This window comes from Haematobacter sp. (assembly GCF_032102465.1).
GTDB lineage: Bacteria > Pseudomonadota > Alphaproteobacteria > Rhodobacterales > Rhodobacteraceae > Haematobacter.
This window is the reverse complement of sequence record NZ_DAMDHB010000029.1, coordinates 1-51,303: the sequence shown is the minus strand read 5'-3', so window position 1 is coordinate 51,303 and position 51,303 is coordinate 1. Positions and strand designations below refer to the sequence as shown.

The 51,303-nt window shown below is 62.2% G+C and carries 53 protein-coding genes and 5 pseudogenes; 21 read left to right on the top strand and 37 right to left on the bottom strand.

The window, feature by feature from the left end; translation table 11 throughout:
- Positions 1-20: 20 nt before the first annotated feature.
- Positions 21-2,288: a heavy metal translocating P-type ATPase gene (locus tag RT513_RS15835; RefSeq protein WP_313534147.1), complete on the bottom strand. Its 2,268-nt coding sequence runs from the start codon at positions 2,286-2,288 to the stop codon at positions 21-23.
- Between the two features lie 164 nt (positions 2,289-2,452).
- On the opposite strand from RT513_RS15835, the gene RT513_RS15830 reads away from it, so the two are divergent.
- Positions 2,453-2,650, top strand: a complete 198-nt coding sequence (locus RT513_RS15830) for a heavy-metal-associated domain-containing protein (RefSeq protein WP_035714813.1) — start codon at positions 2,453-2,455, stop codon at positions 2,648-2,650.
- 195 nt (positions 2,651-2,845) lie between these two features.
- A complete protein-coding gene (locus RT513_RS15825; RefSeq protein WP_409518421.1) occupies positions 2,846-5,074 on the top strand; it encodes a copper-transporting P-type ATPase in 2,229 nt (742 codons plus the stop codon).
- A 130-nt stretch (positions 5,075-5,204) separates the two neighbouring features.
- Here RT513_RS15825 and RT513_RS15820 read toward each other — a convergent pair whose 3' ends face one another.
- The 5 genes from RT513_RS15820 to RT513_RS15800 form a co-directional block, all read right to left on the bottom strand.
- The gene (locus RT513_RS15820; protein WP_313534146.1) at positions 5,205-5,630 is read right to left on the bottom strand and encodes a cytochrome c; all 426 of its coding nucleotides are present in this window, start codon (positions 5,628-5,630) and stop codon (positions 5,205-5,207) included.
- Positions 5,631-5,729: 99 nt separating this feature from the next.
- Positions 5,730-6,164 (bottom strand): c-type cytochrome, encoded by a 435-nt coding sequence (locus RT513_RS15815; protein ID WP_035714805.1) that lies wholly within the window; start codon positions 6,162-6,164, stop codon positions 5,730-5,732.
- Positions 6,161-7,651: a multicopper oxidase family protein gene (locus tag RT513_RS15810; RefSeq protein WP_035714802.1), complete on the bottom strand. Its 1,491-nt coding sequence runs from the start codon at positions 7,649-7,651 to the stop codon at positions 6,161-6,163. The genes RT513_RS15815 and RT513_RS15810 overlap by 4 nt, the downstream gene beginning before the upstream one ends.
- 68 nt (positions 7,652-7,719) lie before the next feature.
- Complete coding sequence (locus RT513_RS15805; protein WP_313534145.1) at positions 7,720-8,070, bottom strand: hypothetical protein; 351 nt, start codon at positions 8,068-8,070, stop codon at positions 7,720-7,722.
- 111 nt (positions 8,071-8,181) lie between these two features.
- Positions 8,182-8,619 carry an Lrp/AsnC family transcriptional regulator gene (locus tag RT513_RS15800; protein ID WP_035714825.1) on the bottom strand — a complete coding sequence of 146 codons (438 nt, stop codon included), beginning with the start codon at positions 8,617-8,619 and terminating at the stop codon, positions 8,182-8,184.
- 91 nt (positions 8,620-8,710) lie between these two features.
- Here RT513_RS15800 and RT513_RS15795 point away from each other — a divergent pair.
- From RT513_RS15795 to RT513_RS15785, 3 genes and pseudogenes are all read left to right on the top strand, one after another.
- Positions 8,711-8,833: pseudogene (locus RT513_RS15795) on the top strand (IS3 family transposase); the annotation flags it as partial.
- Positions 8,834-8,838: 5 nt separating this feature from the next.
- Positions 8,839-8,970 (top strand): annotated as a pseudogene (locus RT513_RS15790) (IS256 family transposase); the annotation flags it as partial.
- A gap of 186 nt (positions 8,971-9,156) precedes the next feature.
- A complete protein-coding gene (locus tag RT513_RS15785; RefSeq protein ID WP_035714797.1) occupies positions 9,157-9,549 on the top strand; it encodes a group III truncated hemoglobin in 393 nt (130 codons plus the stop codon).
- Positions 9,550-9,673: 124 nt separating this feature from the next.
- On the opposite strand, the gene RT513_RS15780 is transcribed toward RT513_RS15785, so the two are convergent.
- A complete protein-coding gene (locus RT513_RS15780; RefSeq protein ID WP_020952702.1) occupies positions 9,674-10,375 on the bottom strand; it encodes a VIT1/CCC1 transporter family protein in 702 nt (233 codons plus the stop codon).
- Between the two features lie 254 nt (positions 10,376-10,629).
- On the opposite strand from RT513_RS15780, the gene RT513_RS15775 reads away from it, so the two are divergent.
- Both RT513_RS15775 and RT513_RS15770 read left to right on the top strand, forming a co-directional pair.
- The gene (locus RT513_RS15775) at positions 10,630-12,585 is read left to right on the top strand and encodes a heavy metal translocating P-type ATPase (RefSeq protein ID WP_051911451.1); all 1,956 of its coding nucleotides are present in this window, start codon (positions 10,630-10,632) and stop codon (positions 12,583-12,585) included.
- A complete protein-coding gene (locus RT513_RS15770; protein WP_035714791.1) occupies positions 12,578-13,030 on the top strand; it encodes a universal stress protein in 453 nt (150 codons plus the stop codon). Before RT513_RS15775 ends, RT513_RS15770 begins: the two co-directional genes overlap by 8 nt.
- 274 nt (positions 13,031-13,304) lie before the next feature.
- On the opposite strand, the pseudogene RT513_RS15765 reads toward RT513_RS15770, so the two are convergent.
- From RT513_RS15765 to RT513_RS15705, 13 genes and pseudogenes are all read right to left on the bottom strand, one after another.
- Positions 13,305-13,553: pseudogene (locus tag RT513_RS15765) on the bottom strand (IS5/IS1182 family transposase); the annotation flags it as partial.
- Between the two features lie 230 nt (positions 13,554-13,783).
- Positions 13,784-14,629: a cation:proton antiporter gene (locus tag RT513_RS15760; protein ID WP_248700128.1), complete on the bottom strand. Its 846-nt coding sequence runs from the start codon at positions 14,627-14,629 to the stop codon at positions 13,784-13,786.
- A gap of 49 nt (positions 14,630-14,678) precedes the next feature.
- On the bottom strand, positions 14,679-15,101 hold the full coding sequence (gene trxC / locus RT513_RS15755) for a thioredoxin TrxC (protein WP_035714786.1): 423 nt from the start codon (positions 15,099-15,101) through the stop codon (positions 14,679-14,681).
- A 57-nt stretch (positions 15,102-15,158) separates the two neighbouring features.
- Entirely contained in the window at positions 15,159-16,001 is an 843-nt protein-coding gene (locus tag RT513_RS15750; protein WP_035714783.1) for an SDH family Clp fold serine proteinase, read from the bottom strand.
- Positions 15,992-16,630, bottom strand: a complete 639-nt coding sequence (locus RT513_RS15745) for a rhomboid family intramembrane serine protease (protein WP_313534144.1) — start codon at positions 16,628-16,630, stop codon at positions 15,992-15,994. The genes RT513_RS15750 and RT513_RS15745 overlap by 10 nt, the downstream gene beginning before the upstream one ends.
- Positions 16,631-16,822: 192 nt before the next feature.
- Positions 16,823-17,305 (bottom strand): bacterioferritin, encoded by a 483-nt coding sequence (locus RT513_RS15740; RefSeq protein WP_035714779.1) that lies wholly within the window; start codon positions 17,303-17,305, stop codon positions 16,823-16,825.
- A 53-nt stretch (positions 17,306-17,358) separates the two neighbouring features.
- Positions 17,359-17,874 carry an NADH dehydrogenase ubiquinone Fe-S protein 4 gene (locus tag RT513_RS15735; RefSeq protein WP_313534143.1) on the bottom strand — a complete coding sequence of 172 codons (516 nt, stop codon included), beginning with the start codon at positions 17,872-17,874 and terminating at the stop codon, positions 17,359-17,361.
- 67 nt (positions 17,875-17,941) lie between these two features.
- Positions 17,942-18,562, bottom strand: coding sequence for a hypothetical protein (locus RT513_RS15730; protein ID WP_035714820.1), 621 nt, complete (start codon positions 18,560-18,562; stop codon positions 17,942-17,944).
- A gap of 209 nt (positions 18,563-18,771) precedes the next feature.
- On the bottom strand, positions 18,772-19,419 hold the full coding sequence (locus RT513_RS15725; protein ID WP_051911449.1) for an HdeD family acid-resistance protein: 648 nt from the start codon (positions 19,417-19,419) through the stop codon (positions 18,772-18,774).
- Positions 19,403-20,587 carry a sigma-70 family RNA polymerase sigma factor gene (locus RT513_RS15720; protein WP_051911448.1) on the bottom strand — a complete coding sequence of 395 codons (1,185 nt, stop codon included), beginning with the start codon at positions 20,585-20,587 and terminating at the stop codon, positions 19,403-19,405. The genes RT513_RS15725 and RT513_RS15720 overlap by 17 nt, the downstream gene beginning before the upstream one ends.
- 77 nt (positions 20,588-20,664) lie before the next feature.
- Positions 20,665-23,559: an ATP-dependent Clp protease ATP-binding subunit gene (locus RT513_RS15715; RefSeq protein WP_035714771.1), complete on the bottom strand. Its 2,895-nt coding sequence runs from the start codon at positions 23,557-23,559 to the stop codon at positions 20,665-20,667.
- A 64-nt stretch (positions 23,560-23,623) separates the two neighbouring features.
- The gene (ftsH, locus tag RT513_RS15710) at positions 23,624-25,456 is read right to left on the bottom strand and encodes an ATP-dependent zinc metalloprotease FtsH (protein ID WP_035714769.1); all 1,833 of its coding nucleotides are present in this window, start codon (positions 25,454-25,456) and stop codon (positions 23,624-23,626) included.
- A 14-nt stretch (positions 25,457-25,470) separates the two neighbouring features.
- Positions 25,471-25,902 (bottom strand): MarR family winged helix-turn-helix transcriptional regulator, encoded by a 432-nt coding sequence (locus tag RT513_RS15705; protein WP_035714766.1) that lies wholly within the window; start codon positions 25,900-25,902, stop codon positions 25,471-25,473.
- 202 nt (positions 25,903-26,104) lie between these two features.
- Here RT513_RS15705 and RT513_RS15700 point away from each other — a divergent pair, with 202 nt between their 5' ends.
- The 5 genes from RT513_RS15700 to RT513_RS15680 all read left to right on the top strand — a co-directional run bounded on the left by RT513_RS15700 (position 26,105) and on the right by RT513_RS15680 (position 28,991).
- Positions 26,105-26,530, top strand: a complete 426-nt coding sequence (locus tag RT513_RS15700) for an Hsp20/alpha crystallin family protein (RefSeq protein WP_035714763.1) — start codon at positions 26,105-26,107, stop codon at positions 26,528-26,530.
- Between the two features lie 14 nt (positions 26,531-26,544).
- Positions 26,545-26,943, top strand: coding sequence for an Hsp20/alpha crystallin family protein (locus RT513_RS15695; RefSeq protein WP_290687193.1), 399 nt, complete (start codon positions 26,545-26,547; stop codon positions 26,941-26,943).
- A gap of 20 nt (positions 26,944-26,963) precedes the next feature.
- Positions 26,964-27,455, top strand: coding sequence for an Hsp20/alpha crystallin family protein (locus tag RT513_RS15690; protein ID WP_028713487.1), 492 nt, complete (start codon positions 26,964-26,966; stop codon positions 27,453-27,455).
- Positions 27,456-27,570: 115 nt separating this feature from the next.
- Positions 27,571-28,050, top strand: coding sequence for a phosphate-starvation-inducible PsiE family protein (locus RT513_RS15685; protein WP_035714756.1), 480 nt, complete (start codon positions 27,571-27,573; stop codon positions 28,048-28,050).
- Entirely contained in the window at positions 28,047-28,991 is a 945-nt protein-coding gene (locus RT513_RS15680; protein ID WP_035714753.1) for a zinc metalloprotease HtpX, read from the top strand. The genes RT513_RS15685 and RT513_RS15680 overlap by 4 nt, the downstream gene beginning before the upstream one ends.
- A 551-nt stretch (positions 28,992-29,542) precedes the next feature.
- On the opposite strand, the gene RT513_RS15675 is transcribed toward RT513_RS15680, so the two are convergent.
- The 6 genes and pseudogenes from RT513_RS15675 to RT513_RS15650 all read right to left on the bottom strand — a co-directional run bounded on the left by RT513_RS15675 (position 29,543) and on the right by RT513_RS15650 (position 34,133).
- Positions 29,543-30,769: an IS256 family transposase gene (locus RT513_RS15675; protein WP_313534142.1), complete on the bottom strand. Its 1,227-nt coding sequence runs from the start codon at positions 30,767-30,769 to the stop codon at positions 29,543-29,545.
- Positions 30,770-30,908: 139 nt separating this feature from the next.
- A complete protein-coding gene (gene bioB, locus RT513_RS15670) occupies positions 30,909-31,928 on the bottom strand; it encodes a biotin synthase BioB (RefSeq protein ID WP_035714096.1) in 1,020 nt (339 codons plus the stop codon).
- 2 nt (positions 31,929-31,930) lie between these two features.
- Positions 31,931-32,494: a biotin transporter BioY gene (locus RT513_RS15665; RefSeq protein WP_035714005.1), complete on the bottom strand. Its 564-nt coding sequence runs from the start codon at positions 32,492-32,494 to the stop codon at positions 31,931-31,933.
- A gap of 108 nt (positions 32,495-32,602) precedes the next feature.
- Entirely contained in the window at positions 32,603-33,226 is a 624-nt protein-coding gene (locus tag RT513_RS15660; protein ID WP_084684238.1) for a GntR family transcriptional regulator, read from the bottom strand.
- Between the two features lie 179 nt (positions 33,227-33,405).
- Positions 33,406-33,591 (bottom strand): annotated as a pseudogene (locus RT513_RS15655) (PHP domain-containing protein); the annotation flags it as partial.
- On the bottom strand, positions 33,591-34,133 hold the full coding sequence (locus RT513_RS15650; RefSeq protein WP_313534141.1) for a hypothetical protein: 543 nt from the start codon (positions 34,131-34,133) through the stop codon (positions 33,591-33,593). The pseudogene RT513_RS15655 and the gene RT513_RS15650, both read right to left, overlap by 1 nt.
- Positions 34,134-34,183: 50 nt before the next feature.
- On the opposite strand from RT513_RS15650, the gene RT513_RS15645 reads away from it, so the two are divergent.
- Positions 34,184-34,675: a hypothetical protein gene (locus RT513_RS15645; RefSeq protein WP_313534140.1), complete on the top strand. Its 492-nt coding sequence runs from the start codon at positions 34,184-34,186 to the stop codon at positions 34,673-34,675.
- A gap of 327 nt (positions 34,676-35,002) precedes the next feature.
- Here RT513_RS15645 and RT513_RS15640 read toward each other — a convergent pair whose 3' ends face one another.
- From RT513_RS15640 to repA, 5 genes are all read right to left on the bottom strand, one after another.
- Positions 35,003-35,602: an ImuA family protein gene (locus tag RT513_RS15640; RefSeq protein ID WP_051911372.1), complete on the bottom strand. Its 600-nt coding sequence runs from the start codon at positions 35,600-35,602 to the stop codon at positions 35,003-35,005.
- Positions 35,586-36,266, bottom strand: a complete 681-nt coding sequence (locus tag RT513_RS15635; protein ID WP_035714009.1) for an SOS response-associated peptidase — start codon at positions 36,264-36,266, stop codon at positions 35,586-35,588. The genes RT513_RS15640 and RT513_RS15635 overlap by 17 nt, the downstream gene beginning before the upstream one ends.
- 106 nt (positions 36,267-36,372) lie before the next feature.
- Positions 36,373-37,584 carry a helix-turn-helix domain-containing protein gene (locus RT513_RS15630; RefSeq protein ID WP_051911374.1) on the bottom strand — a complete coding sequence of 404 codons (1,212 nt, stop codon included), beginning with the start codon at positions 37,582-37,584 and terminating at the stop codon, positions 36,373-36,375.
- A 183-nt stretch (positions 37,585-37,767) separates the two neighbouring features.
- Positions 37,768-38,709 carry a plasmid partitioning protein RepB gene (gene repB / locus RT513_RS15625; RefSeq protein ID WP_313534139.1) on the bottom strand — a complete coding sequence of 314 codons (942 nt, stop codon included), beginning with the start codon at positions 38,707-38,709 and terminating at the stop codon, positions 37,768-37,770.
- Between the two features lie 23 nt (positions 38,710-38,732).
- The gene (gene repA / locus RT513_RS15620; RefSeq protein ID WP_035714014.1) at positions 38,733-39,917 is read right to left on the bottom strand and encodes a plasmid partitioning protein RepA; all 1,185 of its coding nucleotides are present in this window, start codon (positions 39,915-39,917) and stop codon (positions 38,733-38,735) included.
- A 336-nt stretch (positions 39,918-40,253) separates the two neighbouring features.
- Between repA and RT513_RS15615 the strand changes: the two genes are divergently transcribed.
- On the top strand, positions 40,254-40,745 hold the full coding sequence (locus RT513_RS15615) for a ParB/RepB/Spo0J family partition protein (RefSeq protein WP_158212556.1): 492 nt from the start codon (positions 40,254-40,256) through the stop codon (positions 40,743-40,745).
- A 38-nt stretch (positions 40,746-40,783) separates the two neighbouring features.
- Entirely contained in the window at positions 40,784-41,050 is a 267-nt protein-coding gene (locus tag RT513_RS15610; RefSeq protein WP_131389347.1) for a hypothetical protein, read from the top strand.
- 19 nt (positions 41,051-41,069) lie between these two features.
- On the opposite strand, the gene RT513_RS15605 is transcribed toward RT513_RS15610, so the two are convergent.
- Positions 41,070-42,128: a site-specific integrase gene (locus tag RT513_RS15605; RefSeq protein ID WP_226937282.1), complete on the bottom strand. Its 1,059-nt coding sequence runs from the start codon at positions 42,126-42,128 to the stop codon at positions 41,070-41,072.
- A 274-nt stretch (positions 42,129-42,402) separates the two neighbouring features.
- On the opposite strand from RT513_RS15605, the gene RT513_RS15600 reads away from it, so the two are divergent.
- The 5 genes and pseudogenes from RT513_RS15600 to RT513_RS15580 all read left to right on the top strand — a co-directional run.
- Positions 42,403-43,356 carry a DUF1403 family protein gene (locus RT513_RS15600; RefSeq protein ID WP_112309833.1) on the top strand — a complete coding sequence of 318 codons (954 nt, stop codon included), beginning with the start codon at positions 42,403-42,405 and terminating at the stop codon, positions 43,354-43,356.
- A 2-nt stretch (positions 43,357-43,358) separates the two neighbouring features.
- Complete coding sequence (locus tag RT513_RS15595) at positions 43,359-44,018, top strand: SMC-Scp complex subunit ScpB (RefSeq protein ID WP_112309832.1); 660 nt, start codon at positions 43,359-43,361, stop codon at positions 44,016-44,018.
- 194 nt (positions 44,019-44,212) lie between these two features.
- The gene (locus RT513_RS15590; RefSeq protein ID WP_112309831.1) at positions 44,213-45,292 is read left to right on the top strand and encodes a type IV toxin-antitoxin system AbiEi family antitoxin; all 1,080 of its coding nucleotides are present in this window, start codon (positions 44,213-44,215) and stop codon (positions 45,290-45,292) included.
- A 2-nt stretch (positions 45,293-45,294) separates the two neighbouring features.
- On the top strand, positions 45,295-46,152 hold the full coding sequence (locus RT513_RS15585; RefSeq protein WP_112309830.1) for a nucleotidyl transferase AbiEii/AbiGii toxin family protein: 858 nt from the start codon (positions 45,295-45,297) through the stop codon (positions 46,150-46,152).
- 126 nt (positions 46,153-46,278) lie between these two features.
- Positions 46,279-46,617 (top strand): annotated as a pseudogene (locus tag RT513_RS15580) (transposase); the annotation flags it as partial.
- An 88-nt stretch (positions 46,618-46,705) separates the two neighbouring features.
- Here the strand turns inward: RT513_RS15580 and RT513_RS15575 are convergent.
- Genes RT513_RS15575 through RT513_RS15555 form a run of 5 tightly spaced genes read right to left on the bottom strand, consistent with a single transcriptional unit; the run spans position 46,706 to position 50,674 of the window.
- The gene (locus RT513_RS15575; RefSeq protein ID WP_165496664.1) at positions 46,706-47,911 is read right to left on the bottom strand and encodes an MFS transporter; all 1,206 of its coding nucleotides are present in this window, start codon (positions 47,909-47,911) and stop codon (positions 46,706-46,708) included.
- Positions 47,908-48,615, bottom strand: coding sequence for an arsenical resistance protein ArsH (gene arsH, locus RT513_RS15570; RefSeq protein ID WP_112309828.1), 708 nt, complete (start codon positions 48,613-48,615; stop codon positions 47,908-47,910). Before arsH ends, RT513_RS15575 begins: the two co-directional genes overlap by 4 nt.
- Complete coding sequence (arsB, locus tag RT513_RS15565) at positions 48,612-49,688, bottom strand: ACR3 family arsenite efflux transporter (RefSeq protein WP_112309827.1); 1,077 nt, start codon at positions 49,686-49,688, stop codon at positions 48,612-48,614. Before arsB ends, arsH begins: the two co-directional genes overlap by 4 nt.
- Positions 49,689-49,704: 16 nt before the next feature.
- Positions 49,705-50,136, bottom strand: coding sequence for an arsenate reductase (glutaredoxin) (gene arsC, locus RT513_RS15560; RefSeq protein ID WP_035714863.1), 432 nt, complete (start codon positions 50,134-50,136; stop codon positions 49,705-49,707).
- Between the two features lie 7 nt (positions 50,137-50,143).
- The gene (locus RT513_RS15555; protein ID WP_112309825.1) at positions 50,144-50,674 is read right to left on the bottom strand and encodes a DUF6428 family protein; all 531 of its coding nucleotides are present in this window, start codon (positions 50,672-50,674) and stop codon (positions 50,144-50,146) included.
- 42 nt (positions 50,675-50,716) lie between these two features.
- On the opposite strand from RT513_RS15555, the gene RT513_RS15550 reads away from it, so the two are divergent.
- A complete protein-coding gene (locus tag RT513_RS15550; RefSeq protein WP_112309824.1) occupies positions 50,717-51,046 on the top strand; it encodes an ArsR/SmtB family transcription factor in 330 nt (109 codons plus the stop codon).
- The last annotated feature ends 257 nt before the right edge of the window (positions 51,047-51,303 follow it).

Genomic DNA, 51,303 nt, shown 5'->3' with positions numbered 1-51,303 from the left:
CGCTCGGATACAGGCGATCTTCACCTCAAACGACACGCCACTTGGGGAATGCAGGCAGACATAAGGACCACGTGCGCGGTTTCAATCGCGATATCGGTACCGGTACCGATGGCAAGGCCCACATCTGCCTCTGCCAGCGCCGGTGCATCGTTTATCCCGTCCCCCACATAAGCGAGGCTGCCATATTCGGCCTTCAGACGACGCACCGTTTCAACTTTGCCTTCCGGCAGGACTTCGGCAACCACTTCGTCAATCCCGAGCTTTGCCGCGATCGCCTCGGCAGTCCGCCGATTGTCACCGGTAATCATTGCCACCTTGATGCCAAGTTCATGGAGCGCCGCAATGGCCGCCGGGGTTGAGGGCTTTATCGGGTCTGCGACGGCCACGATAGCAGCGAGCCGCCCGTCAATCGCCACATAGAGCGGCGTTTTGCCCTCATTCCCAAGCCGCGCGGCTGTGTCGGAAAACTCATCTACATCCAGCCCGAGCTTGATCATATAGCGGTCAGCGCCGACTTCGATCCGGTCCCCGTTGACGGTGGCGCGGACACCATAACCTGTATCGGATGCAAAGTCGGATACGCCAGGGATGGCAAGCCCCTCCTTCCGGGCGGCATCGACGATCGCGCGCGCGACGGGATGCTCGGACTTCGCTTCGACTGCTGCCATTCTCGCGAGAACATCGTCACGATCAAAACCTTTGGCCACCGCGATATCCGTCAGGGCCGGATGCCCCTCGGTCAGGGTTCCGGTCTTGTCCACGGCGACCACTTTGGCATCGCGGAGCAGTTGCAAGGCTTCGCCCTTGCGGAAAAGTACCCCCATTTCAGCGCCGCGGCCCGTCCCCACCATGATAGAAGTCGGGGTGGCTAGACCCATTGCACATGGGCAAGCAATGATCAGGACCGCGACCCCATTCACAAGGGCAAAGGTCAGGGCTGGTTCCGGACCAAGCACCAGCCACACAAGAAAGGTCAGGGCCGCAGCCGCCATGACCACAGGAACAAACCACATCGTCACTCGATCGACCATTGCCTGAATCGGCAGCTTAGAGCCTTGCGCAGATTCGACCATCCGGATGATCTGCGAAAGCACTGTCGCGCCGCCCACTGCGGTGGCACGCAGCGCAAGCGCTCCCTTCTGATTTACCGTCCCGCCGACAACAGTGCTTCCGGTCGTCTTGCGTACCGGGATTGGCTCGCCGGTCATCATGGATTCATCAACGTAGCTTTCGCCCTCAATGACCTCCCCGTCGACCGGTATCCGTTCGCCAGGGCGCAGTTCCACAATATCGTCGTGCGCGACATCGGAGGTTGCGATCTCGACAGTCTGCCCGCTGCGCCGGACACGGGCAGTACGGGCCTGCAGTTGCACAAGCCGCTTGATGGCTTCTGACGTCTTGCCCTTTGCTTTCGCCTCAAGATACCGGCCGAGAAGGATCAGGGTGACGATGACAGATGCAGCTTCGTAATAGACATTCACCGTTCCGGCGGGCAGCAGGGACGGAAGGAAAGTTGCGACGACCGAATAGGCGTAGGCCGCCATCGTACCGACTGCGACCATCGAATTCATATCGGGCGCGAGGCGGAACAGAGCCGGAAACCCTTTCTGGTAGAATCGAAGGCCAGGAAAGAACAACACCAGAGTCGTGAGCGCGAACTGAAAGTACCAGCTTGTCTGTGTTCCGACAGTCTGCATGACCAGATGGTGGACAGCTGGGATGAGGTGTGAGCCCATTTCCAGCAGGAAAACCGGCAGTGTCAGAATGCCCGCGACCAAAAGGTCGTGCTTCAGGCCTGCCCGCTCTGCGTCCTTGCGTGCGCTTGCTTCGGCTTCGGCGGCTCCGGTGTCCCCGATCAGGGCTGCATCATAGCCCGCATTTTCCACCGCTTTCACAAGGTCTTCCGGGGATGCTGTCCCTTCGACCGTCGCCCGCTCGGTTGCGAGGTTGACATGCGCAAAACGGACACCTTTGACACCCGCGAGCGCACGCTCAACCCGACCAACGCATGAAGCACAGGTCATGCCCTCAATCGACAGTTCGGTGTTGGCCAATGGCACGCCATAACCGATATTCTCAACGGTCCTGACCAGAAGATCATATGTCACAGGATTGGAAAAACGGACTTCTGCCTTCTCTGTGGCAAGGTTCACATGTGCCTGTGATACGCCCGGGACCGCCTGAAGCGCCCGCTCTACCCGCCCCACGCAAGATGCGCAGGTCATCCCTTCAATCGGCAATACCACCGTCTGGGCGGTTGATGTCTCCGCCTTCATCTGAACGTTCATGTGGTATCTCCTTCATGCCGCGAATCGTGCGCCTCGCATTTGTGGCGGTTCCAACGGTGTCAAGGTCAACCTATTTTCTCATATTTTTTCGCATGGGCCCTCTTGACCTTCCAACGGTGGAAAGCCCCATATCGCTTGGCATGAGTGGCACAAAGGAGGTTCTCATGCAGCTCCACATCCGGAACATGACCTGCGGCGGCTGTGCACGTGGCGTCACCAAGGCCGTTGAATCAGTGGATCCGCAAGCGCAGGTGAAAGTTGATCTGCAAAAGCGGAACATCGACTTTGCATCGTCTCAACCGGCCAGTGCTTTCGTGGCGGCGCTCTCGGCGGCCGGCTATACCGCAGTGGCCTCGGCCTGACGCGACACCCTTGAAATCGAGATGCCGGGCGACGCAGTTGCCGGGCATCTCTTTTGCGATCACACTTTTCCGCAGATGCGGGGGAGAATAACGCCGTACAAGGGTGCCGTTCTGTAACAGCAGGGTGGTCGCCCTTTGTTTTGTTACATGGTGGCGTCTTCGTCCTTCTCTTTCACTTTCGCCCGGAATTTGCCCATGCCCCCATCTGATCAGAACCACCATGAGCCCCATGCGCATGCCCACCCGCCGGGAGGTCACCACCACCATCATGTCGGGCACGCAGTCAAAAACCACGGTCCGCAGCCCGCTGGTACGGTCTGGACCTGCCCGATGCACCCTGAGATCCGTCGTGACCGGCCCGGCAGCTGCCCAAAATGCGGGATGGCGCTGGAGCCGTTGATTGCCAGCGGCGAGACCGGCCCCTCCGCCGAGCTCGTTGACATGACGCGGCGGTTCTGGATCGGCCTTGTGTTGGCGCTGCCGGTGTTTTTCCTCGAGATGGGCAGCCATCTTGTTCCCGGGCTGCATCATCTGGTACCCCAGTCCTATTCGATCTGGATCCAGTTGGTGCTCGCAACGCCGGTGGTTCTGTGGTGCGGCTGGCCCTTCTTCGCACGGGGCTGGGCCTCGATCGTCAATCGAAGCCTGAACATGTTCACCCTGATCGCGATCGGCACCGGTGCGGCCTGGATCTACAGCATGGTCGCTGCCCTGTTTCCCAGCGTCTTCCCGGCGACATTCCGGGCGGCGGATGGTTCGGTCGATGTCTATTTCGAAGCGGCCGCCGTCATCACGGTTCTGGTCCTTCTGGGGCAGGTTCTTGAACTCAGGGCGCGCGAGCAGACATCGGGTGCTATCCGGGCGCTGATGGATCTGGCCCCCAAGACGGCGCGGCGGATCGCGCCCGATGGCAGCGAGGAAGACGTGGGACTCGATCAGGTGGTGATCGGTGATCTGCTGCGCGTCCGCCCCGGCGAGGCGGTGCCGGTCGATGGTGCGGTGGAAGAGGGCCGGTCTTCGCTGGATGAATCGATGATCACCGGCGAATCCATGCCCGTGACCCGGACAGTCGGCGACCATGTCACTGGCGGCACGATGAACCAGACCGGGGCGCTCGTGATCCGTGCTGAGCGGGTCGGGCAGGACACCATGCTGTCGCGTATCGTGCATATGGTCGCGGATGCACAGCGATCACGCGCCCCGATCCAGCGTATGGCCGATCAGGTTTCGGGCTATTTCGTGCCAGTGGTCATCGCCATCGCGCTGCTGGCCTTTGCCGCCTGGGCAGCCATTGGCCCCGAGCCGCGGTTCGCCCATGCACTGATCGCTGCGGTGGCCGTGCTCATCATCGCCTGCCCCTGCGCCCTCGGCCTTGCAACGCCGATGTCCATCATGGTCGGCGTTGGTAAAGGAGCGGGTGCGGGAGTTCTGATCCGCGATGCGGAAGCGCTGGAGCGGATGGAGAAGGTCGATACGCTGGTCGTAGACAAAACCGGCACCCTGACCGAAGGCAAGCCGGCGGTGACCGGGATCGTCGCCGCTCCGGGCTTCGCCGAGGCGGATATCCTGCGGCTGGCGGCAAGTGTCGAGGCCGTGTCCGAGCATCCACTCGCCCTTGCCATCGTCGCGCGCGCCGAGGCCGCCGGGGTCAGTATCCCTAAAGTTGCGGATTTCGACTCACCCACAGGCAAGGGCGCTTCGGGAACAGTGGACGGGCAGCGCGTCTTCCTCGGCAATGCCGCATTTCTGGCCGAGAACGGGGTGGATGCATCGCCGCTAAGCTCCGAAGCCGATGCGCTGCGCAAGGATGGAGCGACAGCGATCTATATCGGCGTCGACAGCCGTGCCGCCGGGATCTTTGCCATTGCCGATCCTGTCAAGGAGACCACACGAGCCGCGCTGAACGCACTGCACGAGGAGGGGATCCGCATCGTCATGCTGACCGGTGACAACCGGACCACGGCCGAAGCGGTTGCCCGGCAGCTCGGGATCGACGAGGTGGAGGCCGATGTCCTGCCCGATCAAAAGAGTGCGGTGGTCAATCGCCTGCGGGCCGAAGGGCATGTCGTCGCAATGGCCGGGGATGGTGTGAACGACGCGCCCGCCCTCGCCGCAGCTGATGTCGGCATTGCTATGGGACAGGGCACGGATGTCGCCATCGAGAGTTCGGGCGTGACCCTCCTCAAGGGGGACCTGATGGGGATCGTGAAGGCGCGCCGTCTGTCGCAGGCGGTGATGCGCAATATCCGGCAAAACCTTGTCTTCGCCTTCATCTACAACGCTGCGGGCGTGCCGCTGGCGGCGGGGGTGCTCTATCCGCTGTTCGGCCTTCTGCTGTCGCCGATTGTCGCGGCGGCGGCGATGGCGCTCTCTTCGGTCAGCGTGATCGGTAACTCGCTGCGGCTGCGTTCAAAGCGGTTTTGATCGCAGAAAAACCAGCGCGGACCGGGGTGAACCGGTCCGCTGTCTCTCTCAAGGCGCGGAAGACGTCCGTACCTTTGCTTCGGTCAAATAGTTTTGCCGGATTGAAGGCAGTGGAAAAGCTCCCGACACTTCATTCGATCCCGTTTTCTCTCTGCACCTCGCGCACATAGGCGATAATATCTGAAACCTCGGCTTCAGAGAGCCCCGGTTGTGGCGGCATGTTCCCGAACCGCCAATGGTGAGCACGCACACCATTGGACACCGCGAGTTGGAACGCATAATCGCCGTGATGAGGCGGTTCATAGATGCGATGGATCAGGGGCGGACCAGCATCCGTCCCGGCCCCGTTGACGCCATGACAGGCGGCACAGGTGCTGTCGAAGGCGGTGCCCCCCCGTGCAGCAGCCTCCGAGAATTGGGCCGGCACCCGGACGCCTGTCGCTGTGGCTGCGGTCGGTGCGGTGGTGGCATCCGGTTCGCGGCCTACCCAGAATGTGGCTCCGATTACGGCAAGTATGAGGCCTGAGAGGACCCACGGCATTTTTTGTGACTTCATATCCAGTTTCCGTTTAAGGTTCATTGCGCCGGATTTGCCCGACACAGCCGGGCCCTCGCCGAGGCTGATGCGATCTGTTTGCGTCCGACGACCGTCTAGTTATTCAACGCCTGATACCCGGCGCTGATACTTGGCCTCACGCTCTGGCCATGTGCTTTTGATGAATGCCAGCACCGCTTCCATGTCCTCGGGCGTCAGGGCACCCGCGAAGCCTGGCATGTCGCTTTCGTAGCCGTCTCCGACGACAGCGGCGGTGCCGAGCGCGATGATGGAGAGCAGCAAGGCATCGGAATGATGCCAGCTATGCCCGGTCTCATCATGTGGCGGAGCAGGCAGGCGGCCGTTGGCGGCAGGGCTTTGCCAGTCCGGCTGGCCTTCAAGCTGCGCGCCATGGCAGGGCGCGCAGTTTGCAGCATAGACCTGCCGCCCGCGCGACACAGCCGGGTCTGGCCGTGCGCCGGGATCCCAAAAGACCCCGACCCCGGCCAGAATGCCCAGCAGCGCAGCCCCGCCAATCAGACGATGACGCCTCACGCCTGGATCGAGAATGCCGTCATCATGCCTGTCGCCAGATGCGGCATGTGGTGGCAATGCAGCATCCAGTTCGCGGCCTCACCGGCGTCGACGGCAACGGTCACCATCGACATCGGCGGAACATAGACCGTGTCGCGTCGTGCACCCGCCATCCGCCGCCCGTTGACCTCTACGACCTGGAAGCTGTGGCCGTGCAGATGCATCGGGTGACCCATCATCGACATATTGTGGAACATCAACTCGACGCGTTCACCGCTTCTGGCGCCAATCAGGCGGTGATCGCCCCACACCGCGCCATCTATGGTCCAGCGATAGGGCTGCATGCTTCCGCCCAGCATCACCATATGGCTGCGATCGACCGACCGGGACGGCAGGGCATCACGGGCAAGCAGTTGACCTTCCTGCGCCAGATCCACGTCGAAGGCTGCGGCTTCCGTCTCGCCCGTTCCGGCGATCCGGCTGATGCTGGCCCCCGGGGCGGCGAGCACAATGCCGGTGCGCTCGCGTGCACCCTCCCTCAACGCAAGGATCGGCCAGGCCGCGTTTTCACCGGGCAGATCCAGCTCGATATCAAGGCGTTGGCCCATGGCCACGCCAAAACTGGTTCCCGCGCGCGGCCGGATTTCATGGCCATCGACCGCCACCAGCCGCCCTGCGACAGTGCCTGTGTCAATCCAGAAGACGGTTGCGGCTGCGCCGTTGATGATCCGCAACCTTACCCTGCCACCGCGCTCGACCTGGATGATTTCGGGATCGGCAAGCGTGCGGTCATTGGCCAGATAGGCATCCCAGTCATAGTCGTTGAGATCCATCTCCATACCGGACATGCCACCATGCTGCATGTCCGCCATGGTGCCATGTCCCATGGAACTGTGGTCCATCCCCTGCATTGGCGCCGGCGCAGCGCCGCCATGACCCTCTGCGTGACCGCCTCCGTGACTGACTCCATGTCCGCCGGTGATTTCCGCCATGACCTCTTCGGGGGACTTGAACGAGAAATCATGCAGCAGGATCACAACCTCCTGCCTGTCGGCACGGACATCTTCGGGGCGGCGCACGATCAACGGCGCTGCAAGCAACTGCATTTCTTGGATCGGGATATGACTGTGCATCCAGTGGGTTCCTGGCTGCGGCGCAAAGTCGTAACTCCGCTTCTCGCCGGGCGAGAGCGCTGCCATCGGCGCGTCCGGCACCCCGTCCTGTGCATTCGGAGGGATCTGTCCGTGCCAGTGGATCATCGTCGGCACCGGCAGATCGTTGCTCAGATCCACCCTGAAGCGCTCGCCGGGGTTCAGAACAAGGCCTGAGCCCTGCGGCCCGGTCAGGCCAAAGACCGTCGCCGCGCGCCCGTTGATGTCCAGGCTTCGCGTGGTCGCAGAAAGCCCGAGAGCGGTCTCCCCTTGCGCAAAGGCGCGGGAGTTGAATTGAAATGCGGCTGCCATGGCAGCACCTGCGGCAAGGAAGCCGCGTCTGGATACGAAAGGCATGATCTCTCCTCGGGATGTGATCCCGCTTTGCAAGAAAGGGAAAACGGCAGGAATCCCCTGCCGGTCACTCACAGGAGAGAGGAAATGGGAGGGCGACTATCCTCATCGGGAAGGGTTTCCCGGAAGTCGGCGCCGGGCCCCGCGACATATACATCGGTCCTCGGGGCGTATTGCGAAGCATCGGCCAGAACAGGGAAGGGGACCGGGAGCCCGGCGCATACCGCCTTGCACAGGGACACACCGACATTGCAGTCGCTTTGGTCGTCACAGAGCACCGCAGTGCTGCCGAAATGACCTTCCTCATACAGTGCCATGTGGTGATCGGTGTTGTCGGACATGCGGAGCTCATGCGCAGTCGCCGCGACGGGTGAGAGCACAAGAGAGAGCCAGGCAGCAAGGATCAAGACCAAGCGAAGCATGCCATCATGGTAGTTTTCCACTGCCACCTTGTCCATGCGACACTGCCGCCCTGCCGCACACTATAAAGCGAGGAGTCTATGACCGCGTCAGAGCGGCAGTTCAGAGGTGAGCTAGATCTTTTGCATAGGGATGTCGGATTTTACATTCTGAACACCCTTGATCCGGGTCAGATGATCGATCTGGAACTGCCGATAGTCATCGAGATCGCGGGCCACAACGCGCAGCAGAAAGTCGCAATCGCCCGCCATCAGGTGGCACTCGACAATTTGCGGCAGGGCGCTGACGGCATTGGTGAAGTGGTTGACGGTTTCGACATCCTGCCCGGTCAGCCAGACACGGGCGAAGACCGTCATACCCATCCCGATTTCCGCCGGGTCAAGTACCGCGACGTAGCGCTGAATGACACCAGCTTCTTCTAGCGCCTTGACGCGCCGCAGACAGGGCGAGGGCGAAAGCCCGACCTGGGCTGCCAGTTCGATCTTCTGCATCCGACCATCTTTCTGCAATGCGCGCAGAATACGTCGGTCTGTTTCGTCTAGTCTGGTCATGGAAGAGGCGGCGGCGGGAATCTGAACAGCCGGGATAAGTGGATTTTCCGCGTAACGGCAGCATGATGCTGCGAGCGAGGAGAAGACCAAGGCAAGACGACCGCGCCGGAACCACAGCCCGGCTTTCAAGGCGAAAGTAGCGGTAGCCGCGATCAAGGGCGAGAAGACCATGATCGAGCTGGCGCAGGAGTTCGACGTTCACCTGAACCAGATCAAACGGCCATAGCCTTCAAGCTGATGATGTCGGCCCAGAAGAAATGGCGAAAACTCGACGGCCACCACCGCCTCCCAGAAATCATACAGGGGGTTGAGTTCCGCGACGGCCTCCGTCAACTTCAAACCGCCGCCTGATCAAGCGTCACCAACTTTCGACCATAGCTCAGCGAAAATTCCGCTACACATCGGGCCGCCAAGATCCGATGAATGGATCTGGCACTCACTGATGTGAGTTCATAATTCTTATGATGGCCGGGCCACGTTAGAAGCCATGCGCAGAGGAAACGCTCGTAACACAGAGGCCGGTGAAAGGAGGCCAGTATGAATGCGCGTAGGTTTGACATTACCGCCGAAGAAATCGGCGTGGTGGTCGCTCGCTTTTACGCAGACATTCGCCACCATCCAGTTCTTGGGCCAGTTTTTGCGCGGCACGTCACGGATTGGTCAGAGCATGAAAGCAGGATCATGTCTTTCTGGCGTAACGCGATCCTGCGCGAACAGGGCTACGATGGAAACCCCATGTTCGTTCACAAAGAGGCAGGAGACATACGCGCTGAGATGTTTCCAATATGGCTGGACCTCTTTGATACAGTGCTGGCTGCTAACCTCACAATAGATCAGGCCCGCAATTGGTCAGCCCTCGCGCACCGGATTGGCAAGGGCCTCAGCTATGGGCTTGCGCAGGCTGGCGATCCCCCAAACCTCCGCCGCTGATAGAGAGGCTGCAGTTTCATCAACCAAATCTTCGACAATGCCAGAGCCGTTAAACCGGGCCCTTTTGAACTCTAAAATACCTTTCCCCCGATCCCCAAGAAGGGGGGATAGCCCCCCTGCCTGCCTAAACCGCGACCCCAAATAGTTTCCCGATAGCGGCGGTCACTGCCATCGCGGCACCGCCCCAGAAGACCACACGCAGTGTTGGTCGCAACAACTTGGCTCCGCCGGCCCAAGCCCCGAGAGCCCCGAGAACGGCAAGCGCGAGCAGCGTTGTCACAGTAACCACGACGGCGACAGTTTCTGCGGGTGAGACGAGCGCAGCAACCATCGGCACAGCCCCGGCCAAAGTGAACGTGAGCCCAGAGGCAAAGGCAGCCTGTAAGGGATTGGCGCTATGCACCTCAGAGAGGCCGAGTTCATCTCGCACATGGGCCCCAAGCGCGTCAGCTTCGGTCAACTCGCGCGCGACAAGCGCTGCCGTCGCGGGCGAGAGACCTCGGCTCTCCCAGATAGAAGCCAGTTCCGCCTCCTCCTCCGCGGGTGTCTCGCGCAGAGCCTGCGCCTCACGGGCGATGTCAGCACCTTCAATATCCGATTGTGAGCTAACCGAGACATATTCCCCCGCCGCCATGGACATCGCCCCGGCGGCCAATCCCGCGGCGCCTGCGATGAACACCGCCTCTGCGGAAGGATTGGCGACCGCCACGCCCACGATGAGCGCCGAGATCGAGACGATCCCATCGTTGGCGCCGAGCACCGCGGCCCGCAACCAACCGCTGCGGTTGACGAAATGTACTTCTTCATGGGCTGACTGATAGGTCATGGCCGTCCCGCTCCAATTTCATACTGTCGATCTGACCCTGTAGATTCCAGGCCGCGCCAAAGCTTCACCGCTCATCCGCGCTCGATGGATTGAAACGCTGACGAGGCCATCGACTTCCTTAAACTTCCGGTAACAATGTAGGGTGAACCGGATCATTGCAATTGATCTGGGTCATAGCCGACGTTGGACGGAATGAATTATCGGCTCCTCATGCGCCGAACCCGCCGCATGCGTGTCAACACAGGAAGCTTCCTATGCCCAGCACCGCCCCTGTAAGTCTTGAAGAACGCCTCATGCTTCCCCTCACGCTCGCGGCGAGTTTCGGCATGGCGGCCGCCTTCTTCGGCACCTTCGTGCTGCCGGGGATCTGGCTCACGGCAGGGCTTGCACTTGTCTATCTTGCGGCCGGGCTTCCGACGGGGCTGCGCGCGCTTGGTGCACTTTTCAAGGACCACGTGCTCGACATCGACCTGTTGATGATCATCGCGGCTTTGGCCGCGCTTGCGGTAGGCGCCCCACTGGAGGGGGCGGTTCTCCTCACGCTCTTCAGCATTTCTGGCACGCTGGAGCATCGCGCTATGGGCCGCGCCCGCCGCGCGATCGAGGCGCTGATGGCGCTGCGCCCCGAGACTGCACTGCGGCTGAGCGCCACGGGCGCGACAGAGGAAATCCCCGTCGCGGCGCTTCGCGAGGGGGATTTGCTTGTCCTGCGTCCGGGCGCGCGCGTGCCCGTGGATGGCGTGCTTGTCACCGGCGAAGGCACGGTCGACGAGGCGACGATCACCGGAGAGTCGATGCCCGTCTCAAAGGTGCCCGGAGCGAAGCTTTTCGAGGCGACGGTCAACCTCAATTCCGTGCTGACCATGCGCGCAAGCGCCACCGTCGAAAGCAGCACCGTGGCGCGGATGATCGACATGGTGACCGAGGCCCAAGCCGCCCGCGCGCCGTCCGAGACCTTCAGCGCCTGGTTCGGGCAGCGCTACACCGTGGCCGTGCTTTTGGGGGCCATGCTGGCCTTTGTGGTTCTGTGGGGGATGGGGGCTTCCGCCTCCGACGCCCTCTACCGCGCTGCGGTGCTGCTGGTGGCGGCAAGCCCTTGCGCCGTGGTGATCTCGGTGCCCGCCGCCATGCTGTCGGCGCTGGCGGCTGCGGCACGGGGCGGCGTGTTGTTCAAAGGTGGCGCGGCGCTTGAAGCCTTGGCAGAAGTGAAGAGCTTTTCCTTTGACAAAACCGGCACCCTGACCACCGGAGTTGCAGAGGTCACCGACCTCACCTCAGAGATCCCCGAGGGGCGCATGCTGGCGCTGCTCTCGGGTTTGGAGGCGCAGTCCGAGCATCCGATCGCCGCCGCGATCCGGCGCCGGGCAGAGGCCGAGGGGCTTGCCCCCGCCGCCATCCGGGATGTCGTGACCCATCCCAGTGAGGGCATCACCGGGATCGACGAAGAGGGGCCGATCTGGGCCGGAAACCAGCGCATGCTGGAGCGGATGGGGGCGCGGGTCGATACGGCCGGGGCGCAGCGGCTGAAGGCCTCGGCCCAAACCGTCACCTGGATCGGGCGTGGCGAGCAGCTGATCGGCGGCGTCACGGTGGCAGACCGCCCGCGGCCAAGCTCTGCCGCCGGGCTTTCGCAACTGCGTGCGGCGGGGGTGGCGCAGCTGGCCCTGATGACCGGGGATCGCCGCCCGGTGGCCGAACGGATCGGGCGGGAGCTCGGCTTTTCCGATGCGGAAATCCACGCCGAATTGTTGCCGGAAGACAAGGTCAAACTGGTTGCCGCGCTTGCCGAAAAGGGCCGGACGGCCTTCGTCGGCGACGGGGTGAATGATGCCGCTGCCCTTGCCCGGGCGGATGTCGGCGTCGCCATGGGGGTTGCGGGCAGTGAAGTGGCGCTGCAGGCCGCAGATGTGGCGCTTCTGTCCGAGGACATGACCCGCCTTGCCGCCGCCCGGACACTGGCCTTGCGTACCCGCCGGATCATCCGGCAGAACCTCGGCTTTGCCTTGGCGATGATGGTGCTTCTGGTGGTCTCGGCGCTATTTTTCGAGCTGCCTTTGCCGCTTGCCGTCATCGGCCATGAAGGGGGCACGGTTCTGGTGGTGCTAAACGGGTTGCGGCTGCTCGCCGATCCGATCCGCAATGATCGCGGCGCGGCGCGAAAAGCGGCCTCGCATCCCTCCTCCCAACCTCAAGAGGTTTCTCATGTATAACCACATCCTTATCACCACCGATGGCTCTGAGAACGCGGGCCTCGGCCTTGAGCATGGCATTGCACTTGCATCCAGCATCGGCGCTGCGGTGACGATCCTGACTGTGACGCCGCCCTTCCCGATTGCAGCAGCGGCGATGGGGGCCGGGGCATACACGCCAGCGGCGGTTCTCGAGGGCTATGATCAGGCGCAGCGCGAAACGGCAGAGCGGATCCTTGAGGCCGCCGCAGAGCGTGCGAGACATGCGGGCGTTTCTGCAACCGCCCTGCATGTGCCTGATGCCACGCCTGCTGATACTATCTTAGAGCGCGCCGAGGCACTCGGTTGCGATCTCATCTGTATGGCCTCTCACGGGCGGCGCGGGCTGAAGCGGATGCTACTTGGCAGTCAGGCAACCGAGGTTGTGACCCGTTCCGCAATCCCCGTCTTGGTCGTGCGGGCCTGACACCCCTTGGCCCGCTGCGAAGCGGGCCGGGCCGAATACAGAAGGTTGGGATGACCCGAACACCTGCAGAATTCTGGCGAGAGCATTAGATTTTCCTTCCTTTCGAGGAGAAAGAGAGTTCGCATGGAGCTCTGAAGCCTGCGGAAAAGCAAATGAGCGATGCGTGGCTATCAGATGCTACGAGCCCGCATGGTGTTCGCGGTAAGGCCAAGTCAACGCCGCGAGCTCGATTGTTCGTGGTGCACATCTGCTTCTCCTGATCTGTCCGCGACCGTTGCGCCAAAAGTCTCCTTGTCGTGTTCGAATGAATTCTGCAACAAGCCCGGCTGGCCCGGATCAACCGTTCCGGCGCGATCGAGGGGCGGCCAAAATCGACATAAAGGTGATCAAAATCTTCATCGAGGCTGGCCAGCGCATCGTTCACGACCTGCCGGATCTTTCGCAGCGGATGCCGAGCGGGGATGCGCTCTTCAAGATCGACATAGCTGAACAGCGACCCGTTCTTCTCGTCCGTTCCCCGCATAATTCACCTCCGACGCTGTCCTGCCGGAGGTGAATCATGCTCTGCAATCCACGTCGAGGACGGACTAAGCGATATGGCTTGAGGGGCTGCGTTCTTCTCTACTATAATAGAGGCGCTCGACGATCCTGTCTCCTCGAGCGCCTCTCGTGACCGTCAGCCAATCAATAAAAGGCCTTTAGCGGTCAGCGCAGCGACAGAAACGCCCCTTGCATCCACTTACAAACGGTCGATTATTGATGGCATATGAAATTGCAAATGGCCTGTTTTGATGCCCCTGATCGGCTAATCTCGTTCTCGACCGCATGGCGCGCGTCGCCCTCGCCGATAATCATGCCGGCCGCAAATGCGGCGAGTGCCGGAGAAAGGCCGGCGGTGGCCGCGACAATCGCGGAGCCTAGTGCTATGGTGAGCGCGAGGAGTTGGGCAAGTTCCGGATCGCCACGCGACGCTACCCAACGGGCAAGTATCTGCACCGGGCCACGGGCAATGAACAGAGCTGCAACCAATGCCGTTGCACCGGCGACGACCGTTATCACGGCATACCCTTCGGCGGCCCCGCTCATTGCATCGTGAAGAATCAGAAATGCGACGGCTGCCAAATCCTGAAACAGAAGCACTGCAATGGCGAGGCGCCCTTGGGCCGATCCTAGAGCGTTCACGCTTGCGAGCACCTTGAGGCACATGGCCGTGGACGACATGGCAACGGCCCCGCCGACAAGGATCGCGGCGACGGGCGCGAGGCCGAATGCCAGACTTCCCACGACCGCAGCGAGTATTGTCGTGATCGCGACCTGCGCGCCGCCGACACCGAAAACGTGATGCCTGAGCGTCACAAGCTTCTCGAACGAGAATTCGAGGCCGAGCGCGAACAGCAAGAGTATCACGCCAATCTCGCCGATGTTGGTGAGGGCGGTGCTTTGAGCAAGCAGGCCGAAACCGGCCGGCCCAATCAACAGACCGGTCAGGATGTATCCCACGATGCTGGGCACGCCGATCCGTGAGCACGTCGTGACGAACACGAATGCCACTCCGACCAGCAGGGCCGCACTTTCGAGAAATCCGGTCACGCTGTGCATTTGACTTATCCAAATCGCATGGCGCAGGGAAGGCCAGGAGCCAAAATCATCAGAGCCGGGATTGCGTCCATTGCGCAATCTGGGCGGCAGACATCGCGCCGCTCTGGCGCACGATTTCCTTGCCGCCTTTGAAGAGGATCATGGTGGGAATGCCGCGGATCTCGTAGCGGCCGGCGATCTGCTGTTCGGCTTCCGTATTGAGCTTGCCCAGGCGGACACGGGGTTCGAGCGAGCGCGCCGCCGCTTCGAATTGGGGCGCCATCATCTTGCATGGCCCGCACCACTCGGCCCAGAAATCGACGAGCAACGGCAGGTCGGCATTAGCGTGGCGGTCGAAATTCGCCGCCGTTAGCGTAACCGGATGGCCCTGAAAGAGGGCGCCGCCGCAGCGTCCGCAATTGGGATTGTCGCCCAGGCGCTCTTGCGGCACCCGGTTGGTGGAATTGCAGTTCGGGCAGATAACGGTCGTCATTTGGTTTCCTTTGCTGAGCAGGCCCGGTCTTCCGGGCGGTGGATGGTTCTCTCGACGTCAGTGGCCAGACAGGCCGCGGCGCGCCTCGCGTTCTCGCGGCACGGGCAGATATTCGACGCCGCTGCCCTGCCGCCGGACAGGCTGCGGGTAAAGCGTCATCAGTTCCAGGACTTCCTTGGGCATGTCCGTTCCGACGGGCAGGCCCAGCTCGCGTGCCTCATCGGCGGAGATCGGATAATCATGGGTCCAGGTGCCGGTCGCCAGTTTCGCCGCCACATCCGCCGCCCGGGCCTCATCCATTTTGTCCGAGAGAAGCCGCTTCGCGAAGGCCTCGATCTGCGCGATGGCCTTGCGACCGACATCGGCCATGATCAGCGTCTGGTCGTCGATCTCGGCGATGGGTTTTTCCTCGACGACCTTGATCAGCGAGGCGGCGGGCATCTGGCCGAGTTGCGGATCGACGGGGCCCAGCACGGAATGCTCGCACATCACGATCTCGTCGGCGGCAAGCGCGATCAAGGTGCCGCCCGACATCGCGTAATGCGGCACGAACACGGTGACCTTTCCCTTATGGCCCTGAATGGCCCGCGCGATCTGGGTTGCTGCCAGCACCAGCCCACCCGGCGTGTGCAGCACGATATCGAGCGGCACCTCGTCGTCGGTCATCTGGATCGCACGCAGGACTTCCTCGGAATCGTTGACGTCGATGTAGCGCATCAGGGGAAAGCCCAGCAGGTTCATGGTCTCCTGCCGGTGGATCAGCGAGATGACGCGGCTCGCGCGTTTCTTCTCGATCTGGGCAATCTTGCGGGTGCGCATCGCCTCCAGATATCTGCGCTGAAGCACCGGTTGCAGCGCAGAGAAGATGAAGAAGAGCCAGAAAAGCTGCGTTATGTCCATGGACCTTGTCCTCCTTGCCGTCGGCCGTCGGGCAAAAAGCCGTAGATGCCTTCGTCGCGGTAATAGTTGCGATAGCCGTCGGCGCGCCTTCGAAGGAATGGCGTGACGAGCCAACCGGCGACGAACCCGCCGATATGCGCCCACCAGGCGACGCCGCCCATGGCCTGATCGCCCAGCGACAGGATGCCGGGGATCACCTGCAGGCCGAGCCAGATCATCGCGAAGCCAAGGGCCGGGACCTCGAAGAACAGCGGCAGGGAGAGAACCGGCACCATCACCACCAGCTTCGCCGCCGGAAACATGCGCGCATAAGCGCCGATCACGCCCGCGATCGCGCCGGATGCGCCGAGCGCGGGAATTACGGAATCGGGGTTGGCCAGGGCATGCGCCAGGCTGGCCGCGATACCGCAGAACAGATAGAACAGCGTGAACCGGCCCGGCCCAAGCCGGTCCTCGACCGCGGGGCCGAAAATCCAGAGCGTCCACATGTTCAAGATGAGGTGAAGCCAGCCCCCGTGCAGGAAGATATTGGTCAGGAATGGGGTCCAGCCGGACGGGGCGATGAGGCTTAGCTGTCCGAAGAAGCGCGAAGGCACCAGCGCGAACTCGAAAAGGAACCTGTCTACCACGCGCGGCGGCAGGCTTGTCTGATAGAGAAACGCGAGGACGTTCGCAGCAATGAGCGCCCATATGATGACGGGCGGGTAACGGCGTGCGACGCTGTCAAGATAGGGAAACAGTGGCAGTCTCCGCGTTCATCGGGGTGTCTGGCGGTCGTGGCGGAGCAAGGCGCGCGCGCGCGCGCGCCTTGCCCCTCGCCGTCACGCTTTGGCCTTGGTCTCATCGAGGAAGCGCAGGCTGTAACTGGCCTCGCCCAGCCTTTCGATAAGCTCGAGCTGCAACTCCAGCCAGGCCTTGTGCCCTTCCTCGTCGAGCACGATTTCCTCGAACAGCATTCGCGATCCGATGTCGTTTTCCTCTGCCGCGGCGCGTGCCGCCTGGCTGTAGAAGGCAATCGCCTCTTCCTCGTCCTTGAGGTCGGCTTCAAACATCTCGCGCAGGGTCTTTGCCCGAACCGGCGGCTTGTCGAAAGCCACCTCGGGCTCACCCTTGAGAAACAGGATCCGCTCCAGAAAGCGGTCGGAATGGCCGCCTTCCTCGGTCTGTTCCTCGCGCATCTGCGCGGCGAGACCGACAAGGCCCCAGTCCTCCAGGACATGGGCATGAAGCTGATACTGGTGTGTGGCGCTGATCTCCATCCTGAGCGCCTTGTTCAGGTTATCGATGGTTTTGGCGTTGGACATTCCATCTCTCCTCGGTTGGGTTATGGTAAAGTATCAGCTCCGCAGGCGGGGCGTCACGTCTTGCGCCGCCCCGCCGCGACGGTCACGCCCGTCCAGGCCGGCGGATCAGAAGCGGGGAAGGATTCGAGCGAGGCTTCGAGGACCGGATCGAATTCGGCCTCTTCTTGGGACGACAGGTCCACCGTGCCTTTCTGCTCGACTGCGCGCCGGATTGGGTGGTCCGTGCGACCCCGATCCAGGCGGAACGGTATGCGAAAGGCGTTCGGGGCGTCGGCGCCGTTATAGAGGCGATGCCGCTCCTCTCCCCGCCAGGGGTTAGGCGTGGGGCGGCGCGGGGCGTCCTCACGCACGATATAGCGCCAGTCCTGCCGCTCGGCGAAGTCCACGGCGCTATCACGGTCGGGGAATTTCAGCCGGATCGGGCGATAGGGATCGTCGCTGGACGTGTATCCCATCAGCGGCTCGATCTGCGGCGGCCGGGACGGCTCGAACTCGAGGATCCAGTAGTTGGGCCGAGGCGCCGATGTCATCGCGGAACGGGCAGGACGGTAGATGATTGCCGTCGGCACGTCCCAGGATGGCAGATCGGTTCCAGGAATTTTCGGCGGGAATGGTGGGCGATTATGGCCGCGCATATCAGTTCTCCCGGGTGTCGGTAGATACGAGAAGGTGACGGTCGAGATCGCCGAGTTTTTCCATTCGCCTCGAATTCAGGCGAACGGCGCGTTCGGTGTTCTGCGAAGGAAAGGCAGCAGCGTGCAGGACGTCCGACCGCATCGCTATCGTGAGATCGGCGACGGCATTCATCACGCCCTCTCCGTCCCCGTCCGAGAGCGTGCCGTCAGCAAAACCGGACTGCAAGCTCTCCAGTACCTGCTCGAAGCTGGACACGCCCCCTGCACTCGCGACCACAGCCAGCTTGTGGCTGAGAACACGCAGTTCATCGATCAGCTTCGCATCGTGCCTTGCGGTTTCCACGATCTCTGCGACCTTCTCGATGCAGGCCATGTAAATGTCGCATTGCTGCTGGAGGATGATGACCCTTCCTTCCTTGCGAAGCTCGAGATCGGTCTGGCGATTGAGAAGCGCCGCGGTCAGAATGATCGTCACGACAGCGCCGAGGAAGATGAGTGTCATCTCCTGCGCGAAAGGCAGTATGTCTTCGGCAAGATACATCGAACGAAAAACGAAAACGATGCCGATGCCCAAGGCAGCAGCCGCAGCAGCAAATGCCAAGTCAGGCAGGCGGCTCGACATCAGCACCTCGCATTTTCGGTGTCAAGGGGGCATGCACGGCCTTGCATCGGCGCGCGCCTCTGCGTCCGGGTGCCGCAGGAAGATCGGCGTCGGACCGCTGCCGAACGGATTGAAGCCGGCGCTAAGGCAACGGTCGAAAATCGTTTCGTCCCATCGGGTGAAGTCGTTCTCGCCGCCGGCAAGGCGCCGGTCATCTGCCACAGCGCACATCACATCTGCGCCGACCGGGGCTGGCCGGCGATGGTGCCGTCATTCGGGCGATCCGCCTTGCGCAGCCGCAGCCCGAGGAGGATCATCATCACCCCGAAGATCGCGGCGTAGAAGCCGATCAGCCAGCCGAGCGCGAGGAAGCTTTCGAGCGGGCGCGTCAGCAGCATCCAGGTCACGACGACACCGAGAACGACCGAGACGAGGCCGCTCAGGATCAGCCAGATCTCGCCCTCGATTTCCTTGCGCAGGCGGATCGCTGCCGCGATCTCGAGGGCACCCGAGAACACGGACCAGAATGCGATGCTGGCCCAGAGGAATGTCGCAAGCACAAGCGTCGCGACAAAAGGCGAGACAACCACGACGACGCCCGTGGCGATGCTAAGAATGCCGCTGAACATCAGCCAGCCCCAGCGTTCGCCCTTGCGGATGTTACGTATCGCGGCGACGAGGCCGAACACGCCGTCGGCAAAGGCGAACGCGCCGAAGACCAGCGTGAGCGCCAGAAGCGCTTCCGCGGGCATGACGAAGGCTAGCACTGCGATGATCAATGCGAGCACGCCGCGTAACACGAATGCCCACCAATTCCGGGACAGGCTGCACAGCATGTCCTGCATCTTGTCGGTCGGGTTTTCAGAGGCTGTGGTCATTGGTCGATCTCCTATTCAGTTCGTGTCTGGTGTCGGAGCCGGCGTCCTCGCCGGTTAGGGCGGCGGCCACGCGGCGGCGATCCTCGATCGGCTGAGGTAGACGCTGCGTGTGAGCGATTTCCCGTTCGATGGAAGCGCGGCCTGATGGATCTCTGACCAACCCGGTTTCGGCAAGCCTCGCGCGTAGTGTCACGCCCGCATTTTCTGCGATCTCGGCGACCTCTGTCTCGGTCAGGCCGAAAAGGTCTGCCGTCTCCGCGATCGTAGCGTTGTCGAGGTGGAGCCGATAGAGAACGCGGCGTTCGACCGACGGAAGATCGGCGATTGCCCGGTGCAGCACCATGGCGATCTTATGCCGATCCGCTTGGCTCTCGGGGTCTGTGCCGCCGTCGTCGGCGAGGAGGTCCTCCAGCATCAGCACTTCGTCGGGCTGGTAGAACTCGAACATCGCCTGATCCGCCTCGGTCGGATCCTCCGCCGGGGCCTCGGGTTCCGCCTCGATGGAGGCGGCATCCTCAGGCACGGCGCGGCGGGCGGCGCGGGATTCTTCCTCGATGGTCTCAAAAGCCAGCCGTTTCAGCCAGTCGCCGACGGAAAACTCCGAAGGCCGATCCTCGAAGCGGGCCAGCCCCTTGAGGATCGTCGCATCGACGATATCGCCAACGCTCAGGTAGCCAGCCGGCACAGACCCGCTACACTCGAGATAGGTCAACTCGCGCCTGACGGTATCGTAGACCGTATCGAGATGATCCTCGATCAGGTCGAAGAAGAGTTGGCGCCGGTCCGCTTCCGCCGCATCCCGCGCGGGCGGCAGCGGGGCGCCGATCCGGCGCCGGCGGGCGGGACGCTTGTATTCAGGCTCGTGCTTGAGGCGCGCCACATGCCGATCGACCTGGTGGCGCAGGTCGGCAAAGGCCTTGCGCAGGACGGGCTCGATCTCGAATCCCTCTTCCCGCGCCGCGATCACGCCCGACGGCAGTTGCAGGCGCAGGCTGACTTTGATGCGCTTCTTGCCCCTCGTCTGCGAGGCAACGACTTCGAGCCGGACCAGATCCTCGCGAAAGCGCGCAAGGTGCGGTTCAAGTTGCCGCACTTCTTCCTCGATGACCTCAGGCGCGCGCTGTTGGCCGTGCCGGTCGAGATTGCGGAATGATCTAATGACGTTCATGCCGTGGACCTTCCTATAACTCTCCGAAGAGATGGCCCGGCGCGACCGATATCGCGCCGGGCCAGTCATTTGCGCTGTCACTCGGCGGACTTGTCGTCCTTGGACTGCACCTCATCCTCAACGCTGGGCTTTGGAACGTCCGTCTTGTTTTCGGCAACTTCGATGGACTCGCCGATCCCGGCTTGGGCCGGATCGTCCGGGCTGTCGTCACTGGTGTCCTTTACGATCTTTTCGAACACGACCCTCTGTTCGTCCTCCGACCAGGCGACGCGGACCTTGTCACCATCCTCGATCCGCCCGGAGAGCATCTCGCGGGCCAACTCGGTCTCCAGCTCCGACCGGATCAGCCGGCGCAGCTCGCGGGCGCCGAATTCGGGGCGGAAGCCGACCGCGCCGAAGTGATCCACGACGCTCACATCGAGTTCGAGTTCGACGCCCTGGGTAAGGGCGGTCCGCTTCACCCGGTTGAGCTGCAACTCGACGATCTGGCGGATCTCCGACTGATTCAGCGAATGAAAGACGATGATCTCGTCGATCCGGTTGATGAATTCGGGCCGGAAATGACCGCGCAACACCTCCATCAGTTCGGATTTCTGCTTGGCCTGGTCGAACTCCCTGCTGCCGCGTTTCGTGAGGTTGCGCTGGATGATGTCCGAACCGAGGTTCGAGGTGGCGATGATGATGGTGTTGGTGAAGTCCACCACGCGGCCCTTGCCATCTGTCAGGCGGCCATCGTCGAACACCTGAAGCAGGATGTTGTAGACATCTGGATGCGCCTTCTCGATCTCGTCGAGCAGCACCACCGAATAGGGCCGGCGGCGGACCTTTTCGGTCAGCTGGCCCCCCTCGTCATAGCCGACATATCCCGGAGGCGCGCCGACGAGCCGTGCCACCGCGTGACGCTCTCCATATTCCGACATGTCGATACGGATCATCGCGTCCTGATCGCCGAAGATCACCTCGGTGAGCGTCTTGGCCAGTTCCGTCTTGCCAACCCCGGTCGGCCCGAGGAACAGGAAGGTCGCGGTCGGACCGGAACCTTCGCGCAGACCCGCACGCGCCAGGCGCACCGCATCGGCTACGGCGCGGATCGCTTCTTCCTGGCCAATGACGCGCTCGTGCAGCTTCTCCTCGAGCTTCAGGAGCTTGTCCTTCTCCTCGGCGGTCAGCTCCGTGACCGGAACACCGGTGATCTTGGAGACGATCTGCGCGACATGATCGGCGCGCACCTCGGCGGTCGCCGAAGCTTGGTCGCGCTTCCAGATCTCCAGAAGCTCGTCAAGCTCCTTCTGCTTCTGCTCGAGTTCCTTCTTCAGTTCCGCTGCCCGGTCGAATTGCTTGCGGGCTGCGGCATAGTCCTGCTCGCGCTTGATCTGCGCGGCTTCGGCCTCCAGCTCCTGCACGTCCACGGGCCGCGCAGTGGCCGAGATCTTCACCCGCGCCGCGGCCTGGTCGATCAGGTCGATCGCCTTGTCGGGCATGAAGCGACCGGTGATATAGCGATCCGAAAGCTCCGCGGCGGCGATGATCGCCTCGTCGGTGATCGTCACCTTGTGGTGGCTTTCGAGCGTGTCGCGCAGCCCGCGCAGAATCATGATCGTCTGTGCGACAGTGGGCTCGTCCACATAAACCGGCTGGAACCGTCGCTCGAGCGCCGCGTCCTTCTCGATGTATTTCTGATACTCGTTGAGCGTCGTCGCACCGATCAGGTTCAGCTCGCCCCGCGCCAGCGCCGGCTTGAAGGTGTTGGCAATGTCGAGACCGCCTTCGCCGCCGCCCTGGCCGGCGCCGACGATGGTGTGGATCTCGTCGATGAAGAGAATGAGGCTGTCCTTCTCCTCGGTGATCTCCTTGAGGATCTTTTGCACGCGCTCCTCGAACTCGCCGCGGTACTTGGACCCTGCGACCATCGAGTTGATGTTCAGTTCAACCAGCCGCTTGTCGCGTAGGGCCTCGGGCACCTCGCCGGCCACGATCCGCTGGGCGAGCCCCTCGATGATGGCGGTCTTGCCGACGCCGGGCTCGCCGATCAGCACGGGGTTGTTCTTCTTGCGCCGCGCAAGAACCTCGATCGTCGTCTCGATCTCGCGGGCGCGACCGATCACCGGATCGAGCTTGCCCTCGCGCGCGACCTTGGTGAGGTCGCGGCTGAACTGGTCGAGATCGGGGGTGTTCGACGGAGTCTCGACGCGGCCTTCCTCGGCACCCTTGCCGACCACCTTCGTCACCTGCTGGCGCAGCGCCTGCGGCGTCAACCCCAGCTTGCGCAGCATCGCCGCGGCCAGGCCTTCACCTTCCTCGGCAAGTCCGATCAGAAGGTGCTCGGGACCGACATAGGAATGGCCGAGTTCGTTCGAGGCGATGAAGGCCCGGTTCAGCGCGTCCTTCAGGCGAGGGCTTACGCCGATTTCGCCCTCCGTCTTGGCGTCTCCACGCTTCGCTTCCTTCTCGATCTGGCGCCGCAGATCATCCACATCGACCTTGAACTGTTCCAGGATCGTCTTGACGACGTCAGACGGGGTCAATGCCAGAAGCAGATGTTCGGTGTCGACCTCGCTGCGCCCGAATTCCCCGGCCTTCTGTGCTGCATCCTGCAGCAGCTTGTTGCCCTGTTCGCTCAGCCGGTCGGCGATGGTGCGTCCGCCGCCGCGCCGCGATCCACGCCGCGGCGCGCCCTCGCCGAAAGTGGCGTCGACGACAGCGTCATCGCCATCACCCATAGAGCCGAGCGTGCCGCCTCGCAGCGGACTGTCACCAAAGAGGCTGCCGAAACCGCTCTCGCCGAAGAATTCGTCAAGAAGGGAACGCCGCCCGAACAGGGACTCCAGCGGCGAGGCGCTGCGTCCCGACCGGCGCGCTATTTCGCTGTAGTGCTGATCGCACAGCTCCATGTTCTGAACCCTGCCGTTCACCGAGGCGCGCACGCGCGCCGTCGCCGGGCGACCGCAAATATCGCAAGCTCCGTTTGCCATTCGTCTTCTCCGTTTTCATTATCCAGTCAGGGTTGTTCGCCGATCATCTGCGCCAGTGACAGTGTCACGCAGCGACCGCTTCCGTTCTTTTCACCTTGGACGCAATTGCCACCAGATCGGGCTCGTCCAGTGTCTCTCGTTGCAGGAGATCTTGCGCCGATTGCTCGAGAAGATCCAGATTGGTTTCAAGAAGGGTGAGGGTGCGCTTGAAGACGCCATCCACGATGTCGCGCACCTTTAGGTCCATTCGCTCGGCCGTGGCCTCGCTGTAGCGGCGGTTGAGCCAGGACGCCTGATCGCCGGTGCCGAGAAAGCCGGGCCGATCGGTGTCATAGCTGACATGCCCGAGGTCTTCGTCCATCCCGTAACGCGCGACCATGGCGCGGGCGATATCGGTCGCCTTGACCAGATCGTCCGCCGCCCCAGTCGAGACATGATCGTAGATGATCTTCTCTGCCGCGCGCCCGCCAAGCAGGACTGCGATCTTGTTTTCGAGTTCCTCCCGCGTCATCAGGAAGCGGTCCTCGGTCGGGCGCTGGATGGTGTAGCCGAGCGCGCCAATCCCGCGCGGTATGATCGAGACCTTGTGCACCGGGTCCACCCCCGGCAGAGCCATCGCGACCAGCGCGTGCCCCATCTCGTGGTGCGCCACGATCTCCCGTTCGCGCGGATTGAGCACGCGGTTCTTCTTTTCCAACCCGGCGATGATGCGTTCCACCGCATTGTTGAAGTCGTCCATCGTCACCGCATCAGCCTTGCGGCGCGTGGCGAGCAATGCTGCCTCGTTGACGAGATTGGCAAGATCCGCGCCGGAAAAGCCGGGAGTAAGCGCTGCGACCTTCTCGGAATCGACGTCTGGGGCGAGCTTCACCTTTTTCATGTGAACGCCGAGAATCTGCACACGTCCCTTCTTATCCGGCCGATCCACCAGCACCTGCCGGTCGAAGCGTCCCGCACGCAGCAGCGCGGGGTCGAGGATCTCTGGTCGGTTGGTGGCGGCCAGGAGCACGATGCCAACCGAAGGGTCGAAGCCGTCGAGCTCGGTCAGAAGCTGGTTCAGCGTCTGCTCACGCTCATCGTGGCCGCCAGCGATCTGGCCGGAGGAGCGCGCCCGCCCGAGAGCGTCGAGTTCGTCGATGAAGATGATCGCCGGCGCGGATTTCCGAGCCTGCTCGAAGAGGTCGCGCACCCGCGCGGCACCGACGCCCACGAACATCTCGACGAACTCGGAGCCCGAGATCGAAAAGAAGGTCACGCCGGCCTCGCCTGCCACTGCGCGCGCTAGAAGCGTCTTGCCGGTGCCCGGCGGCCCAACGAGCAATATGCCTTTGGGGATATGTGCGCCCAGCTTTCCGTATTCGGCGGGGTTCCTGAGGAACTCTACGACCTCCTCGAGCTCGGCCTTGGCCTCGTCCACACCGGCCACGTCGGCGAAGCTGACGCCGGTTTCTTTTTCCATGTAAACCTTGGCCTTGCTGCGGCCGACCTGCATGAACCCGCCGAAACCCTGTTTGTCGGCGAACTTACGGAACAGCAGCATCCAGATTCCGAAGAAGACAAGCGCTGGCGCCACCCAGGAAATCAGCGTGCCGAGAAAGGTGTTCTGAGGAACGCCCGTGATCTCGACGCCGGAGCGGTCGATCCGCTGCAGGATCGCGGGATCCACGACCGTGGTGACGAACTGGCTCTTGCCGTCGACGGGGTCGGTGAAGGTGCCGGTGATGGTGTCCGCGCCGACCGCAACGGAGGCGACCCTGCCATCCTCGAGATAGCTCTCGAACTGGCTGTAGCTGATCGGTGCGACGGATTGCCAGCCGGCGATCAGGTTCTGGATGAAAAGCACGGCTATGAAAGCCACCACCCAGTACCAGATGTTATATTCGGTCTTCCTTTCCATGCCGCTTGTCCCTTTCACTGGCGCCCGAGCCGCGCCCTGATCCGCTCGAGCAGCGCCAGCAGGATGCGCCTTTCGTCTGCCGACAAATCCTGCAGGATTTCATGTTCGAGCGCCGATTGCCGCGGCGCGAGTTCCTCCAGCATCGCCCGGGCCTTCGACGTTGCGGCGACGATCTGCGACCGCCTGTCGTCGAGCGAGGGCGACCGCTCGACCCAGCCGCCCCGGACCATGCGATCGACGAGCTGGCCCGCAGTGGCCGGGCCGACCTCAAGTCGGTCGGCCAGATCGCCGATGGTCAGCCCGGGCGCATCCTCGACATGCGCCGCCGCCATCCAGGACAGGCGGGTCAAGCCGCTGTCGCGGATGTCTTGGTCGATCCGCTGCTGGATGAGCTGCGCGACCCGGTGGATCGTCGTCCCGATCAGCGCGATGTCCGAAGAGATCATAGGTATCCTTCCTCCGGTTGCATGAGACACAGGATAGACCGCACTCCATCCGAAGTGCAATGCTCGCATCATATATGCTTGCATAATAAATGGAACCGCTTATCTTGATGAGCGGTCTCCGAACCCACATCCGGCCGGCACCGTTGCCCGGTCCCTCCATGCCGATGGTTCGGGGGCATCGATCAGCAACAGGAGGCCAGTAATGCTCTACCCGACATATCTGCGCCGCAGCGATCCCTTTGCGCTGATGCGCTCCATGATGCGCGATCTCGACCGCGGTTTCTGGCCGCCGGCCCGCGCGGCGTTCCCGGCGGTGAATGTCTGGCAAGGCCCTGAGGCCGTTGCCATCGCCGCTGAACTTCCCGGCATCGAACCGGGCGACATTGAGATTTCGGTTAAGGACAACGTCCTGACGCTTTCGGGCGAACGCAAGGTGCCAGAGGTTCCCGACGGTGCGCGCTGGCACCGCAACGAACGCGGTTTCGGCAGGTTTTCCCGCACTATCCGCCTGCCGTTCGCGGCCTCGGATGACAAGGTCGAGGCGAGGATGACAAACGGCGTATTGCGGATCGTCATCTCCCGGCCCGAGGAAGAAAAGCCGAAGAAAATCGAGATCAAGGCAGCCTGAGAAAAGCTGGAACGATGAGCACCAACATCACGCAAGCCGCCGAAAAGACGCCGACCGATTCGCCCGAGACCACCGGCAGCGGACGCATCTACCGCCCGTTGACCGATATCGTCGAGACCGATCAGGGTGTCTCCATGATGCTTGGAATGCCTGGGGTCGCCGCCGATGCGGTCGAAATCACGCTCGAAAATCGTGTGTTGACGATCCGCGGCAAGGTTGACCCGGCGCGGCCGGAAAACCTCGAACTTGCCTATGCCGAATATGGCGAGGGCGATTTCGAGCGTGCCTTCACGCTTTCCGAGGACTTCGACCTCGATAGGATCGAAGCCGAGATGCGTGGAGGTGTCCTCACCCTGACGCTCCCCCGAGCCCCTGAAGCGCAGCCGAAAAAGATCGCCGTCAGGGGCGCCTGAAAACCGAAGGAGACCATATCATGCAGATCAAAGACCTCATTCCCTGGGCGCGCAAGGACGGCGCGCCAGATGCCAAGAGCAGCGAAGACAACCCGATCGCGACACTCCAGCACGAAATGAACCATGTGTTCGAGAACTTCTGGAACCGTGTCGGTCATTTCGAATGGCCCTTTGGCAGCGGCGAAGCGAAATCCGACGTGGTCGAGACCGACAAGGCGATCGAAGTATCGATCGAGCTGCCGGGCATGGAGATGAAGGACATCGAGGTGACGGTCAACGATGACATGTTGACTGTGAAGGGGGAGAAGAAGATCGAGCGCCAGGAGGAGAAAAAGGGGTATTACCTGTCCGAGCGCAGCTACGGCGCGATCTACCGGACAATTCCGCTCCCTCCCGGTGTGGATGGCGAAAAGGCGCAGGCATCCTTCAAAAACGGGGTTCTGACGATCAAGCTGCCCCAGACTCCCGAGGCGCAGGCGAAGGTCAAGCGCATCGAGGTCAAGAACGGCTGATTTGCCACATTGGGTGTCGCCGGTTTGCGGCGTCCCCTCCGCTCCGTGCGATATCGCACCGTCTGGAGAAGCCCCGGGGAGCTTGTCTCTCCGAGGCGGCCTTCGAGAGGCAATCATGAAAGACTTGCAACGATCCGGGCTGACCCGTGAACAATGGTCGGCGATGACGCTCTACGAGAAGTTCGAGCAAGTTGTCATCTTCGTCCTCAGCGTCATCATTGCGGCGATCGTCGTGGCGTCGGTCTGGGCGCTGATGCGCGAAGTCGTGAACCGCTTGCTTCTGGGGGCATTCGACACTCTCGACTACGCCACCTTCCAGGTGGTGTTCGGCATGATCTTCACCGTGGTGATCGCGCTCGAGTTCAAGCGCTCCCTTCTTGTTGCGACCGAACGCAGCTTCGGGATCCTCCAGGTCCGCACGATCGTGCTGATCGCGCTGCTGGCCATCGCGCGCAAATTCATCATCCTGGACGTCGGCGAGACGGAATCATCCAAGATTGCCGCACTCGCGGGCGCGGCGCTTGCGCTCGGGGTTGTCCATTGGCTGGTGCGCGATCAGGACCGGCGCGAAGTCCGGGACCGTGAGGAGCCATGACAGGGGTCTCTGCCCGCCATCGCTTGCTCAATCTGGCGCAGTCGGCGCTGCTTCTGGGGCTCATGGCGGCAATCGCCTGGGTGTCGGTCACTGCGATCCTCGGGCCAGAAACGGGGGCGATGGTGGCCCTCGGCATGGTCGCGGGCCTCATCCTGGCGCCCGCTCTGCCCCGCCGCATGATCCTGTCCGGCTATCAGGCGCAGCGGCTGACAGGGCGCGATGCTCCCGGGCTCGTCGGTGCGCTGGCCGAGCTCGCCCGCCGCGCCGGTCTGCCACGCGCCCCGGCGCTCTATCGTGTGCCGAGCTCGCTGCCAAATGCCTTCGCCATGGGCACGCCCGAGGACAGCTCGATCTGCGTTACCGACGGGCTGCTCGAGCTGCTCGACGGACGTGAACTCGCCGGGGTGCTGGCCCACGAGATCGGCCACATCGCCAATCGCGACCTGTGGGTCATGGGTGTAGCCGACATGATGTCGCGCCTCGTTTCGCTGGCAAGCTGGCTCGGACAGTTGCTTCTACTCCTCAACCTGCCTCTGGTCCTGGCAGGCATGGTCCATGTGCCTTGGCATGTCGTGATTCTCCTTGTCTTCGCACCCACCCTCATGGCGCTGGTCCAACTCGGCCTTTCGCGGACGCGCGAGTACGACGCCGACCGCGCCGCCGCAGAGCTGGCCGGCGATCCGGAGGGGCTCGTGCGCGCGCTCGTCAAGCTCGATCGCCGGGTCGGTCGGTTCTGGGAGGAGATCCTTCTGCCCGGCCGCCGCATTCCGGAGCCCTCGTTGCTCAGGACGCATCCCCCGACCGAAAGCCGCATCCGCCGCCTCCGGGACCTGGTCACGGGTCGCACGACCCCGATCCCCCCCCTTGTCGGCTACCCGACCGCAAGGATACCGCTGGGAGGGACACCACCTCGGTTCCATCGCCTTGGGCTCTACTGGTAGGCCTGCAGGGAAGCTGGATCGCCCAGGAGAACGGCGACCTGTCAGAAGGCAGGTCTTCCAGAGAAGGTTGGATATCAGGCCCATCCACTCCACCAGGTGCGGAGGGCAGAGAAGCGAAAACGCATCAACCTCTCCGCGATCCATCAGTTCGCGCAGGATCAGACCCGCTTCGATGGTCTTGCCGATGCCTTCATCGTCGGCGATTAGCAGACGCGGGACCTGAAGCCGAAGGGCCATGAGCAGCGGGACCAGCTGGTAGGCCCGCGGCTCAAACGCAAGCTGTGCGGCGGATCGGAACGGACCTGCCCCTCGGCGGAGGGTCAGCCTCAACGCATCGGCAAGAAGCGCCGCCTTGAACTGAACTGTCGTGCGGGCATTGTCAGGCAGGTCGAAACGAGCGGCTTCGACAGGTGTCAGCTCGAGATCCGGAGCAAGAACGACGATATCATTTTCACTGCCCGAGAGGGGGCGCAGGGCGAACAGGCGGTCGTGTCGCGAATGTGGTGGAAATTGCCGAGCAGCGGGCTCCGAGTATGTGACATTGGCTCCAGTCAGGCCGCGAGGTCAAGGGACATCGGCACGAGAGGCTGAGAAAGGGTTTCCCAGCCATCGACCTTTCGCATCTGGATCTGCCCTGACGCCAAGAGCGCCCAGAGCAGCATCGGCACGGTCTCGGCGCAGGGCAGCACGGTCTGGGTCTTGATGCGGCGGCGGAACTCCTCGTTCAGACGCTCAATGGCGTTGGTGGTCCGTGCGGATTTCCATTGCGACGGATCGAGGCGGGTGAAGCTGAAGAGGCGATCGCCGGCCTCCTCGAGGCTATCGGCCACGGCCCGGCACTTGAGCTTCCACTTGCGGAGGAAGGCCTTGCGGCGCGTCTCGATCTCGGCCGCGCTGTCGGCGTAGATCATGTCGCGGTAGTCTTCGCTCAGCTCGTCATGCAGGCGCTTTGGGGCGTGGCCGAGCAGGTTGCGGTGCTTGTGAACCGTGCAGCGTTGAATGGCCAGATCCTCGCCCCAGAGTGCCACAAGCGCGGCTTCAAGGCCGGGGGCGCCGTCAACGATTACGAACTCGGGCCGCCTCAGGCCCCGCGCGTCCAGATCGGCGAGGAATTGGCTCCAGGCAGCCGTGCTTTCGCCGCCCATGTTCCTGATTGAGAGGAGCACCTTTTGACCGTCGCGCCGAACACCGATCGCCGCCAGCACCGAGATGTTGGTGGCCTTGCGGTCCAGCCGGGTCTTTATGACGGTGCCGTCGAGGATGAGCCGCACGATATCCTCCTCGGCCAGGTCGCGGGTGGACCACGCGTCCCAATCGACCTTCACCTTGCGCCAGGCCCGGCTGACCACGTCCTTGCTCACCGCCCCCTCGAACAGTCCGAACAGCGCCCGCTTGACCCGGCGCGTGTTGGTGCCGGCCAGGTAGACCGCCGCGATCAGGGCCTCGGCCTTCTTTGTCAGCCGCCTGTAGCGGGGCAGTGCCTTCGAGCGCCATTCGGTGATCTTGCCGGCCTCGTTCTCGATCCGGGCACGAGGAACCCGCACCGTCTCAGTGCCGAATGTGCCGGTCAGCTGCCGATCGCGATGCCCGTGGCGGTAGCCCTTGGCCCGCTCGTTGCCGCGGCCGTAACGAAGCCGTCCAAGAAAGTCGGCCAGTTCCTCTTCGAACATGGCCTCAATGGTGGCACGGACATTTGCCCGTAGGCGATCCTCGATCGGATCATACGCCCCTGCGTCGGGCAGTAGCGAAAAGGATGAGCTGTCGGTATTCTGCTTCATGGCGTGATCTCCCTGGCGGTTGCCGCCGCCGGTTGGGTGGGTGTTGGTTCACCCGGAGATTACGCCGCCAGCCAATTTCCACCACTTCCGAGACACGACCAAGCTGCGAGGGCGAATACGGTCGCCCTCGCAGCCAACTTCACGCCTCGGCGCGGGTCTGGTGACTGGGGTTTTCTTTCGAACTCAGATCGCCCGCTCTGAATGGAGTAGAAATCGCCGCGATGAGCTCTGCGTCCTCGCCGATGCCCGCATTTGGTGTAGTCAGCAGAGTGTCGCCGTAAAAGATCGAGTTCGCACCGGCGATCAAGCACAGGATCTGTGCCTCGCGGTTCAAGCTCGAGCGCCCTGCCGACAGCCGCACAATCGAGGCGGGCATCACCAGTCTGGCAGTGGCGACCATACGGACCAGTTCCAGCGGGTCGATGGGGGCCCGTCCGGCCAGCGGCGTTCCCGCGACCGGCACCAACGCATTGATCGGCACGCTTTCCGGATGCGGCACCATCGTCGCCAGCGTCTGCAACATCGAGGCGCGATCCCGCACGCTCTCGCCCATGCCAATGATACCGCCACAGCAGAGCTCGATGCCGTAACTACGCACCGTCGCCAGCGTATCCAGTCGGTCCTGATAGGTGCGGGTGGTGATGATCTTGCCGTAGAATTCGGGGCTGGTGTCGAGGTTGTGGTTATAGGCCGTGAGGCCAACCTCTGCGAGGCGCTCGGCCTGATGGGGTTTGAGCATGCCGAGGGTGACACAGGCCTCCATCCCGAGCGCCCTGACCCCCGCCACCATCTCGACCACGGCGTCGAAATCGCGACCGTCGCGCACCTGTCGCCAAGCCGCCCCCATGCAGAAACGCTCCGCCCCGGCACTACGCGCGGTGGCGGCCATGTCGATAACTTTCGCCGGATCCATAAGACGCTCACGGGTCAGCTCCACATCGCGGTGATGCGCCGATTGCGGACAATAGGCACAGTTCTCAGGGCAACCGCCAGTCTTGATCGACAGCAGGCTGGCCTTCTGCAGGCGGTTCGGGTCGTGGTGCGCGCGATGCGCGGCATTCGCCATCCCGACAAGCTCGAGCAGGGGCAGCTCATGCAGTGCAAGGATTTCATCGGTTTTCCAGTCGTGGCGCAGCGCACTGCTTGCGGATGTATCCAGCCTCACTTGAGCCCCCGCAGTCGCGCCATCCCCTGAGCCGCAAGCCCTACAACAGCGATCTTGGCGAGATCTCCGGCGAGGAAGGGCAGGACTCCGACGGCCATAAGCTGCTCCGATGGCACAAAGGCCGACAGCCAGATCAGGCCAAACCCGTAGACCACGCCAAGCCCGGTCAGCATCGCAAATGTCTGGCCAAGCCAACCCCGTCCCACAGCTAGCCATCCGGTTACGCCCGAGGCGAGCAGATAGCCGACAAGGTAGCCGCCGGTTGGACCGGCAATATAGGTCAGACCCAGACCGCGCGCAGGCGAGCCCGCGAATACCGGCAAGCCGGCGGCACCCGCCGCGAAATATACGGCGAAGATAGCCACTGCCATGCGCGGGCCGAGCAGGAGGGCAAAGGCCATGACCGCCATCGTGTGCAATGTCATCGGGACCGGCCAGAACGGGATTTGCACCTTGGCAGAAATCGTCATCAACGTGACGCCCGCAATGCCGATGGCCAGCGGGCGAAATACGCGGGCCAGGGGCGTTACAGTGCCAGAATACGGTGTGATTGTGGGCATTGGACCCTCCAAATTATCTATAATATGACGAATCCGTCGTTGCATAGGCACATGGATGGGGGTCTTCTGCAAGACCCCTCGCACTATTATAGATAATTATCGGAGCAGCTATCGCCCCCTTGGCCCCGTCCACTGCACATGGCGCGCAAGTATGGCGCAAGCGTTCATGGTGTCGCCAGCGCGAAGAGCGGCCAGGATAGCGCGGTGATCGCGATCGGTTGGGGCTTCCCATTCTGCCCGCCAGCCCGAAAACAGAAAGCGCGCGCTGGCGGCATGCAGATCATCAATACTGCGCATCAGGCGCGGCATATCGCAGGGCTCGAGGATCAGCCGATGAAAGCGCCGGTTGGCTTCCTCCCAACTCTGCACATCTGGGGCGTGGTCACCAACCCGCGTTGCTTCCTCAGCTTTATCAAGAATTGCCTTGGTCAGATTGGGCGCAGCATTGCGGAGCGCCATTGTCTCAAGTGCCGCGCGCATTCCAGCGACCTCTCTGACCTCCTTGGGGCTGAAGCCGGCAACCCGCACGCCACGACGCGGCTCGCTGATGGCAAGTCCCTGCGCCTCCAGGCGACGAAACGCCTCTCGCACAGGGACATGGCTGGCGCCAAATTCTGTGGCGATGTGATCCTGACGCAGTTTGTCGCCGGCACAAAGCGTGCCTGCAATAATCCGATCTGCAAGGATGCGGCTGATTTTGTCAGCCAAGGTTTCTTTGGTACTATCCGTCATTAATTATAGATAAAATGAGATTCTCACTTTGTCGATGGTCTTCACAAGGCAGAATCGTCTAGGCCGCCAGATCGGTAGGCAGCGCCCCCATTCCACCTTGCTGTCGGACAACATGAGCCGCGCTCCTGGGATCGGCCAGGGCAACGAGGCCCCTGTCCAATAGGATTTTGGCCCGCTTCCTCAGCGACACGCGCCAGTTCCTTCAGCGCCGAGAATGCCCGCACCACCCCGGCGACGGAGTTCCGATCGGTGATGGTGATGGCCGCAAAGCCAAGCTCGGCCGCGCGCTTCACCAGTTCCTCGGGATGCGAGGCACCACGCAGGAAGGTGAAGTTCGAGGTGACGCAAAGCTCGGCGTGAGGAATCACAGGAACACCCCCTGCGCATACCAGTTCCGAGATCCGGATTGTGGGGTGCGGAACAGCCAGAGCCGCGGCCCCTCATTGGTCTCTATCCGCCAATAGTCCCGCACACCGCTGCGCCATGCCGGATCATCGAACCACCATTCCGGGGTGATCTGCTCGGGGCCATGCGCCCGAAGGGTGGTGAAACCCATCCGGCGCCAGCTGAAGCGGGCGGGAGGGCTGCCAGAGACACCGCCCGAGATCTGGGCCAGAGCTTCAGCCGGGAAGAGGGTGATGGGACGGCGGGGGCGGCGTTTCGGGGGAAACGCTTCCGATGCCGTATAGGCAGCAGGGACGGTCAGGAAGCTGCGTTCTGGAATGCGACTGCTGGCGGGCAGAAAACGCTGCACCGCATCGAAACCCAGCCGGTTGCCGATCCGCGAGATCAGGTCGGAAAGCTCATCCTCCGCACGCGCCTGCGCGTTGCCGATCTGCTCGGGAGCCAGCGGTTCGGTCACCGTGGCGGAGAGGCGCAGCCCGTCGATCCCGAAGCCGGAATCCACCTTATCCCCCCCCTTGAGGAACAAGGCCGAGATCCGGACCGGGTCCCGCATTGCGCGGCGAGACCGACATCGACCACGGCCGCCGAGCGATCAACGCGGTGCAGTTCCAGCCGGACAGCCCGCGCGCCCATCTGGGCCGATGTGAGCTTGTCGCAAAGCCGCACAAGCAGCCGGTCGAGCACCCCCATCACATCGGCCGTGAGCCCGATCGGCTCGGGCAAGGTCATCCGCACCCCGAAATGCGGCGCATCCGCTTCGGCTGCGACAGGCTCGGCCTGGGTCCCAAGCGCCTGATCGAGACGGCGAAGAAGTTCAGCGCCGAACCGGCGCGCCAGTGGTGCCCGGGGCACAGCGGTCAGGTCGGCGATCTTGTGCAGTCCGAGGCGGGTCAGACCGTCGGCGACCGGAGCTTCAATCCGCAGCGCGCTCACTGGCGTCGGGCCCAGCCGAGAGAGCAACCCGCCTTCCGGGATCACCCCGCCACCACGGCGAGCAAGTGCCCAGGCTCCGCCCCGGGTCTCGGCAATGGCGCTTTTCGATGAGACCCCTGCCCTTTCGAGACGAGCCTCAAGATCGGCCAGAAGCACGACCTCGCCACCGAAGAGATGCGGCCCGCCCGAAACATCGACGATCAACCCATCCGTTCCGTCTTTCGCGGCATGAGGCCCGTAACGGCTGGCCCACCTCCGCAGGCCTTCAAGCGCCCTGCCCTCCCGGATCAGATCGGCGGGCCGCGTGGAGAGCGAGGGCACACCGCACGCGCATCGGTCAGCGGCATGCCAGGGTGGAGCCCGACGGCGCTTGCGGTGCTGTTGAGGCAATGCAGATGTTCCGCGTTCGACGCCCGGAGCGTCAACGCGAAAGGCCCCTCAACGGGGCGGACCCTCAGGCTGATGTCGCTCGCCAGCCTGGGGAACCAGATGGACAGCAGCCGTCGTGCCATTCCAACTCACATCATAGATTCCGATTGTTCCTCTTTTGTTCTTATTAAGGATCCAGCGATGACGAGTCGAGTCCAGAGGCGAGGGTAGCGGATCACATTTCCAGCGGGTCTCGGCGGCACTGCTTCCCCTGCCCTCCTGGATCAGCATCAGGCCAGTGGTGCCTCCGGCCTCGGCTGCCAGCTGGAGCCGCCTGCCCGCGGTCAGTGAGATTGGTTTCTCTGGAGCGGCGATCACCAAAGATACTGGCCGCGCCCGTAGCGCTTCTTCGACCGTCCAGAGCAGATCGGTCTCGCCCCTCGCCTCGATGAAGTGCAACCGCTCGGCAACACCGTCTGGCAGGGATCCCGGCATCGGCCGGTCGCGATCATGCGCCAGCACGATCCAGAAGACCGGCCCTGGCAATCTCGTGGTCTGGAACAGCGCAAAGCCGGTTCGGCCCCGGCCCTCGACTTCGTGGACGCGGCCCTTCACCAGGTGAAGCAAATCATCACTTCCAGCCTGCAGACGGTCACGCAGGTTCCGCACGTGTGCCCTCGGCGGCTATTTCGAGAAGACCATTGGCCAGCGGCCGTTGAAGCTTCAAAGCCTCGCTCGTATCCGCGGTCAGCCAGCAGCGCCATTCATCCGGGCGCGTGAGGATCACCGGCATGGCTTTGGGATGCACTGGTCGAACTGCTTCATTTGGCTCACAGGTCAGAAAGCCGAAGAGGTCAGTTGTCACCTCTCCCTCCTTCAGCTTTCTGACCGAAGTCAACTCGGTGTGGATGCCAGCGAAGAAGGCGATCGGGCGGTCCTTGCCGAGGGCAAACCAGACCGGGTTGTTGCGAGGTGCGCCGGGTCGGGCGTCGAGTTCGGAAAAGCTGGTGAATGGAACGAGACAGCGATGTTCCACGCCAAGCCATCTGCGCCAATGGGGTGAGCTGACATTGCGGATATTTGTGACGCCGGGGTCTGTGCGCTTGCCGGCCAGACAGACGGGTGGCGTCGGCATCCCCCATCGGGCCGTGGTCAAAGTCCAATCCCGTCCTTCACCGCGGGGAATGATCGGCGCGGCATAGTCGGGGAAGATGCCGGATGCAGGCGCGAGATTGCCTGCGGTATCGATCAGATCCTCACCGTCTTCGAGCACGCCCCGAAAGACCTGACGCATCGCGTCCTGGCTTTTGGTCTGAGCGTAAAGATTGCACATCACTCCACCTCGCAGCGTTTCCGCATGAGAACAATCAACGAACCTATCCGATTCCTCACGAACGGTCTATCCTGCTGTTTCAGGGCCACCCGATCACAGTCAGGGATCACGCCCGCAGGACGGATCTCACATAAGCATCAGGGTTGAGGATGGTTCCGATCTGCTTTGCCATGCGGTTTTCAAGCCTGAGAAGTTCCCAAAGCCCGAGCTTGCTTGCAGCGCTGGCGAGGATCTCCTGGCTTACTCTCAGCATGCTTCCGAATTCGAAAGCGATGCGTTTGGCCTCTTGGGCGCTTGTTGGCTCTTCATAGAAAGCGCTGACCTCGGTCAGGGCTCTCCAACTTGGAAGGTCATCGACTTCTCGCTTTCTTTTTTTTGTATCTGAGTCTTGCTCTATGTGGCGGACATTCTGTCCGTCAGAGGCGGGCTTTTGTTCGGTTGGCGGCAGGCCGCAAGTTTTTGCGGTGAGGGCCTGAAAGGCTTGGAGAACCGCTTGGTCTGGAGCGCGGTCCGTGGTGGTCTCCGCGCAGGATTTAGCATCAGCGGCTTCCGCTTTGGAGTGCAGGCGCTGCTCAACCTCTTCAACTTCGTATTGGACGACTGCTTGTGGGGCTGCATGTGACGAGAGGACAGCGGTCAGTTGCGAGAGAGCTGCCCGAGCCTCCACGAGTGTCAGTGAGGTACGCCGCACGAGGTTGCGTAGTCCGTCGATGAAGGTGGCGACAGTGTCGCTCAAGTGGAGTTCGGCGCAGGCCGCGCGAAGTCTGAGGATCTGGGCCCGCAGCCCGCGCAATTCGTCTGCCTCCTCGCGGCGGCGCAGGGCAAGGGCGAGCAACTCGTCGGACTGCGCGAAGAGGGGCGATAGGTCTAGCCCGAAGGCGCCGATCGGTTTGCCGTGCTGCATCACAGGGAAGCGCTTACCATTTGCACTGTCACGGCGCCGGATCAAGCCGGCGGCTTCGAGTGTCTCCAGATGCCGCCGCAACTGGCGGTCGGTGAGGCCCTTGGCGCGGAAGCACAGGGTTTCGTTGCTGGCATAGACCGTGAGCAGGGTGGTCGGAGAAACTGGCATTTCTCGGCCATCTGCGCTCTTGCAGGGAAGACAGCTCAACAGAGCGTCCAAGACAATGACCGCGCCTTGCCGGATGCCGAGATCGCGGCTGCATGTGTTGACCGCGGCCATGATGTCACGACGAGAGATAGGTCGGAATGCTGGCTGCAGGGTGATCGAGCCCATGCCGGGGAGCGAGTGCTCCGCAGATTTGGCACAGTTCGCCTGCGCCCCGGCCGCAAGGACCGTGGATGTGATGTGCTTCATAATGATCAGCAGACAAAACTATCCCGTTCGCTCGGAAGCGTTGCTCTTGATTCGTGATTCGGGGGCTGCTAGATTCAGGGTGTCTAATCGAGAATGCGCTTCGGCGCGGCAGCCTCCGGAGCTTCACAGCTTCGGGGGTTTTGTTTTGTTAGCCTTTCCTCCTTTCTGCTCTGCCTCGTTTGGTTATTCGTCGTCCTGCGGAGAACTTGATCTGAACTCCGCGTAGGATTGTTTGATGAAATCCTGAAGCCGGGTGTCCAGCCAGGAAGCGAACTCGGCAGTTGCTCCGCTTCGCTTTACGGTTAGCGTCACCGAGCTGCGTCCAGAACGGATCGTGACGCCGTCGACTGGGGTGCTCTCGGCGATGTCGTCATGTCGTGCACCGCGCTTTGTCGCCTCGCGAATGAGATGGTCCAAGCGCTCGTCGGAGGTCAGGCGTTCATTTGCGGTCCTCAGGATTCGATCAGCCGTCTTCTCGGTCAGCTTCCCAGCGATGAAGAGTTCTGCCAGCGCAGTCCATTTTGGTCGTCCGGACCTCTGTGCGGCACCAATGAGCGAACCGACGTCTGCAGGTACGGCCTGGGTGACTTTTGTTAGGTGGGAAAGACCTGCGGAGGACAGGTTAAGCACCGCCTTCGCTGTTGTTGGTTGATGGCCGGCATCGAGGATCGCTTGGGCGAACCGGGCCCGCTCATAGAAGGATAGGTTCCTTCGGGCAGCGTTCTCGAGGCCCTTAGCTATGAGCGCTGTAGCGTCATCCAGATCTTGGACGTTGGCTCTGACTTTAATGCCCAGATCACGACACGCGGCGAGCCGGCGTCGTCCGTAAATGACCTCGTAGCGACCTTCTGCCTTCGCCCGACGGATCAGTATTGGCACCTGCTGTCCCTGATCCCGGATGCTGTTCGTAAGGCTCTCGAGGCCGTCATTCGCTTCATCATCGTTTACAGCTGTAAACGGTGTAAGCCGGTCAACAGGTCCCCAGTCGTCGATCAAATTAGGTTCAATCTCGCGAATTGCGGCGAGAGATCCCTGCAGGGCGCCGAGTGCAGGCGCGGTGATCTTGGTCGACCGCTCGGATGGCGAGGTGGTGGAGCGCGCGATCGTACTGGCGATGCCTGTCATCCCGCTGAGTGATTTGCGAGCCATTACTTACGCCCCCAGGTTTGCCGGACCATCGTCTCGATCTCGCGGCCGATAGCGTCCATCGAGCCCCGAGCCCTGTCATATGTTGCCCTGGTCATATCTGAGCGAACTACCTCATAGAGAGACTGTTTGAGCATGGTCGCGTCACTGATTGCCGTGCTCTTGAGAGCGGTGGCTGACATGACGCGATCCTGAAACAGGGCCCGCATGAACGAGGTGATCTGCTGAGATGGGATGTCCGTGGGTTCATCGCGGGTGATGAGAAGCTTAAAGTGATCGTAGTTGAGCTCCGCGCCGGCATCTTCGATGACGCCCATGTAAGCACCTGCCAGTTCAAGGAACTGCGCAGTGGACGAAACGTCCAACATCGATGGGGTCATCGGGACAATTATCGAGGTCGCGGCGGCCATACCGGAAATCGTCAGGAAGCCAAGTTGCGGAGGGCTATCCATCAGGACCAGGTCGTAGTCAGCCTCGACCTGGGCGAGTGCATCGCGGATCCGGAAGTAAAAAGGCCTTTCGGGGTTGGAATGAACCGCGGATTCCGTCTCGAACTCTGACAGGACAAGCCGGGAAGGGGCGATCGCGAGCCCGGGGAAATAGGTTTGCACGATCACGTCTGCCATCGGCGAAGGGTTTTCATATTTGATCGCATCATAAATCGTGAGCCCATCGAACTCGATCTCGGGGCTGATACCACACATGGACGTCAGCGAGCCTTGGGGGTCGAGGTCAACGACCAGTACCCGGTAGCCTTGCAATGCGAGGTAGTGGGCAAGGTGGATCGTCGTCGTGCTTTTGCTCGACCCTCCCTTGAAGTTCATCAGCTGCCAGACTTGAAGCTTTTCGCCCTCCATCCGGCGTGGCAAGTAGTGACCCTTCTTCCGGGAGGTTCGCTCAAGAATCTCGCGCGCCTGCAGTATCTCCTGACCGGAGTAGTAGCGGCGTCCTCCACGGTTGGTTGCGGGTTCTGGCAGAACGCCGTCTGCATGAACTTTCCGCATGAACTGCCCGGAAACATCCAGCAGTTCCGCAACCTCTGGGGCCGAGAACTCGCGAAGTGTCTTGGTGTTGTCTGGAGCGAACGCAGCAAGGAGATGCTCCCTGATCGCGGCGTTCAGTCGCTCAGAGATGTCAGTAGCGAGTGCTGACGGGCGATCCGCGGATAGCGGTGTCACGGGAATCATCTGGTTGCCTCAAATCCGAAAATGTGGCCTTTTTCACGCCACTTGATGACAATGGCGGTGATTCACGGACTTATGTCAAGAGTTTCCTGCATATAGTGTCTATGCTGGCGCACAGAGACTAGATGCATGGCGAGGCTGCCCGAACATTTTACAGTTGTAAACGGTCGCCGCAGATTGCTGAGCTTCTAGGCATGGCTGCCGTCCTGCTGGGGTATGTCAGGAAGGCAAACAAGAGTAAGCGAATCTCCTTAAACCCGCCGCCTTGGACGTGGCCTCTCGACGTTTCTGGCCGCTGCCGAGGCCCCGCTTACCGTACCTGAAGGCTCCGGTGCTCCTTTGGGGCAAGTTGTCTCGGTCTCGAAGGTTTCTGCCAACCCAGATCAGCCCAGAAAGAAATTCGACAGCGAGTCACTGGCTCAACTAGCGGAATCAATCCGGCAGAAGGGAGTGATTCAGCCACTGGTAGGAAGACAGCTACATCAAACTGGTGGCTACCAGATTGATGCAGGAGAGCGCCGTTGGCGTGCGGCCCAATTAGCCGGCCTTTCGGTGGTGCCGGTGGTCGTCAGAGACTTCGACGATGATGAAGTGCTTCAAGTGGCGCTGATAGAAAACATTCAACGGGCAAAATTGAGTCCTCTAGAAGAGGCCGAGGCGTATCGACTGCTGATCTACCGATTTGGGCATACTCAAGAGCAGCTCGCAGATGCGATATCCAAGAGCAGGAGCCATATCGCCAATCTTCTCCGCTTGCTGTCGCTGTCTGAGCCAGTGCTAGAGATGTGTTGCGTGACAAGCGGCTGCCGAGGGGGCAGGCATGTGCGCTGATAACGTCGAAGCTGCCCATTGAGCTCGCACAGTAGGTAGTGGAACAAGGTCTATCGGTTGGCGAGGTTGAGCTTCTCGTCAAGCGCGAGGATCTGCGTCCAGTCGTGAAGCAAAACGTCGGCGGGCAAGTTCAAAATATCAGCCCTGAGCTGCTGCATCGTGTATCGATTGCCATGGGTATGCCTGTCGGCATCTCCCTGACGCGCGGTGGACGGAGAGGAAAACTTGTCGCAAGCTTTGACAGCACCGCTGATGTCGAGCGACTCTGCGAATTGCTCGAGCGTGCAGGGTCTCTGGAGCCGTAGTCGCATCCCGGACGTTTAGTTATAGACCTGCTGCTTTGGTCAGGTTCACCCTGAACCTATCGCGGCGGCGCTGATACCTGCGGGTCATCTCGGCGCTGGCGTGGCCGAGCTGCTTCTGGACATGACGCTCGTCGACCTCGGCTGAGGAGGCGAGACCGGCGCGAAGGCTGTGGCCGGAGAAGAGGGCAGGGCGGTCCTTCTCGGGCAGATCGCCCCGCAGTCCCGCTGTTTGAGCGGCCCGCTTGACCAGCCTTGCGACCTCGCGGTCATTAAGGCGGAACGCGCCGGGTTCCTTTCCGCCGCCGGTGACACGACGGAACAGTGGTCCCTGGCTGATACGCGCGAACTTCAGCCAGTCCTCCAGCGCCTTGACCGGGCAGGTTGCGGGTGACGACCCGCGACCGATCTCGACCTCGCGCCAGCCGGTTTTGCCGCGCAGAGTGACGAGCAACCCGCCGGGCAGAACCTCGATCCAGCCGCGCCCGTCCTCGGTCTGATCCCGGCCCGCGTCCAGCCCGGTGATCTCGGACCGTCGCAATCCCCCGGCAAAGCCGATCAGCAACATGGCCCGGTCCCGCAGGCCCCGCAGGGTGCCCCGATCGCAGGTTTCCAGCATGGCCAAAAGATCCTCGGGCAGGATCGCCTCCTTCTGGCGCGGCGGGGCGGCATGGCTGTTGCGGATACCGGCAAGGACCGTCGCGATATGACGGTCGCGCCGGTCAAGGTTCAGGCCCCGTTGGGTGTAGGCCCAGACCAGCGCCGAAAGGCGGCGCTCGATGGTCGAGACCGCGTTCTTGCGTCCGCCAACCGATTTCGCGCCGGAAGCGCAGGCGGTGATATAGAGGCCGACGACCTGCGGGTTTGGCGTCAGCGCGTCCAACCCCTCGCGCCGGCCCCATCCGGCGAAATGCTTCCAGTCGGCAGCATAGGCCTTGCGGGTGTTGGCCGAACTTGCGGCCGCAGCATAGCCGCGCGCCCGCTCAGTGAGATCTCGCAGGGCAGGGGGCTGGTGGTCGAGCTGGGCAGGGGAGGGGGCGCCCCTCTTCGCGTCTTCCAGATCGGATGCCTCATCTGTCATGGCCATCTCCTTGGGCGGCACGCGCCGGCGTGTGCGCGCTGAGGCGCGATGCCGCCGGAAAAGCGCAGACAGAAGCTCGCGTTCTGCACGGCCTCGCTGGCGCGTCTTGGGTGGGATTTCGGGGCATTTTCTGGGTCCTGGAGCGCATTTCGCTATAGAAGAACATAATGACCGATAATGCAATCTTATTGGACATATACACACCCAGACATGTGGTGCGGTAATTCGCAATAATACTGGCATAAAGCGCACATGCGCGCTAGCTTCCGGGGCTATGAACAAGAAGATTGAACCGGCATCGGGACACCATTGCGCCGCTTACCAAGTTCCTGCCTGGGCGGTACCGAGGGCCGCGGTCTCGTCGGATGTCGAAGCCTCCTTTATGGCAGGTAGCGCCTTGTCCGCACTGGATAATCTTGTGCGCAGCGAGACCTCCTGGAGTGGGGCATGGCGGCATCGTCTGGCGCTCAAAGCGGCGGCTGCAACGGTTCGGTTGCTGGGGCGTCGGGAAGACGAAAATGCGTTACGGGATGGCTGGTGCCTGCAACCGTCCGGAAGCGAGCCCGGACCGGCAGGAAATGTACTGCTAGCCTGGCGGCGGGTGTGCCGACGTTCGGCGTCCTTCGACGAAGAGCGGTTGCGGAGCGCCGCCGGGTTGCTCGGCGTCAGATGGACGGAAGCGCTCGGAGATCTTCCCGAGGTGCTCACGGAACTTCTGGGCTTCCAGGCGCCAGCCCCGGTCACGGCTGCCAGGGTAGCGACTGCCATCGTGGCGCGGCAGGCGGATGCGGAGGCTTTGGCATGGTGGGCCGCCGATCTCGCACTTTCGATGCGGATGCGATGGTCGTTGCCGGTCCCGGTTCTCGCGAACCAGATTCATGCTTCTTTCATGCGTTTTGGTCCCGGGAGGGGGCGGTCCCGGCCGGGCGGTGATGGTTTCGAGCGTGCGATCCTTCTTGCGGCGGCGAGTGGTGCGGCCGAGGCTTGTCGGCTGGCTGCCGGGATGGCCGTGATCGCGCAGCGCCTGGATCAGATCGAGCCGAAACTTCGGGCCAAAGGCGCTGGCGAGGTACTGGCTCTGCTACGTGGCGATGATGCGGTATCTGGCTCCTGGAGTTCGGCGAAGATGTCCCGTTGGGCGAGCAGGCGATTGTTCGAACGGTTGATGTCGGAGGGTGCGGTGCGCGAACTGAGCGGCCGTCCCGGCTTCCGGTTGTTCGGGCTCTGACCATGGCGCGCGCGGAAGGGATTGCTCTCGACACGGAGCTCGCGGATTTGCCGCAAGCACTGCGCTGGCGAACTTGGATGGGTCGGATTGAAGCCGTCCTCTTCGCCTCAGCCGATCCCGTCGGGCGCGAAGCATTGGCCGGGATTGTCGGGCGCGAGTGCAGCATCGATCTCCTGATCGAGGACATCTCCAGCGAGTTGAACGACCGGCCCTACGAGATAGCCCGGGTCGCCGGCGGCTGGCAGTTCCGCACGCGCGCCAGGTTCTCAGATGCAATCCGGGCCGTGCGTGGTAGCCTTGATGAGACGCGGCCACTCTCTCCGACCGAGGGTCTCGTGCTGACAGCGATCGCCTATCTGCAGCCGGTGACCCGTGGCGAGATTTCCCGGATGGTGGGGCGAGAGGTCAGCCGGGACGTGATCGGCCGCCTGCATCGCAACGGGTTCATTGCCCGTGGTCCCCGCAGTCCCGAGCCGGGTGCCCCCTATACATATGTGACGACGGCGGGTTTCCTAGAGCATTTCGGGTTGGACACCTTGCGCGATCTGCCGGACATGGAGGCGCTCGAGGATGCGGGCCTGCTGCAAAAGGACGGCGGTGGCATTTCTGACATGCCGGTCTTCGGAGAGGAGCGCGAGGCTACGGGGGAAGACGCAGAGTAGGCTACGAGGGTCTGTCCGTTCCTGCCGGCATTGGATTGCCAAGAGTTTCAGGGCGGCTAGGCGTTTGGCCGAACATGTCGATCTGGCAAGGCATCGGGAAATTTCAGCGATGTTGAGGTTTTCAACGTGTGCTGAAATGAAGGATTTCGATGAAATATCTTGCCAACTTTCACTGGTTGGCATAGTTTCAGCGAATGCTGAAAGGTGGTCGACCAGTGATAGGACTTGGAGAGCAAGCTCAGGCGGCCCTGCTGAGCCTGTTGGATCGTGTGCCCAGGCTCAACATTCATAGCCACACACTCGAGATGCATGTCGACAGGGATCACAGGCTGGATCTGGTGGTCGACATTACAGCTGGAGGTCAAGACTGGACGCTCGTCTGCGAGATAACTTCCAACGGACAGCCCCGCCATGTGCGGGCAGCTCTGCACGAAATGGACGAGTACCGTCAGCACAACAACTCCCAATGGGTCTCAGTTCTGATAGCGCCCTACCTGTCGCCACAAGCCCGAAAGCTCTGTGTCGATGATGACGTCAGCTATGTCGACTTGCATGGCAATGCTCGACTGATCTTTGGGAATACCTTCATCGAGCGCGAAGCTGCTGGTTCTCCGGCGGCAGAGGCACGTGAAATGAAGTCGTTATTCAAGCCAAAGGCGTCGCAGGTTCTTCGTGTCATGCTGCAGGATCCTGCGCGCCCATGGCGGGTCACGGATATCTCAGAGGCGGCAGGGGTCAGCATCGGGCATGTGAGCAATGTCCGGAATGCGCTGCTGGCGAGAGAGTGGGCCAGTGTTGTGGACGGTGGCCTCGCTATTTCGGAACCTGATCAATTGTTGGATGCTTGGGCTGAAGATTACGAGCCTCCGATGGGCAAGCGCCTGCGATTCTATACGCCACTCCATGGGAGCGCATTGCAACAAGCCATCGGGAAAGTAGTTGGCGCGCGAGCGAAAGGCGGCACAGTCGTTCTTGCGTCGTTTTCAGCGGCACAGTGGATCGCTCCGTTCGGGCGGCATTCCACGCAGTTTTTCTATTGTGACAATGATGGGCTCGAGCGTCTCGTCGCGGAACTGGGGCTCGAGCGCACAGCCAAGGGAGAAAATGTGGCGATCACGGTCTTGAAGGACGATGGCCTGTTCCGAGATACGATTATGCCTGCGGAAGGCATCCGTTGTACGGGTGCGGTCCAGACCTATCTCGATTTGTCTGCTAGCGGTGAAAGAGGTAAAGAGGCTGCTGAACATTTGCGGCAGGAGAAATTGAGTTGGTAGTAATGCCGCAAGACCCGCAATCTGCCAACGACTATGATGACCGCACCACCGAGGCAGTCAAAAGCGTTTTGATAGAAATAGGCCAGGTGCTCGGAAGTTTCCGTGGAAAGTTTGCGGTTATCGGGGGTGCGGTTCCCTGGCTCTTGCTCGAAAACGAGGAAATGCCTCATGTCGGCACGCTTGACGTCGATCTGAGCCTCGACGCAGAAGCATTGGGGGACGGTGAATACGCCACGCTGGTCGAAGCGCTAATGGCGCAAGGTTACAGTCAGCGAGCTGGCTTCAGAAGGTTTCAGCTCGTCCGGACCGTTTCGGCTCGTGACGACGGTCCTGGAATTGATGTCGTAGTTGATTTTCTGATGCCGCGCGACGCAGAGGTCGTGAAGAATAATCCGCCGATCATCGCAGACTTTGCTGTGCAGCGAGCCGACGGAGCAGATTTGGCCATTCGTTTTCACGAACTGGTCTCGATTGATGGCACCATGCCTAACGGCGGTCGCAACACCGTTGAGCTGGCGGTTTGTTCGGTGCCTGCTTTGCTCGCGATGAAAGGGCATGCGCTGCAGAACCGCCTTAAGCAGAAGGACGCCTACGACATATACTACTGCATCCGTAACTATCCCGAGGGTGTAGACGCCTTAGCCGCCGCGTGCAGGCCGTTGGTGGAGCACATCAGCGCAGTTACAGGATACCGCTACATCGACGGAAAGTTTGACGCCATTGAAGGCTTTGGTCCCACCAGCGTTCGTCGCTTTGTGGAGGACAGCCAGATACTGGGTGGCCGAGATGCGGATCAATGGCAGCGAGATGCCTTCGGTCAGGTCGATGCTTGGCTGAAAGCGCTTGGCCTGCGAAACTGAGGGCGTTTCGGGCTGTAGCTGTTCCCATCATACAGAAATGATGTCTAACTCGTCGCTGACCTGCGGCGGATCGAGAAGTCATGAACTGCGGGCATAGCGATATGACTCGCGCACGGTTGGATCTACGACGGTGCCTTTGACACAAGGGGATGCGACACCGCGATCCTGGAGCGCGGCGGCACAGCGGTCATACCCATCCGCAAGAGCGGCCGACTATGGAGGGAGAGCTGTCCCGCCCACGAGACCCTCAAGGCTGTACAACGCATAGGGCGGGCAGCCTGGAAACGCTGGTCCGGAGATCATGCCCGAAGTCGGATAGAGGCAAAGATGAAGTGTCTCAAGGCATTCGGGGAACGTATCGCATCACGTGATCCGGATCGCCAGACAGCTGAAGTCCAGACCCGCGTAGCACTCATGAACCGCTTCAATGCACTCGGCACCGCCGAGATCAAACGCGTGGCCTAATTACAAAGCGGAAAAGGAGCACATCTCAACAACGACCGATTTTTGCAACAAAGCCGACCAAGTGGATGCTCTGCCACTCTTCGTTATTTCACCTTGCACCATACTTCTCTGCCAGCCGAAGCTCACGATAAAGCCATACCAGCGCTCCAAGGCCGCACAGGCCCACCGTCATTACGATGCCGATAGCAAACGGCATCGAGGATGCTGAGGCAATCCAGGAAAATAGAAACGGGGCAGAGGCACCCAACACGCTGCGGATAGCGGCTAGGCGGCCCAGCCTCTGCCCTGTTCCCTCTGACCCGAACAACGCCACCGGCACCGCGCCGCGCACGATGCTCGACAGGCCCTGACCCGCACCGAAGCTGATCGCGAAGCAAACGGCCAGTATCATTGCCGGCCCCGGTAGCAGCAGGAGGGCGAGCGCCGCCGGGATGGCCGCACTGGACACGATGGCGACGAGGAGCGGATGCTGGTTGCGCCACAGGGTGGCATCCACCACCCGAATGGCGACCTGTGCCGGCCCCATCAGCATGGCAATCAGGTAGGATGAGCTTCCGAGGCCGAGAGATTGCAGGGCGAGGACAAGGTGGACACCCAGGGCCGAGATCGCCATGCCTGTCAGCCCAAAGGCGATCCCAAGAAGGATGAAGGCGCGCCGCGCGGTTCGGCCCTTAAGAGGGATGTATCTCTCGTCTGGTTTCGGCCTCTGCTCTTCAACCGCAGCCTTCTCGGCCGAACGTGGCGCCGCGGAGATCCAGCCGTGCAAGGGCACGGCCAGGAACAGGTGAAGTGCCGCAAAGACGAGGTAAGCTCCCTGCCAGCCGATCTCTGTGACAAGCCAGCCCGATACCGGCCAGAAGATCGTCGAGGCGAAGCCTGCGATCAGGGTCAGATTGGTGATCGCGCGCCGCGTGTCATTGGGCCTCTTCTGCGCCAGGACGGAAAACGCCGCGTCATAGAGGACCGCAAAGCTAAGGAGCTCGATCAGAAGTGTCAGGCCCCCGAACACATAGATGTTCGGGGATCCGGCGATGAGCAGGCTCAGCAGCGCCATCGCCAGGCTGCCCGCGCACATGACCTGCGCCCCGCCGAACCGGTCGATCTGACGCCCGAGCACCGGAGAGGCCAGCCCGCCGAGGAGAAGGCCCGCGGAGAGGATGCCGAATAGGACCGGCTCCTGCACGCCGAACTCGGCCGCAATCGCGGGCGCGAGGATAGGATAGGCGTAATAGATCGACCCGTAGCCGATGATCTGCGTGACGCCCAGGGCGGCCACGATTGGGGCTTGCCTCACGTCGCGGCCCCGAGGTTGAGGCGATGGTGCAATTTGGCCGCCGCCTCTTTGCGTTCGCTGTAGCGGTCGGTGAGGTGCCCGGAGATGTCCCGGGTCAGAAGGGTGAACTTTACCAGCTCTTCCATCACATCGACCACCCGGTCGTAATAGGGCGATTGCCGCATCCTTCCTGCCGCGTCGAACTCCTCATAGGCCTTGGCGACGGAGGACTGGTTCGGGATGGTCAGCATCCGCATCCAGCGCCCCAAGATGCGCATCTGATTGACCGCATTGAAGCTCTGGCTGCCGCCCGAGACCTGCATGACCGCCAGTGTCCGGCCTTGGGTCGGGCGGACCGCACCCATGGACAGCGGAATCCAGTCGATCTGGCTTTTCATGACGCCGGTCATCGCGCCGTGGCGTTCCGGGCTTGTCCAGACCTGGCCCTCGGACCAGAGGCAAAGCTCGCGCAGCTCCTGCACCTTCGGGTGATCGGCATCGGTCTCATCCGGCAAGGGCAGCCCTTTAGGGTCGAACACCCGTGTCTCGCAGCCAAAGTGCCGGAGCAGCCGTTCCGCTTCCTGGGTGAGAAAGCGGCTGTAGGACCGTTCCCGCAGCGAGCCATAGAGGAGCAGAATGCGGGGCGGGTGGCCGGATGCGGGGCCGGTCAGGTCCGCTAGTGACGGCAGCTGAACGGCATCAGTCAGGTTCGGCAGATCGGTCATGCGCGGACCTCCTCAGCCGGAGGCGCGTCCGGGAACCAGCGCCGCCCGAGCCGCAGGGCGACATGGACCAGCAGGATCAGCGCGGGCACTTCGACCAAGGGGCCGATCACCGCGGCAAAGGCTACGGGCGAGGCGAGGCCGAAGGCGGCGATGGCCACCGCGATGGCCAGCTCGAAGTTGTTCCCGGCCGCCGTGAAGGCGATGGCGGTGGTGCGCGGATAATCCGCCTGGATCATCCGGCCCATGGCGAAGCTGACCAGGAACTGGATGATGAAGTAGAGCGCCAGCGGCACGGCGATGCGAAGAGCATCCGTCGGCAGCGCGACGACATCGCCGCCTTTCAGGCTGAACATCGCCACGATGGTAAACAGAAGCGCCGCCAGGGTGATCGGGCCGATGCGCGGCAGGAAGGCGGTTTCATACCAGGCCTCGCCTTTGTGCGCGACGAGGATCCGGCGGGTCAGGAAACCGGCGAGGAACGGGATTCCAAGATAGATCAGCACCGCCTCCGTGATCGTCCAGAAGCTCACGTCGATCACGCTTCCCTCCAGCCCGAACAGCGGCGGCAGGACCGACAGGAAAAACCAGGCGTAGGCCGAGAAGAACAGGATCTGGAACACCGAGTTGAAGGCGACCAGCGCCGCCACATACTGGCCGTCGCCCCGGGCGAGCTGGTTCCAGACCAGCACCATGGCGATGCAGCGTGCCAGCCCGATCAGGATCAGTCCGGTCATGTATTCCGGCTGATCGTGCAGGAAGATGACGGCGAGAACGAACATCAGGACCGGACCGATGATCCAATTCTGGATCAGCGACAGGATCAGCACCCGGCGATCCTGGAACACCCGCGGCAACTCCTCATACCTGACCTTTGCCAGGGGCGGATACATCATCAGGATCAGGCCGATGGCGATCGGGATATTGGTCGTGCCGATCGAAAGGTCGTTGAGTGCGACCGGCAGCCCCGGCCATACAGTGCCCAGGGCGATGCCAATCGCCATGGCCGCAAAGATCCAGAGCGTCAGCCAGCGGTCCAGAAAGGACAGCCGTCTGGTCGGTTGAGGGGACGTCATAAGGGATGAACTCCGTTCAGGGCGCTTCCGGCAGGACGCGATTTCCATTCGCATCGACCACCGGCTCGCCGTCTTCTTTCGAGAATGCGCCCAGCTGGGGCGGTAAGAGATCCAGCACCGCCTCGGAGGGGCGGCAGAGGCGCACCCCCTTGGGGCTCACTACGATGGGACGGTTGATCAGGATCGGATGTTCCAGCATCGCGTCGAGGATCTGCGCCTCCGTCAGTGCTGGGTCGCCAAGACCCAAGTCCGCGAAGGGCGTGCCCTTTTCGCGCAGCAGCGCGCGCAGCGGGGTTGCCATCCGCGCCACCAGGCTCTCCAGCATGATCCGCGACGGCGGGGTCTTCAGATATTCGATCACATGCGGCTCGATACCGGCATTGCGGATCAGCCCGAGTGTGTTCCGGGAGGTGCCACATTCCGGATTGTGGTAGATGATGACGTCCATTCCCACATCACCCGCAGCAGCTCTGTTTCGCCACGGGTGCGCAGCAGGCCGAAGCGGCCTTCTGGTCATCAAGCCAGCGGTCGCGTGGTTTGCAGCTTGCCGGGCGCGGTGACAGCGCAACGATCACGCGGTCGTCCGCGAGGCTGGGGTAAGCCGCGCGATGCAGTTGCATCGGCCTCACCGCGTCACTGACCTCGAAGGTCAGTTTCGCCTGTGGGTCGAGAGACACATGATCGATAACCTTGCCGATGATCCTGGTGAAAAGTCCTGCGGGCATATGCGCCCGATCCTCATTGACGTCCCAGAGCTGGACGAAGATCTCCGTCCAGGCCTCCGGGTTTCCGCCGCAATCCAGCGCGCGAAACTGCCCGGCCTTCACCTCGGTGACGTGGTAACCGGGTCGCACCTCCTGGCCGTCATAGGTGAAGACCAAGGGCCGATCCTCGACGTTGCGGAGGGCCTCGAGAAGCTCGCCGATGGTGATATCTTGCGGGTCGGCCGCGCCGGTCGGCGCGCCGATGTTGCTTTGGACCGTCATTTGCGATACCTATTGATTCGACACTTCTAGGATCGTCAAATAATGGATGAACGTCAAGCGCTCTTGTCCTTCGGGGCCCTGTCTCAGGAAACCCGCCTGCGCATCCTGCGGATGCTGGTCGTCGCGGGGCCGGAAGGTTTGGCTGCGGGCCTGATCGCCGAACAAGCCGGGGTCACCGCATCGAATGTCAGCTTCCATATGAAAGAGCTGGAGCGTGCGGGCCTGGTGTCCTCGCGCCGAGAAAGCCGGTCGATCCTCTACACCGCCGAGTTCGATGCCCTGAACGGCCTGCTGCGATTTCTAATGGAAGACTGCTGTGCGGGAAGGGTCTGCCTGCCGGATGCGTCCTCTCCGGGTAGCGAGGAGCGCTAAAACTCGTCTGACACCCAGGCGGGTATACCCTCCCAAGCTCGCCCGAACCTATCTCACAATTCCGCGAAGATAGGCCACGATATCTTCACAGCCGTTGGGTGTCTTGAACGTATTATTCGAGTGAGCAGATGGATCGTTCGCGGCCATCTGCACCCAAGCCGCCGGAGCTACCAGGAAAGTCGGGTCCGACGCCTCAGAGCGATGCGGCGCTTTCTCCTAGGCAGATTTGGCGGAAGAGGTGGTTTCGAGGCCGGGTG

Excerpts from the sequence above, each read along its gene's own strand:
- RT513_RS15550 (WP_112309824.1), top strand. The coding sequence starts at position 50,717 with ATGGATGAACGTCAAGCGCTCTTGTCCTTCGGGGCCCTGTCTCAGGAA.
- arsB (WP_112309827.1), bottom strand. The coding sequence starts at position 49,688 with ATGACGTCCCCTCAACCGACCAGACGGCTGTCCTTTCTGGACCGCTGG.
- RT513_RS15780 (WP_020952702.1), bottom strand. The coding sequence starts at position 10,375 with ATGACCTATCAGTCAGCCCATGAAGAAGTACATTTCGTCAACCGCAGC.
- RT513_RS15675 (WP_313534142.1), bottom strand. The coding sequence starts at position 30,769 with ATGAAGCAGAATACCGACAGCTCATCCTTTTCGCTACTGCCCGACGCA.
- RT513_RS15725 (WP_051911449.1), bottom strand. The coding sequence starts at position 19,419 with ATGACCACAGCCTCTGAAAACCCGACCGACAAGATGCAGGACATGCTG.
- RT513_RS15590 (WP_112309831.1), top strand. The coding sequence starts at position 44,213 with ATGCTGAAAGGTGGTCGACCAGTGATAGGACTTGGAGAGCAAGCTCAG.
- RT513_RS15595 (WP_112309832.1), top strand. The coding sequence starts at position 43,359 with ATGGCGCGCGCGGAAGGGATTGCTCTCGACACGGAGCTCGCGGATTTG.
- RT513_RS15830 (WP_035714813.1), top strand. The coding sequence starts at position 2,453 with ATGCAGCTCCACATCCGGAACATGACCTGCGGCGGCTGTGCACGTGGC.
- RT513_RS15800 (WP_035714825.1), bottom strand. The coding sequence starts at position 8,619 with ATGACCAGACTAGACGAAACAGACCGACGTATTCTGCGCGCATTGCAG.
- RT513_RS15750 (WP_035714783.1), bottom strand. The coding sequence starts at position 16,001 with ATGGACATAACGCAGCTTTTCTGGCTCTTCTTCATCTTCTCTGCGCTG.
- RT513_RS15695 (WP_290687193.1), top strand. The coding sequence starts at position 26,545 with ATGAGCACCAACATCACGCAAGCCGCCGAAAAGACGCCGACCGATTCG.
- arsH (WP_112309828.1), bottom strand. The coding sequence starts at position 48,615 with ATGACCGATCTGCCGAACCTGACTGATGCCGTTCAGCTGCCGTCACTA.
- RT513_RS15730 (WP_035714820.1), bottom strand. The coding sequence starts at position 18,562 with ATGTCGAGCCGCCTGCCTGACTTGGCATTTGCTGCTGCGGCTGCTGCC.
- RT513_RS15805 (WP_313534145.1), bottom strand. The coding sequence starts at position 8,070 with ATGCTTCGCTTGGTCTTGATCCTTGCTGCCTGGCTCTCTCTTGTGCTC.
- RT513_RS15820 (WP_313534146.1), bottom strand. The coding sequence starts at position 5,630 with ATGAAGTCACAAAAAATGCCGTGGGTCCTCTCAGGCCTCATACTTGCC.
- RT513_RS15785 (WP_035714797.1), top strand. The coding sequence starts at position 9,157 with ATGAATGCGCGTAGGTTTGACATTACCGCCGAAGAAATCGGCGTGGTG.
- RT513_RS15825 (WP_409518421.1), top strand. The coding sequence starts at position 2,846 with ATGCCCCCATCTGATCAGAACCACCATGAGCCCCATGCGCATGCCCAC.
- RT513_RS15630 (WP_051911374.1), bottom strand. The coding sequence starts at position 37,584 with ATGAAGCACATCACATCCACGGTCCTTGCGGCCGGGGCGCAGGCGAAC.
- RT513_RS15700 (WP_035714763.1), top strand. The coding sequence starts at position 26,105 with ATGCTCTACCCGACATATCTGCGCCGCAGCGATCCCTTTGCGCTGATG.
- trxC (WP_035714786.1), bottom strand. The coding sequence starts at position 15,101 with ATGACGACCGTTATCTGCCCGAACTGCAATTCCACCAACCGGGTGCCG.
- RT513_RS15665 (WP_035714005.1), bottom strand. The coding sequence starts at position 32,494 with ATGCCCACAATCACACCGTATTCTGGCACTGTAACGCCCCTGGCCCGC.
- RT513_RS15555 (WP_112309825.1), bottom strand. The coding sequence starts at position 50,674 with ATGACGGTCCAAAGCAACATCGGCGCGCCGACCGGCGCGGCCGACCCG.
- RT513_RS15705 (WP_035714766.1), bottom strand. The coding sequence starts at position 25,902 with ATGATCTCTTCGGACATCGCGCTGATCGGGACGACGATCCACCGGGTC.
- RT513_RS15635 (WP_035714009.1), bottom strand. The coding sequence starts at position 36,266 with ATGTGCAATCTTTACGCTCAGACCAAAAGCCAGGACGCGATGCGTCAG.
- RT513_RS15760 (WP_248700128.1), bottom strand. The coding sequence starts at position 14,629 with ATGCACAGCGTGACCGGATTTCTCGAAAGTGCGGCCCTGCTGGTCGGA.
- RT513_RS15585 (WP_112309830.1), top strand. The coding sequence starts at position 45,295 with ATGCCGCAAGACCCGCAATCTGCCAACGACTATGATGACCGCACCACC.
- RT513_RS15690 (WP_028713487.1), top strand. The coding sequence starts at position 26,964 with ATGCAGATCAAAGACCTCATTCCCTGGGCGCGCAAGGACGGCGCGCCA.
- RT513_RS15685 (WP_035714756.1), top strand. The coding sequence starts at position 27,571 with ATGAAAGACTTGCAACGATCCGGGCTGACCCGTGAACAATGGTCGGCG.
- RT513_RS15770 (WP_035714791.1), top strand. The coding sequence starts at position 12,578 with ATGTATAACCACATCCTTATCACCACCGATGGCTCTGAGAACGCGGGC.
- ftsH (WP_035714769.1), bottom strand. The coding sequence starts at position 25,456 with ATGGAAAGGAAGACCGAATATAACATCTGGTACTGGGTGGTGGCTTTC.
- RT513_RS15605 (WP_226937282.1), bottom strand. The coding sequence starts at position 42,128 with ATGACAGATGAGGCATCCGATCTGGAAGACGCGAAGAGGGGCGCCCCC.
- arsC (WP_035714863.1), bottom strand. The coding sequence starts at position 50,136 with ATGGACGTCATCATCTACCACAATCCGGAATGTGGCACCTCCCGGAAC.
- RT513_RS15715 (WP_035714771.1), bottom strand. The coding sequence starts at position 23,559 with ATGGCAAACGGAGCTTGCGATATTTGCGGTCGCCCGGCGACGGCGCGC.
- repA (WP_035714014.1), bottom strand. The coding sequence starts at position 39,917 with ATGATTCCCGTGACACCGCTATCCGCGGATCGCCCGTCAGCACTCGCT.
- RT513_RS15720 (WP_051911448.1), bottom strand. The coding sequence starts at position 20,587 with ATGAACGTCATTAGATCATTCCGCAATCTCGACCGGCACGGCCAACAG.
- RT513_RS15835 (WP_313534147.1), bottom strand. The coding sequence starts at position 2,288 with ATGAACGTTCAGATGAAGGCGGAGACATCAACCGCCCAGACGGTGGTA.
- RT513_RS15740 (WP_035714779.1), bottom strand. The coding sequence starts at position 17,305 with ATGTCCAACGCCAAAACCATCGATAACCTGAACAAGGCGCTCAGGATG.
- repB (WP_313534139.1), bottom strand. The coding sequence starts at position 38,709 with ATGACAGGCATCGCCAGTACGATCGCGCGCTCCACCACCTCGCCATCC.
- RT513_RS15660 (WP_084684238.1), bottom strand. The coding sequence starts at position 33,226 with ATGACGGATAGTACCAAAGAAACCTTGGCTGACAAAATCAGCCGCATC.
- RT513_RS15810 (WP_035714802.1), bottom strand. The coding sequence starts at position 7,651 with ATGCCTTTCGTATCCAGACGCGGCTTCCTTGCCGCAGGTGCTGCCATG.
- RT513_RS15680 (WP_035714753.1), top strand. The coding sequence starts at position 28,047 with ATGACAGGGGTCTCTGCCCGCCATCGCTTGCTCAATCTGGCGCAGTCG.
- RT513_RS15775 (WP_051911451.1), top strand. The coding sequence starts at position 10,630 with ATGCCCAGCACCGCCCCTGTAAGTCTTGAAGAACGCCTCATGCTTCCC.
- RT513_RS15600 (WP_112309833.1), top strand. The coding sequence starts at position 42,403 with ATGAACAAGAAGATTGAACCGGCATCGGGACACCATTGCGCCGCTTAC.